Here is a 55,063-nt window from a genome sequence, read left to right on the forward strand (position 1 = left end):
CAAACCGGGGCGCCCGGACCCTCCGGACGCCCCGGTTTGGCGCTGCCCGGTAACCTTAAATGCGTGGCTTTGAACAAGATCGTCCTCTTCTACGGCTTTACCCCGATCGCGGACCCGGAGGCCGTGCGCCTGTGGCAGCGCGCGCTCTGCGAGAAGCTCGGGCTGACCGGGCGCATCCTGATCTCGAAGGACGGAATCAACGCCACGGTCGGCGGAGAGATCGGCAACGTCAAGCAGTACGTGAAGACCACCCGGGAGTACAAAGGCTTCCGGGGCATCGACGTCAAATGGTCCGACGGCAGCGCGGACGACTTCCCGCGGCTCAGCGTCAAAGTCCGCGACGAGATCGTCTCCTTCGGTGCACCCGGCGAGCTGAAGGTCGACGCCGACGGTGTGGTGGGCGGAGGCATCCACCTCAAGCCCGAGGAACTGCACGCCATGCTGGAGGAGAAGAAGGCCGCCGGCCAGGACGTGAAGTTCTTCGATGGCCGCAACGCGTTCGAGGCACAGATCGGAAAGTTCAAGGACGCGATCGTCCCCGACGTGGCAACCACCCACGACTTCATCAAGGAACTCGAGTCCGGAAAATACGACGAGCTCAAGGACCAGCCCGTCGTCACCTACTGCACCGGCGGCATCCGCTGCGAGGTCCTCTCCAGCCTCATGGTGAACCGCGGCTTCAAAGAGGTGTACCAGCTGGACGGCGGCATCGTCCGTTACGGCGAAAAGTTCAAGGACCAGGGGCTATGGGAAGGGTCGCTCTACGTTTTCGACAAGCGGATGCACGTCGAATTCAGCGAGGACGCCAAGACCATCGGGGAATGCGTCCGCTGCGACGCCCCGACCAACAAGTTCGAGAACTGTTCCAACCCCAGCTGCCGGAACCTCACGCTCTACTGCGCCGAGTGTGCGGCACGCCCGGAAACCCTGCGCTGCCCGCAAGGGTGCGCGGCCTAGACCGCCGTCGGAAATGACTGAACCGGCTCAGATCCTGGCGACCCGGTAGGCGAAGTTCGCCCGCCTGACGGCGTCGACAGTAACTTCGAGCACGGTGGACTTCGGCAGCTCGACGACGTTGATCCGGGTCTCGCCGCAATTCATCTTGAGCTCGATGATCGCGTCCTTGCCGTCCCGGACGGAGTAGGAGGCCTGGCGTGCACCCCGGCACGCCAGCGCCACCGAATACGTTCCGGCCGGAAGCTGGACTGTCCGTTCCGTCCGGGATTCCCCGGAACCCAGGAAGCCGTAGCTGGTGAAGAACGCCTGGCCGATGTTGGCCGGCAGCGCCTGCTGCGCCCACGCGGCCAGAACCTCGCCGGAAACAGTCCGGTCCAGTCCCGGATCCCGCGGAAGCACCGGGTCGGTGATTACCGGGGCGGGGCGTTCAGGCAGCGGCGCGCGGCCGTCGTCGTACGTGTACTCGCAGGCGGCCAGCCCGGCGGCCGTCAGGCCGTAACAGAGCACGACGGCGGCAAGCAGCCGCCGTTTCCGGGGCACCTTGAGGGCTCGGTACCGGCCCATATTCAGACTTTACGCCGGGAAGCCCGGTACGGTCAGCGGTGTCCCTCGACCGGCTCGATCCGGTAGCCAAACGCCCCGGAACCCCCGCTACCGAGGGGGCCGATCCGGATAATGATGCCGCCCTCCTCCGCTACGATCCGTACCCCGCGGATGCTCCTGCAGGCCGTACGTTCGATCATGAGGGTCCGGCGGCTGTCCCGGCTGATGACCGTCAGCTGGACTTCGCGGTATCCGAGGCAGGCGAAGGACAAATCGAACGTGCCGTTTTCCGCCGGATCGGGAACATCAACGGGACCGTCGAGTTTCGCGGCACCGAGGCGTTCGAAGGTACGGGGCTTGCCGAGGACGCCCTCTGCCCACTCCGCGGGGGAAAGCGCCGGGGGAACCGTATCACTGAGCAGCTCAAGCTGAGCGGCGGCGACCGCGTCCCTCCGGGCGGAGGTGGAATGGAGGCTGAACCGGGCCTCGCCTGACGTCAGGTGCAGGCGGACGCGGGCGGTCTTCCCGCAGCGCAGGCGAAGACCGGCATGGATTCCGTCATCCTGGCTGACCAGGATCCGGACGCCTGTGGTTCCCTCGCAGGCTCCGCTCAGGAGATAGGTGCCGGCGGCGACGGATGCCGACGGGGTGTTAGCGGCGTCGGACACTGCACCAGCGAAGCGCAGTACAGGAACCGGAGGCATGGGCTCGAGTTGTTCCAGTGCTGACCGGCGGTTCCGCTCGAGATCGTCCGGCGGCCGGCTTTGCGTCACGGACGGAAGCTCCCTTGGTTTATCGTCCGGGGTGGAGTATTCGCAGCTGCAAAGCATCAGAATGGACAACCCGGCGGACAACAGCGGCGCCAGGAACCCTGGTGCGCGAGCGGGGCGGGATCGCACCGGCATGGCATGAAGATACCGCCGTGCTGAGCAGGGCGACAGATCCAGGATTCTATGGTTTTGGAGACGGCACGGAAGAGGCCTCGCTAAGGCGGATCGTCCCTACGCCCTCATTCCCCTGGGTTTCCCCCCGAAGCTCAACAGTCGCCATGCCGCCGGGAAGATCATGCGTTAAGTCGGTGGCTTTGCCACACGGATGCACGCGTCCAATTGAACGCCCGTTCTGGTCCGTGACCGTCAACTGCGCACCGGTGTCTCCGACGCATGCGGAGGCGACTACGTATTTTCCTGCGGGAACCGTGAAGCTTACTTTCAGACTATTGGCAGGCGGTGGCCCTTCTCCGCCGCCCGGCGGAATCGGATTACCAATGGAACCGGACGCCTCGTACCCGGGTTCACCCTGCTGCGGCCCAAGAAGCGCTGCCACTTCTTCGAACATCAGGGCCATCCGCCTCTCGCGGGCGGGATCCGCGGTGCTTTCAGGCGGGGCCGAATCAACCGGCGACGACGAAACCGGCACCGATCCTGCCAGCGCACTCGGCCGTGGATCGCCTTCTTCGGTGTATTCGCAGGCCGCCAATACGGCAATCAGCCCCACCGTTGTTATTGCCCGCCCCCACACAGCCATGGGGAGAGCCTAGTCCAAGCAAGGCTATTGGGCCGGGACCAGCTGGTACGCGTAGATCAGCGGGACGTCCACGCTGCTCGCCGTTATCCTCACCGTTCCCGCGGCCGGCAGCACCACGCGGGTTGCTTCGTAGCTTCCATTGCAGGCCGCGCCGGCCTCAGTGATCTCCCTCCCGCCGGAGGACACCGCGAAAAACGCTTTCCCGCCGCCGTCGCAGGCCACGGTCAGGGTGTAATTGCCCGCCGGAACCTCCGCCTCCTGGACCGCGGGCTCCCGCTTGAGCATCTTGCCGGAGCCCTCCATTGCAACGGTGGAGGCGGACGGCAGCACCTTGGCCTTCCACGCCGGAACGTCGGCGTCCTCCACGGAAGGAGCTGCGGAGCAGGAAGCCAGTGCCAATGCGGCCATGAGGCCCAGTGCCGCGCAGCGCGAGGCGGCGCGTGCTGTGGAGGGAAGGAAAGCCATGTTTCCACGCTACCCGCTCCAGCAGTGTGCCATTTTCCACATAGCAGCGCAGCGGTCGGCCAGGGCGTGAAACGTCCCCCTAGACTTTCAAGGTGACCCAAACAGCGACGCATTTCACCGCCGGCAATACTCCTGACGCGCCCCGGAGCGACCTTCCGGAGCTGCTCATTTCCCTGGCCGGGGATCTGCGCGCTGCGGGGTTCACCCTGGACGGCGTGGCGGAGCTCCTCGGAGCCTCCGCCCACGACGCCCTCGGCCGGGACCAGCTCGTCCCGGCGCTGCTCGCCACCGAGCCGGCCGCGCTGGCAGGCAAACCGGACCCGGCCGCGGCGCTCGCTGTCGTCGTGCGGCTGTGGCTGCTTGCCGTTCCGCAGTCGGTCGAAGACCTCGACGCCGCCTTGCCGGGAACCGGAACTGCCGGGCTGCTTGAGCTGGGACTTGCAGAGATGCTCGACGGCGGTGCTGTCGCCGCCAAGGCGGACCTGCGGCCCTACGGTTGGGAAGCAGAAGACGGCCGGACCATTGAACTGTGGGTCTCCAGCGACCTCGCCGCGCACCAGCGGCCAGGGGTCCTGCGGCATGACCATGTGCTCGGGATCGGGCAGGCATCCACCACCCTGGTCCAGAGCACCGTCCGCCGCCCGGCGGCCCGCGCCTTGGACCTCGGCACGGGATGCGGCATCCAGACCTTCCACCTCCTGGAGCATTGCGGGCACGTCACCGCCACGGACATTTCTGAACGGGCGCTCGCCTTCACCCGCTTCAACCTGCTCCTGAACGCGGCGGCCCTGGGCCTGGACCCGGACCGGCCCGAGGAACGGGTCAGCCTGCGCCTGGGTTCCCTGCTTGACCCGGTGGCGCGCGAACAGTTCGACCTTGTGGTGTCGAACCCGCCTTTCGTCATCACTCCGCGCAGCAGCGGCGAGGAGGCCTCGGAACAGTTCACTTACCGCGACGGCGGCCTGCCGGGGGACCAGATCGTCTCCACCCTGGTCCGTGCCCTCCCGGAGGTCCTTGTTCCCGGCGGAACAGCCCAGATGCTGGGCAACTGGGAGATCACCACAGGCACGGGATGGAGCGAGCGGCCCGCCGCCTGGCTGGAAGGAACGGACACCGAGGCCTGGTTCATCCAGCGGGAACAGGTGCGGCCGGAGGTGTACGCCGAAACCTGGCTGCAGGACGCGTCCGAAGGGCGGGACAAGGACCTGTACCGCGGGACCTACGCCGCATACCTGGCGGACTTCGCCTCGCGGAATGTCGCGGCGATCGGCTTCGGCATGATCTGGCTGCGCCGGCCTGTACGGGACGCGGCTGCGGGAACCGCTCCGGCGCCGGACGCAGTCCGCCGCTTCGAGGAAATCACTTACCCCATCGAACAACCGGTCGGGCCGCACCTGGGCGCCGCCGTCGAACGCGCCGACTGGCTCGCCGGGCACGCGCTGGAGGAAGCCCACCTGCTGGTGGCCGAGGACGTCACGGAAGAACGCCACCAGCGGCCCGGAGCCGAGCATCCCGGCGTCATCCTGCTTCGGCAGGGCGCGGGCCTGCGCAGGACCAACCTGTTGAGCACCGAGCTTGCCGGTTTCGTCTCCGCCTGCGACGGCGACCTCTCCGTCCGGCAGCTGATCGGCGCCCTTTCGGCACTGCTCGGCGGCGGGGACGACTTCGACGACGACGCATTCCGTGCCGGCCTGCTGTCCGAAGTAGGGAACCTGGTCCAGGACGGCTTCCTACTGCCGGCGGACCATACGGACCAGGCGGATCAGGAGGGCGGGGCGCAGGAAACCGCGGTGCGGGCCCATGGGTGAGGGACCGGACGCAAAGCGGCTCCCGCTACACTGATCCGGTGAATGCAGAGAACGGGGCCAACGCGGAACAGGTCCCTACCAAACGCCGTCGCCGGCCGGAGAAAACGGTCGAGATCACCGACCCCAAGGCCATCCGTGCCCTCGCGCACGCTGCCAGGCTTGAAGTGATTTCCGAGCTGTACGAGTCCCAGCTCAGCCGCACCGCCACCGAGCTCGCGGCCCAGACCGGGCTCACTCCGAGCGCCATGAGCTACCACCTGCGCGCCCTGCAGAAGTGGGGAATCGTCGTGCCCGCGGAGACCACCGGCGACGCGCGGGAGCGCCGCTGGAAGGCGGCAGGAACCGACTTCAACATTGTCTCCGGCAGCAGCGTCGCCAGCCCGGAGCTCGCCGTCGTCGATCTTGAACTAGACGTGTTCCGCCGCCGGGCGCTGGCCTATTCGCGCGCCAGGAACGAACTGCGGGCCAGGGGCGAGGCGTCGGACTCCTCGGCGGCGATGATCCTGGCCAGCAAGCTCCTGTACCTGACCATGGAACAGCGGGTCGAGCTGAACAGCAGGATTGATGAGATCCTGCGCGACTATGAACTCGAGGACCCGGCCAGCATTCCGTCCGGCGCCGAGCGCATGGCCACCATGTGGTCCCTCATCCCCGACGACCGGAGCCCCGGCTTATCCACCTAGCAAAGGCAGGATTCTGCAAATTGTGGTGAACTAGGCCATTATGGGCACCAGCCCAAGCCATTCTTTTTCCGTAGGAGCAGCGTGCCCAGCAAGGCAAAATCCGGCAAGAAACTCGTGATCGTGGAGTCTCCGGCCAAGAGCAAGACCATTGCCAAGTATCTTGGCGAGGGCTTTGTTGTCGAGGCCTCCATCGGCCACATCCGGGACCTCCCGCAGCCTTCGGACCTGCCTGCTGAACTGAAGAAGACCTCGGTGGGCAAGTTCGCCGTCGACATCGAAAACGACTTCAAGCCGTACTACGTGGTGTCCCCGGACAAGAAGAAGAAGGTCGCCGAGCTCAAGGCCCAGCTGAAAGACGCCGATGCGCTCTACCTCGCAACCGATGGGGACCGCGAGGGCGAAGCCATCGCGTGGCACCTGCTGGAAGTGCTCAAGCCCAAGGTCCCGGTCTACCGCATGACCTTCGGCGAAATCACCAAGGAAGCCATTCACCGCGCCATGGACAACCTGCGCGACGTGGACACTGCCCTGGTGGATGCCCAGGAAACCCGCCGCATCCTGGACCGGCTCTACGGCTACGAAATCTCGCCGGTGCTGTGGCGCAAGGTGGCCCGCGGCCTCTCCGCCGGCCGCGTGCAGTCCGTGGTGACCCGCATGGTGGTGGACCGCGAACGCGAACGCATGGCGTTCAAGGCCGCGTCCTACTGGGACCTCACCGGCCAGTTCGGTGCGGACAGCGGTTCCTTCAAGGCCAAGCTCGCCGCAGTGGACGGCGCCAAGGTCGCCAGCGGCCGTGACTTCAACGACGACGGCGTCCTCACCTCCGCGAACGCCGTGCACCTTGACGAGCAACTCGCCGTGTCCCTGGCCGCCGGTCTGGAGAACGCCGCCTTCCAGGTCCGCTCGGTCGACACCAAACCGTACACGCGCCGCCCCGCCGCGCCGTTCACGACGTCGACGCTGCAGCAGGAGGCCGGCCGCAAGCTGCGCTTCTCCTCGAAGAGCACCATGCAGATCGCCCAGCGCCTGTATGAAAACGGCTACATCACCTATATGCGTACCGACTCCTCGGCGCTGAGCGACGAAGCCGTCACGGCCGCCCGCCGCCAGGCTTCCGAGCTGTACGGCCCCGAATACATCCCGCAGGGTGCCCGGGTGTACGCCAACAAGGCCGCTAACGCGCAGGAAGCCCACGAGGCCATCCGTCCCGCCGGTGACTCCTTCCGCACCCCGGCCCAGGTTGCCGGGCAGCTCAGCGGGGACGAGTTCCGCCTCTACGAGCTGATCTGGAAGCGCACCGTGGCTTCCCAGATGGCCGACGCCAAGGGTTCCACCGCGACCATCCGCCTCGGCGCGGTGTCCGCCGACGGGCGCGACGCCGAGTTCTCGGCGTCCGGTACGGTCATCACCTTCCCCGGTTTCCTTGCCGCCTACGAGGAAGGCAAGGATGAAAGCCGCGGCGACGACGACTCGGACGAAGGGCGCCGCCTGCCGAACGTCGCGAAGGGCGACGCCCTGAAGGCTTCGGAGATTGTCGCCGTCGGGCACGAAACGTCCCCCCCGCCGCGGTACACGGAAGCCTCGCTCACCGCCGAACTGGAAAAGCGCGGCATCGGCCGCCCCTCCACGTACGCCTCGACGATTTCCACCATCCAGGACCGCGGCTATGTCCGGAAGCAGGGCTCGGCCCTGGTGCCGAGTTGGATCGCCTTCTCGGTGATCCGCCTGCTCGAGCGGCACTTCACCGACTATGTGGACTACGAGTTCACGGCCGACATGGAAGGCGACCTGGACAAGATCGCCAACGGCCAGGCCGTCGGTGCCGCCTGGCTCAAGCACTTCTACTACGGCGAGGACAGCGATCCGGGGCTGCTGAGCATCGTGAACAACCTGGGCGAGATCGACGCGCGGGACATCAACTCCGTGCCGATCGCCGAGGGCATCACCCTGCGCGTGGGCAAGTTCGGCCCGTACCTGGAAAGCTCCGTGCCCACTGTGGACGCCAAGACCGGCGAGATCGTGGAATCCGCCCGGGCCAACGTTCCCGAGGACCTCGCCCCGGACGAGCTGACCCCTGCCAAGGCCGTGGAGCTCATGGAAACCTCCGCCCCGGAGGAGCGCGTGCTCGGTGCCGACCCGCACACCGGCCATACCGTGGTTGCCAAGAATGGCCGCTACGGGGCCTACGTCACCGAGATCATCCCGGAAATGACGGACGAACAGCTGGCCGCGCTGCCGGTGGAGTACTACAAGAACGGCAAGCCGAAGCCGCCGAAGAAGCCCGTGAAGGCGAAGCCGCGCACGGGGTCGCTGTTCAAGTCCATGACCGTGGAAACCGTCACTTTGGAGGACGCGCTGGCTCTCATGAGCCTGCCCCGGGTCCTGGGCGCCGACGCCGAAGGCACCCCGATCACGGTGCAGAACGGACGTTTCGGACCGTACCTGAAGAAGGGCACGGACTCCCGCTCGATCGGCAGCGAAGAGGAGATCTTCACGATCACCCTGGAGCAGGCGCTGGAGATCTACTCGCAGCCCAAGCAGCGCGGCGCCCGTGCCGCCGTTCCGCCGCTGGCAGAGTTCGGCCCGGACCCCGTGTCCGAGAAGAACATCGTGGTGAAGGAAGGCCGCTTCGGCCCCTACATCACCGACGGCGTCACGAACATCACCGTGCCGCGCGCCACCCCGCTCGAGGAACTGACCCGCGAAAAAGCGATCGAGCTGCTCGCCGAAAAGCGTGCCAAGGGACCGGTCAAGCGCACCACCACGCGCAAGGCGCCGGCGAAGAAGGCTGCGGCCAAGAAATAGGTGCGGAAGCTCCGGATAGGGAAATCCTCTGCGTGCTCGCTCGTTCCTCGCTTAGACGCACGCTGCCGGATTCCCCTATCCGGCAGCGGGTGAGTTGAGAAATTGTCTGTACCCCCCGGATGTGATCGGCTAGGTACATGAGTGAGCAGCCGGAAACCACTGACAACAGCCCCCTGAACGAGCTCGAGGAAAACCTGGCGAAGGCCGGGAACCCCGATGCCAACCCCGTTGAGGTCATCCTGTCCTTCCTCAACAGCGAGGTCTACATCCTCAGCAGCGACGCCCTGGACGCCCCGGACGCCGCCGTGGAACCCCTCGTCCTGGCCAATGTGGAAGGCCAGCCCGTGCTCGCGGTCTTCAGCCACCCCAGCCGCGTGGACTCCCACTTCCTCGAAGCCGCGCCGAACGTCCTGGCCACGCACGGTTCGGCCATCCTGGACAGCATCGGCGACGAGATCGGCCTGGTCATCAACCCGGGCAGCGAGCACGGCTTCGAAATGGGCCCCGAGGGCATCGCCAACGTCCGCCGCGACTTCAAGCGCGCCGGAGAGTAGCGCACAGCCGCGGGCCGTCGCACTTGCTTCACACAGTTCCAAACACGGAATAATGTCAGCATGCGTCTTGGCGTCCTAGACATCGGTTCGAACACCGTCCATTTGCTTTTGGTGGATGCCCATCCGGGCGCACGGCCCGTGGCGTTTGCGTCACACAAGCGGCCGCTGTCCCTGGTCCAGTTCCTGGATCCGGAAGGGAACATCAACGAGGCCGGGCAGCACGAACTGATCGAGTTCGTGCTCGAAGCCTGGGAATTCGCCGCCAAGCACAAGGCCGAGGACCTGCTGGCCTTCTGTACCTCGGCCATCCGCGAAGCCACCAACGGACCCGAAGTCCTGGCCAGGGTCAAGCACGAAACCACGGTGACCCTCCAGGAACTCACCGGCGACGAAGAAGCCTCCATGACGTTCTTCGCCGTCCGCCGCTGGTACGGCTGGGGCGCCGGACCCATCCTGGACCTGGACATCGGCGGCGGCTCCTTCGAAATGGCCTTCGGCCAGGACGAGCTTCCGGAACTGGCCATGTCCGTGCCGCTGGGCGCGAGCCGCCTCACCCGCGACTGGCTCCACGACGACCCGCCCACGGCCAAGAGCGTCAAGGAGCTGCGGCGCTACATCCGCTCCACCTTGAAACCGGTGGTGCGGGAATTCAAGGAACTCGGCCGGGCCAACCTTGTGGCCGGCACGTCGAAGTCCTTCCGTTCCCTGGCCCGCATCGCCGGTGCCGCCCCCAGCGGCGCGGGCCCGTACGTCAAGCGCGAGCTGCACGCCACGGACCTGGGCCTGTGGGCGCAGCGGATCTCCGCCATGACGGTCGCGGACCGGCTTTACCTGCCCGGTGTCTCCGAGGCCCGGGCGCGGCAGATCCTGGCCGGCGCCCTGGTGGCCGAGACCGCGCTGGAACTCTTCGAGTTCACCAGCATGGAGATCTGCCCCTGGGCGTTGCGCGAGGGCCTGATCCTGCGCCGCCTCGACCAGTTGGTCTTCGGCGGCCCGCTGCAGCCGGCACCGCACGTCGGGGCCGCGTCCGTTTCAAGGAACAAAGCAGCCGACGACGGCGGCCCGGCAGCCCCGGTCCCGGCCGCCGCAGCAGGCGGGCAGGCCGACTGACATGGGCGACGGCGTCGGGCAGTTGAGGGAACCGGACCAGGCAGGGGAGGCGCGGCCGATCCCGGTGGCCCTGTCCAGCGCCTCTGTCTATCCACTGAGCGTCCACGACGCCTTCGCGGTGGCGCAGGACCTGGGCTACGACGGCGTCGAGGTGATGGTCACCAACAACGCCACCAGCCAGGATGCCGCCGCGCTCGACCAGCTCAGCCATCGCTACGCCCAGCCCATCGTGTCCATCCACGCGCCCACGCTGCTGCTGACCCAGCAGGTCTGGGGTTCGGCGTGGAACAAGATCGAAATGTCCTGCAGGATGGCCCGCGACCTGGGTTGCAGCACCGTGGTGGTCCATCCGCCGTTCCGCTGGCAGTCCAACTACGCCGAGAGCTTCGCCGTCGGGGTCAGGGAAATCGCGGCGCTCTACCAGGTGCACATCGCGGTCGAGAACATGTACCCGTGGCGGGTCCGCGGCCGTGAAGCGCTGGCGTACTTGCCGCATTGGGACCCGGTGGGGCAGGACTACGACGACGTCACCTGGGACTTCTCGCATGCCGCCACAGCGGGGGTCAGCAGTCTGGACGCCGTCCGGGAACTCGGAAGCAAGCTGCGGCACGTCCACCTGACCGACGGCTCCGGCTCCGGAAAGGACGAGCACCTCATCCCGGGCCGCGGGACGCAGCAATGCGCCGAAGTGCTGCAACACCTGGCCGGCAACGGATTTCAGGGAACCATCGTGGCCGAGATTTCCACCCGAAAGGCCAAGGTGGCGGGGGAGCGGGAAGAGTGGCTTGCCGAGACCCTGCAGTTTGCCCGTCAGCACCTGGGCGCGCCGCTTGTGGGGGCCCACGAAGTCTGAGCCGGGTCGCCGGGCAGGTCGCCGCAGGACTTAAACGAGAAAGCACCGGCGGCTGATCGGGAAAATGGGGGGAAACCCGCTCAAGCCACCGGTGCTTCTTGGCGGACATCCCCATGCCCGCCTCATCACTCGCACCCTCAATGAGGTAACTACTACGTTACGTAGCAAAGTTGGGCGCAAGCTGCAATAACCTTGGGAGTTGGCTGGGAATCCCTGGCGGCCTCGGCGGCGGAACGGCGAACTGGCATGATGGAGCCATGACTCGAATCGCATTCCTTGGCTGTGGATCCATGAACGAGGCCATCCTGGGCGGCCTGCTCGCCGCCGGGACCAACCCTTCCGATGTCGTCGCCACGGTGCGCCGGGCCGAGCGGGCCGATGAACTGGCCCACCGGCACGGCATCATGGCGATCGCCGGCGCCGAAGATCCGGACAACAACAAGCTCGCCGCCAAGGGCGCCGGGGTGGTCATCCTGGGCGTCAAGCCGGTGGGCATCACCGATCTGGCCCGCGAAATTTCGCCCGCCCTGGCCCCGGACACGATCGTGGTCAGCGTGGCCGCCGCCGTCTCCATCGCGCAGCTGGAAGCCGCCCTTCCCGCAGGCCAGCCCGTCATCCGCACCATGCCGAACACCCCGGCGAAGCTCGGCCGCGGCGTGATTTCCGTGTCGGCCGGCAGCAACGCCACGCCCGAGCAGCAGCAGTTTGTCACTCAGTTGCTCTCCGCCGCGGGCACCGTGGTGGAAATCCCGGAAGAACAGGTGGACGCGCTTTCCGCCATCAGCGGCTCGGGCCCGGCGTACGCGTTCTACCTCGCCGAGGCCATGGCGGCCGCCGGCGTCGAACTCGGGCTGGATCCGGAACTGTCGCTGCGGATCGCCCGCGAGACCGTGGCCGGGGCCGGCTACATGCTCGCCGAGCCCGGCGCGGACCCCACTGCCCTGCGCGTGGCCGTGACCAGCCCCAACGGCACCACCGAGCGCGCCATCGCGGCGTTCAACGACGGCGGGATCCCGGCGATCATCGCCGACGGCGCCCGTGCGGCGGCTGCCCGCGCCGCGGAAATCACCCAGCAGCTCGGCTGAACCCGGAAAAACCTACGGCCGGGCCGCGAAGCGTTCCAGCAGGTCCACATGGCCGGACACGATGAGCATGTCGCGGCCGGAGACCTTCGTATCCGCCTGCGCGTAGGTGAAGTCCTCGCCCGGTGACTTCACGCCCACCACGGTGACGCCGTACTTGGAGCGCACCTTGGATTCCTGGAGCGTGAAGCCCACGGTTTCCTTGGGCGGGTACATCTTTACGATCGCGAAGTCGTCGTCGAACTCGATGAAGTCCAGCAGGCGGCCGGACACCAGGTGCGCGGCGCGTACGCCGGCGTCGGCTTCGGGGTAGATCACGTGGTTGGCGCCGATGCGGGTGAGGATCTTGCCGTGCGAGGGCGTGATGGCCTTGACCCAGAGGTGCTCGATGCCCAGGTCCACGAGGTTCACCGTGATGAGCACCGAGGATTCGATCGAGGTGCCCACGCCCACCACGGCGGAGCTGAATTCCTGGGCGCCGAGCTGGCGGAGGGCGTCGATGTTGGTGGCGTCAGCCTCCACCACGTGGGTGAGGACGGGGGCCCATTTCTGCACGAGGGCCCGGTCCCGTTCGATCGCCAGGACTTCGCGGCCCTGTTTGACCAGCTGTTCGGCGGTTGCGGAGCCGAAGCGGCCCAGGCCGATGACCAGCACGGGGGCATTGTGCGCCGGACGGGTGGAGGCGCCTGAGGTGTTAGCCAATGATCGGCCTTTCTTCGGGGTAGTGGTACAGCTGGCTGCGCTGGCGCAGGGCCAGCGCGGCGGCGAGAGTGACGGTGCCGACGCGCCCCATGAACATGAGCGCGGTCAGGACATAGACGCCCTCCGGCGGCAGTTCGGCGCTGAGGTTCGTGCTGAGCCCCACCGTGGCGAAGGCGGAGATCGTTTCGAAGAGGACCCGGTCCAGGGTTGCCCCGCTGATCTGCAGGAGCAGGAAGGACGAGACCGACACCAAGGTGGCGCCAGCCACGATCACCGAGATGGCAACCCGCATGGTGCCCTGCGGGATGGTGCGGCCATACACCTTAACGTCGGCGTCGCCGCGGGCCTCGGCGGCAATGGCGAGGAACATGACGGCGATGGTGGTCACTTTGATGCCGCCTGCCGTCGACGCCGAACCGCCGCCGGCGAACATCAGGGCGTCAGTGAGCAGCATGGTGGTGGACTCCATGTAGTTCTGGTCCACCAGGTTGAAGCCGCCGGAACGGGTCATCACGGAGGCGAAGAGCGAGTGGATGATCTTGTCGCCCAGGTTCATATGCGCGATCGTCCGTGCGTTGTCCCACTCCATCAGGGCCCAGAGGAATGTGCCGGCCGCCAGCAGGATGAAAGACACCTGGATGGTCAGCTTCGTGTGCAGGTTCCATTTACGCCAGTTGAGCCCGTTCTGCTGCAGGACCATCACCACGGGGAAGCCGAGGCTGCCCAGGAAGACGCCGAGCATCAGCGGGATGAGGATCCAGAGGTCCGTCTCATAGGGGACGATGCCGTCCGAGTGCGGGGTGAAGCCGGCGTTGTTGAAGGCCGAAATCGAGTAGAACACCCCGTGCCACACCGACTGCCAGAAGTCCTCGCCAAGGATCATGAAGCGCGGGATCAGGGCCAGGGCCAGGGCGCCTTCGATGACCACGGAGGTGGTGATGACGATCCGCAGCAGGGTACCGACTTCGCCGAGGCGGCCGGCGTTGTTCATGGCTTCCTGGGCGATGAGCTTTCCGCGCACGCCCAGCCGCTTGCTCACCGCCAACGCCAGCAAGGAGGCCAGGGTCAGCGTTCCCAAGCCGCCCACGAAGATGCCCACCAGGATCACCAGCTGGCCGAAGAACGTCCAGTGGGTCGCCGTCGAGACCACCGTGAGTCCGGTGACGCAGACCGCCGAGGCGGCGGTGAACATCGCGTCATGAAGCGGGGTGACAATGCCGTCCGCGGAAGCGGCGGGCAGCGACAGCAAGCCGGTAAAGAGCAGGATCACCAGGGAGAACGCAGTCAGGGCGAGCCGGGCCGGCGACGTGTTCGCGATGTTGTCGATGAAGTCCCGGAGGCCGGTGAAGATCCACAGGCCTTCCCGCTCAGGCTGGTCGGGGTGCCAGCTGGCCGGGCGTGGAGACCTCGACTGGCTCTGGGTCATGGCAGTGCTTTTCGCTTCTTGTTGACGGATCGGCTGTCTTGAGTAGTAAACCACTAATCGCCCGCGGCGGCCGGGCGAACAGGTTAGCCTGTGTTTGATGACTTCCCGGCCCGGCCCCCGTCCGTCCGCGCTGCCAACGACGGTGGCGTGGAGCCCCGCCATGACCGCCTACGACTTCGGCCCGGGCCACCCTATGGCGCCGCAGCGCCTCGAACTGACGGCGCGGCTGGCGGACTCCCTCGGGCTGTTTGAGCTGCCGCACGTCTCGTTGCGGGCACCGGAGCTGGCGTCCGACGTCGAACTCCAGCGGGTGCACAGCGCGGACTATATTGCCGCGGTGCGGCGTGCGAGCGAGGACCCGACGGTGTCCGACCCGGAACGAGGGCTGGGGACCGAAGACGATCCCGCTTTCGCCGGCATGCACGAAGCCGGTGCCCGCCTGGCCGCGGCCTCGCTGCTCTGCGCCGAAACGCTCCTCTCGGGCGAGGCGGTGCGGGCCGTGAACTTCGGCGGGGGCCTGCACCACGCCTCCCGGGAACGCGCCAGCGGCTTCTGCATCTACAACGACGCGGCCCTGGCCGTGCAGCGGTTGCTCGACGGCGGTGTGGCGAAGATCGCGTACATCGACGTCGACGCCCACCACGGGGACGGCACGCAGAACATCTTCTGGGACGATCCGCGGGTCCTTACCATTTCATTGCACGAATCGGGGCTGACCCTGTTTCCCGGCACGGGCTTCGCCAACGAGATCGGCGGCCCGCAGGCCCTGGGGACCGCCGTCAATGTCGCGCTGCCGGCCCACACGGGCGACGCCGGCTGGCTGCGGGCGTTCCACGCGGTGGTGCCGCAGCTGGTGGGTGCGTTCGGGCCGGAGGTGATCGTCAGCCAGCACGGCTGCGACTCGCACGCCAACGACCCGCTCACGAACCTCAACCTCAGCGTCGACGGCCAGCGCGAGGCCGCCACCGCTGTCGCCGGCCTCGCCGCGCGGTACTGCGGCAACCGCTGGATCGCCACCGGGGGAGGCGGGTACGACATCACCGGTGTGGTGCCGCGGACCTGGTCCCACTTGATCGGCATCGTGGCGCAGAACCCGATTTCCGTGGGCACCCGCGTGCCGGAGGAATGGCTCGAATACGTCCGGGAGAAGTTCGGCCGCAACGCTCCCGAACGCATGGGGGACGACGTCGATATCTGGTGGCGCTCCTGGGAGGTCGGATACGACCCCGGCGACGCAGTGGACCGCAGCATCATCGCCACCCGCAAGGAGATCTTCCCGTTGCATGGGCTGGATCCCTGGTTCGACTGAGACCTTTACGACGCTTTCTCCGTCTGGAACACCACGCCTGCGGCGCCCACCAGCCATCCGAGCAGGGACAATGCGAAGGCCCCGATGAGGTCGGTGGAGGCCGGTCCCTTGACGAGCCAGACGATGAGGACCAGCAGGCCCACGGCCATGTAGACCATGATCGCAGCGATGATCCTGCCGGACAGCTTCGCGGCGACTTCCGCCGGGAAGGAATTTACCGGGGAGCCTGACGGGGCCTCGTCCTGTCCCCGCTTGACCTCGGCGATCGTGAAACCCAGGGCCGACGCCGTCAGGGAACCAAGGGAGGTGGCCATCACGCCTGCGGCCGTCACCAGGGCGCCGTTCAGGGCCGGGGCGGTGAGCCCGGCGACCGGCACCCACGTACCCACCCGCAGCAGGACGGCGAGCCATACTGCCACGAAGAGGATCAGGAACACCGCCGCAATGATGTTGAACATCTGCCGCCGGAAGAAGTCAGCCATGGCCACGCACCCCGCCCGCTCTGGCCGCGGCCTGATGGCCGCTTGGACCGTGTGATCGTTCTACCATCGGGGGTAGGGCCGGTCAACGATCCGGAGACACCCTCCAGCCCAAGCTGTAGGAGATAGTGCGAGTGCGTGATTACGAGGAATTCCTGTCGCGGCTGCGCTACGTCCTCTCGCTCGACGGCACCATCGAATCATCCGGGATGGGCGGAGGTGCTCAGGTTACCTTTGTCGGCCTCGAGGGACGCCGCTTCGAATTCATCCAGAGCCTAGGCCAGATCTATTCGGCTGTTGGCCGCCTGGACAGTGAGGTACTCGCCGATCCCCAAGACATTTCGGACATGCAAGCGCAGCTGCGGCTGTTCTCGGTGCATGTTAAGGAAGCTGTGGAGACCGCTCCCGATGGTGCGCGCTTCTTCGAAGTGCGAAGTTCCGGAGTCTGGGCACATTGATCTGTCCCAGCCCCCAGGGCGCGCTCCACCACAGCGAAATAGTTGATGCCTTTTGACGTATATGTCGCTAGGGTTGGAGGCATGGTGACTGACGACGTATTTGCCGTCATTGCTGAGGCGACCCGGCGTGACATCCTGGTTTCCCTCCGCTCTGGGGACAAAGCTGTGGGGGAATTGGTTCAGGAGCTCGACGCCAGCCAACCCACCATTTCCAAGCATTTGAAAGTGCTCCGCGAGGCGGACCTCGTCAGCATGCGCGCCCAGGGGCAGAAGCGCTATTACGCCCTGAACCCGAAGCCCCTCGCCGGCATTGCCAGCTGGCTGGAAACGTTCGACGTCGGCCCCGCCGCGGCCGCTTCCACCGCTACACCGGGGCAGAGCCGGGAGGGCACCGCCCCCAGTGCCGGACAGCCCGCCCAGCCCGCCGCCGTCGGGACGTCCCAGGCTCCGGCGGGAACCGCCCGGCCAGTTAACGCAGCACAGCCGGCACAGGAAGTTGTTCCTGTACCGGCTGCGGTGGACGACACCGTTCCCCAGCAGATCGGCCGCACGGTGGGCCGCGCCGCCACGAGGGCTGCCGACCTGCTCGCGAAGCTGCCTGACCTGCCCAACCTGCCGAAGTTCGGCCGGAAGAAGTAGCGCGCTCCGGGAGGGGGCGTCAGCAGCCTTCGAAGTCGCTGAGCACCTGGACCTTCGCTGCCGAGGCCGACGCAGGGTCGAAGGCGTAGCCGATCCATTCCTTGGCCAGCCGCCGGGCCAGCTCCACGCCGACAACGCGCTGGCCCATGGTCAGCACCTGGCAGTCGTTGGAGAGGATCGAGCGCTCCACGGAGAAGGAATCGTGTGCCGCGGTGGCGCGGATTCCCGGGACCTTGTTCGCCGCGATGGCCACGCCGATGCCGGTGCCGCAGAACAGGATGGCCCGGTCCGCCTTGCCGTCACGGATCATTTCGCCGGCCGCGATGCCCACCAGGGGGTAGGGCCGGGTGAAGTCCTCGTCCGCGCGGTTGACGCCGATGTCGATCACCTCGGTGATGCGGGAATCGGCCTGGAGATCGGCAAGGATCCGGTCTTTGTAGTCAACGCCGGCTTCGTCGGCGCCCACGATGATTCGCATGGGTTTCTCCTAGTTGCTTGCTGCCGCAGCCACGGGGACTGCGGTGAAGTGGGGCCCGACGGCGGCGAACACCATCGCGAGGGACGTCGCCCCGGGGTCCGGGGTGCCGATGCTCTTCTCGGCCAGCGGACGGGCGCGGCCCTTGAGCGGCCGGAGTTCTGCGGTGGCGGCGGCGGCCTCGGCGGATGTAGCGGCTGCGGAAGCCCACGCCTCCTCCACGGCAGAACCTGCGGCGACGGCCGAGGTGAAGGACCCAGCGAACGGCAGCAGCGAGTCGACCATCGTCTTGTCGCCGATCTCCGCCTTTCCGAGGTCGGTGATGCGGCTGGCAAAGGCGCGGACAGCGCCGGCGAGGTCGTCCGCCGTCGGGATGTCCGTGTCGCCCAACCGTTCGCCGAAGGCGCGCAGCCCGGCACCCCAAAGGACGCCCGACGTTCCGCCGGCCTTGTCGGCCCAGGCGTCGCCGCCGGCGATCAGTACGGAGCCGGCGCCGGCGCCGGCGGAGTAGGCGGCAGTGGCGGCGGCCAGTGCGGCTGCGGATCCGCGGACCATGCCGCGGCCGTGGTCGCCATCGCCGGCAATGGCGTCCATGTCGCCCAGCATCGCCTCGGAAGCGCGCAGCAGGGCGGCCGTCGTGTCCAGGGCGGCGAGGCACTGGGCAGCGTACTCATGCGACTCGGCTGTGGAGGAGTAGTCGGCGGCGCCGTCGTACGCCTCGTCGGATGCGAGCTCACCGGCAGGCGTCACCTCGAACCCCACCATGCCGCGGCGGTACGCCGGGGTCAGGGCAGGCGCCGTCCAGTACTGCTCGAGTTCCTCGTCCAGCCAGGTGACTGTCAAGGAAACTCCGGCCATGTCCAGGCTAGTCACCAGCTCGCCGACCTCGGGCATCACCAGCGTGTACCCGGCGTCGCGCAGCAGGGGAGCGACCGTGCGCCAAAGCACGAACAGCTCTTCAAGCTTGGTGGAACCGAGGCCGTTGAGGATCACCGCGATGCGACCTGCGTGTTCCGCAGGAGCCTCTTCGAGGACGCGGCGCACCAGTTCCGTGCCGAGTTCGACGGCGGACGGCAGCTCGGTGTCGAACAGACCCGGTTCGCCGTGGATGCCCAGGCCCAATCCCATGTGGCCCTCCGGAAGGCGGAACAAGGGCTGCTCCGCGCCCGGGAAGGTGCAGCCGCCGAAGGCGGTGCCGATGGTGCGGGTTTGCTCGTTGGCCTTGCGGCCCACCCGGACCACGGACGCCAGGTCCAGCCCGGCTTCGGCGGCGGCGCCCATGACCTTGAAGACCGTGAAGTCCCCGGCGATGCCGCGGCGCTTCTCGATCTCACTGGTGGAGGCGCTGGCGATGTCGTCCGTCACCAGGACGTTCTCCGCGGCGATGCCCTCGGCGTTCAACCGCTCGCTGGCCATGCCGAAGTTCAGCACGTCGCCGGCATAGTTGCCGTAGGTGAACACGACGCCGGCGCCGGAGTTGGCCGCCTTGGCCACCGAGTAGGCCTGCTGGGTAGAGGGAGAGGTGAAGATGTTTCCCACCACGGCGCCGTCAGCGAAGCCCGGTCCGATGATGCCGGCGAACGCGGGGTAGTGGCCGGAGCCGCCGCCGGTGATGACGGCGACTTTCGGCGTGGCCGGGCGGTTGCGGCGGACCGCGCCGCCCTCCACCTGGCGCACGAGGTCCGAGTGGGCGTCACAGAAACCCGCGAGGGCTTCGTCGGCAAAGTCGGCGGGATCGTTGAAGATTCTGGTCATGGTGGGTCCTGGTTCTGGGGTCCGAGCGGGGAGCCGGACTAGTGGATGTGGCTGCCGCCGTTGATGTCGATGGTGGTGCCGGTCAGGTAGGCCGAGTCCTCGGAGGAGAGGAAGGTGATGACGGCAGCAACCTCTTCGGTGGTGGCGTTGCGGCCCATGGGAATGCCGGCGTTGATGGCTGCTTCCAGCTCATCGGTGGTGCCCACGCGGATGTTGGTGTCCACGGCTCCCGGAGTGATGGCATTGACGGTGACGCCCGTGGTGGCGATTTCACGGGCCAGGGCCTTGGTGAAACCGAGGATGGCTGCCTTGGCCGCGGAGTAGGGAACCTTGCCGAACACGCCGCCGCCGCGCTGGGCGGACACGGAAGACATGTTGACGATGCGGCCCCAGCCGCTGGCGATCATCTCCGGCAGGAACGCCTTGGTGACCAGGTAGGTGCCGGTGGCGTTGACGTCCATCACCTTGTGCCACAGCTCGAGCGTGGTTTCCAGGAAGGGGATGGGGGAGGTGATGCCGGCGATGTTGGCCAGGGCGCCGACCACCGGCAGGTTACCGGCAGCAACCTCAGCGGCGACGGCGGCCTGGGCCTTGGTCACGGAGGCTTCGTCGGCGACGTTGATCTCATAGCCGAAGGCGGGAACGTTGAATTCGTTGCCGATTTCGGCGGCAACCTTGGCGGACTTCTCGCCGTCGAGGTCCAGGATGACGACGCCCCAGCCCTGGGCGGCGTAGCGGCGGGCAGTGGTCAGGCCGATGCCGCGCTCGGAGGTGGCTCCGGTGAGGACGGCGGTGCGCTGGATGGTGGACATGATGCTCCTTGAATGGGGGTTTGTGCAGGTGTCAGATGAGGTCTGTGATGTAGCTGCCGGCTTTGGCGGTGGCAGCCGGGCGCTCGTCGTGGGTGACGTCGCGCGTTTCAAGTTCCAGCGAGAAGTGGCCGGTGTAGCCGGCGTCGCGCAGCTTGGAAAGGCCGCCGGCGAAGTCGGCCTGGCCGTTGCCGATGCTGAGGTTGATGTTCCCCGGCTCGGTCTCGGTGGCGGGAACCGCGTCCCGCAGATGGACGTGGGTGATGCGGTCCGCGAAGCGGTCAACGAAGTCCACGGGGTCGCCGCCGGAGGCAACGATGTGGCTGAAGTCCATGACGATTCCGACGCCACTCCCGGCCAGGCGGTCAGCCAGCAGTTGCGCGCGCTCCATGTTCCAGCAGAGCCGGAAGTAGTGCAGGGATTCGGTCCACAGTTCGACGCCGAACTCCTCTGCACGCTTGGCCGCGTGGATCAGCTGGGCCGCGACGGTGTCGATGTCTTCCTCGAGACTCTTGACCGGCTCGTGGTCGATCGCGCCGCAGGGCAGCACCAGCGCCTTCGCGCCGGTCTTGGCGGCCAAGCTGAGCAGCATCCCGAGGTGACGTTCGCGCGCTTCCCGGGCTCCGGCGTCGAGCACTGCGTTCAGGTCCCCGACGTCGCCGTTCACCGAACGGACGCGCAGTCCCGAGTTATTGACGACGGCGGCAACCTCCTCGACTGCGGCGGCGTCCAGGACGTAGGGCACGTGGTCGCAGACGCCCGGGAGGGCGCCGAGGTCGATTTCCTCGAAGCCGAGGCCGCCCATGGTTTGCAGGGCCGTGGCCAGGTCCTGGTGGCGGAAGCTGATGGAGGAGCAGCCCAGTCGTTGGTGGAACATCGTCGTTGATTCCTTGGATTTCGGGGCCGGCGTTACGGCGTGGCCTGCGTGATGGAAACCACTCTAAGTGCGTTAACTGTCAACAGTCAACCCTCAAGGTCGACTGTTGACATTGGGAGTGCGGCGGGTCACACTTGGCGTATTATGTTGACTGTCGACAGTGCGGTAGCCGACGAAGCGCCGCACTCTTCGAAAGGGAAAGAACACCATGAGCAATGAAGCTCTGACCATGCGTGGTCCGGTTCATGGAACCAAGGAAGCGAAGCGCGTTGCCGTCGGTTCAGGCGTCGGCGCCGTCATTGAGACCTACGACTTCATCGGTTTCGGCACCGCCGCCGCGCTGTACTTCGGTACGGCATTCTTTCCGGGCGCCGATCCGGTGACCGGAACACTTGCCTCCTTTGCCACCCTCGGCGTCGGCTTCGCGGCCCGCCCGCTGGGCGGCATCATCGGCGGCCACCTGGGCGACAAGCTCGGCCGCAAGCCGGTGCTGGTGGCCTCGCTGATCCTGATGGGCCTGGCCACTTTCGTGATCGGCCTTCTCCCCACCTACGCGCAGGTGGGCATCCTCGCCCCGACCCTGCTGGTGATTGTCCGCATCATCCAGGGCCTCGCGTTCGGCGCCGAATGGGGCGGTGCCATCCTGATGAGCTACGAGCACGCTCCATGGAAGAAGAAGGGCCAGTTCACCGGCATCGTGCAGGCCGGCTTCCCGGTGGGCCTCCTGCTGGCCAACCTCGTCTTCCTGAGCAGCGTGGGCCTTGGCAGCGAATGGGCCTGGCGCGTGCCGTTCCTCGCCAGCATCGTCCTGGTGGCGGTGGGCCTGATCATCCGCTCCAAGGTCCCGGAGTCGCCGGTGTTCGAGGACGTCAAGAACAAGGGCGACATCGTCAAGTCGCCGATCGTCGAGGTCATCAAGACCGACTGGCGGAACATTGTCCGCGGCATCGGCCTCCGTGTTGCGGAAACCGCCGGCTACGCCGTGTCCGTGACCTACATGATTTCCTACCTGCACAGCACCAAGCTCGCCGACAAGACCCAGACCCTCGTGGCCCTCTGCATCGCTGCCGCGATCGGCATCCTCGCCACCTACTCCTGGGGCAAGCTGACGGACAAGGTGGGCCGCCGCACCGTCTACGTGTGGTCCACTGCCTTCGCCGTAGCCTTTGGCATTCCGATGTTCCTGCTGGTCAACACGGGACTGTTCTTCCTCATCATCGCCACGATTGTGCTGGCCTACGCCGTCTGCCAGAACTCGCTGGCCGGCGCCCAGGGCGCGTGGTTCCCCGAGCTGTTCCAGGCCAAGACCCGGTCCTCCGGAGCGTCCCTCGCCTACCAGATCTCGGCGATGGTTTCCGGCTTCACGCCCTTCGTCACCACCCTGCTGTTCGTCAGCTTCGGCTGGGTGGGCCCCGCAGCCCTGTTCAGCATCTACGGCGCCATCGGCCTGTGGGCAGCCCTGGTCACCAAGGAAACCTGGGGTCCCCGTGAGCGTGCGCTCGCCGAAGAAGCCGCCAGCAAAACGCCCGATTCCGTAAACGCCTGACATCCACAGCAACCGGGCGCCGTCCCACCAGGGCGGCGCCCGGCTTCGGAAGGACAACCAGTGACTCTTTCATCAACCGAAGCAGCGCCCGCCGCGACGCCAAACGCCGAGCGCGTCGACCGCATCCGCGCGGCCGCGCAGCGGATCCGGCACCACGCCCTGAACATGGGCGAGGTCCAGGGCCAGGGCTACGTTGGCCAGGCCCTGGGCGCGGCGGACATGCTCGCCGCCGTCTACGGTGACCAGCTCACCTTCCGGCCCGGGGACCCGCACTGGGAAGGCCGCGACCGCTTCCTGCTCTCCACCGGCCACTACGCCATCGGGCACTATGCGGCGCTGGCCGAAGCCGGGATCGTGCCGGTTTCCGAGCTTGAGACGTACGGGTCGGACGATTCACGCCTGCCGATGTCGGGCATGTCCACCTACACCCCGGGCATGGAAATCTCCGGCGGTTCCCTGGGGCACGGACTGACGATCGCCGTCGGAATGGCCCTCGGGCTGCGGGCGCAAGGCTCCGCATCCCGGGTGATCAACTTCCTTTCCGATGGTGAGCTCGACGAGGGATCCACCTGGGAAGCGGCCATGGGCGCCCATCACCACCAGCTCGGAAACCTGACCGCCTTGGTGGACATCAACGCCCTCCAGGCCGACGGTGCCACGGACACGGTGCTGCGCACCGAACCGGTCACCGAGAAGTGGGAAGCCTTCGGCTGGTACACCCAGCGGGTGGACGGGAACGACGTCGGCGCGCTGCTGGCAGCGTTCGACAACATCGCCGCTGTTGCGGGTCCGGTGGGCCGGCCCTCGGTAATCCTCTGCGACACCAAGGTGGGCCGCGGCGTTCCGCTGCTGGAAACCCGCGAAAAGGCGCATTTCATGCGCATCGAAGAACACGAATGGCAGATCTGCCGCGAGCAGCTGACCGCAGGATACGGAAGGACGGCCTCAGCATGAGCACCACCGTTGCCACCGCCAAGCCGAAGCTGAAGACCTCGGCGATGATCGCCTCCTTTGCCGACCCCGGGCAGAAGACCACTCCGGCACCGTTCGGCCACGCCCTGGTCAAGGCCGCCCACGACAACGGCAAGATCGTGGGCCTGACCGCGGACCTGGGCAAGTACACGGACATGCACATCTTCGCCAAGGCCTTCCCGGAGCGCTTCTTCCAGATGGGCATGGCTGAACAGCTCCTCCTCGGTGCGGCCGCGGGCCTGGCCGAAACCGGGCTTATCCCGTTCGCGTCCACCTACTCCGTGTTCGCCGCACGCCGCGCGTACGACTTCCTGTGCCTGGACATCGCCGAGCCGAACCTGAACGTCAACATCGTCGGCGGCCTGCCCGGCCTGACCACCGGCTACGGTCCCAGCCACCAGGCCACCGAGGACATGGCCATCTTCCGCGGCATGCCCAACCTGACCATCGTGGACCCCTGCGACTCGGTGGACATCGAGCAGGCCGTCCCGCAGCTTGCGGCCTCCGAAGGGCCCACCTACCTGCGCCTGCTGCGCGGCAACGTCCCCACCGTGCTGGACGAGTACGACTACACCTTCGAACTCGGCAAGGCCAAAGTGCTGCGCGGCGGCAACGACGTAGTCTTCGTCTCCTCCGGGCTGATGACCATGCGCGCCCTGCAGGCCGCCGACGCTTTGGCCAAGCACAACGTGGACGTGGCCGTGGTGCACACGCCCACCATCAAGCCCTTCGACGCCGAAACGGTCCTGGCCGAGCTGAACACCGACCGCCTGGCCGTCACGCTCGAAAACCACACCGTGGTGGGCGGCTTGTTCGAAACCGTTGCCTCTGCCGTCGTCACCGCCGGGCTTGGCAAGCGGGTGGTTCCCATCGCGCTGCCGGACCGGTTCCTCGACGCCGGGGCCCTGCCGACGCTCCACGAGCGCTACGGACTGTCCGTGGACAAGATCGTGGCCAAGGTCCTGGCCGAACTGGGCTGAATGCCCGGGCTGAGCCGGCAACGCGTTACGGAAGTGTGGAGCCGTTCGGGAGCGGTTCCACACTTCTGTCGTAGTATCAACAGTTAAACGACGACTGTAAGCAGTCGACCATTGACATCGAGGAAGTCATGGCCACAACAGCATCCCTGCTAGGGCTCGAGAAGATGAGCCTGCGGGAACAAGCACTGATCGCCCTGCGGCGGGCCATCACCACGGGTGAACTCGAGCCGGGCCGGCACCTTGTGGAGACCGAGCTTTCGGAGATGCTGCAGATCAGCCGCGGGACCCTCCGGGAGGCCCTGCGCCAGCTGCAGCAGGAGGGCCTGGTGTCCCTGGGAGCCCGCGGACGGCTTTCCGTGCGCCACCTTGACGTCAAGGAAATCCGCGACATCTTCTCCGTCCGCGGGGTGCTGGAGTCCCTCGCGGCGCGGACCCTGTGCGAACTTCCCGACAAGGAGGCGGCCCTCGTGGAGCTGCGCGCCGCCGTCGTGCAGATGGAAAAGGCCGCAAAATCCTCGCTTGAGGAGCGGATCGAATCCGACCTCGACTTCCACCGCACGCTCTGCCGGCTGTCCGGCAACGAGACGCTCCTGCACTCCTGGGAATCCCTGGAAGGCTCCATCCGGATGTCCATCATGTACGCCGGGATCGAAAAAGCCGTCAAGAACATGAGCGTCGGCCGGCACCACGACATTGTCGCCGCCATCGAAACCGGCAACGCGGCCAAGGCCCGCGAGACCCTGATCGACCACATGAGCGGCGCCGCGGAGAACCTGGTCGCCTGACCGCCCCGCAACCCAACTGACTCGCAGTTGTTGTCGTTTTCAGCCCCGAAAACGACAACAACTGCGAGCTAGTTGGGAGGAACGCCGGGAACGTCAGCCCTGCAGCAGCCGCACGTGCTCCGGGGTCAGCTCGGCGATCCTGGTGACGCCGAGCAGTGCCATGGTGCGGGCCATGTCCTTCTCCAGGATCGCGATGGTCCGGTCCACGCCGGCCCGCCCTCCGGCCATGAGTCCGTAGAGGTACGCCCGGCCGATCAGGGCGAAGTCCGCCCCCAGCGCCAGCGCCGCGATGATGTCCGCGCCGCCCATGATGCCGGTGTCCAGGATGACCGCGGCCTCCGGGTTCCGTTCCTTGACGGCGGCGGAGACCCCGGGCAGCAGGTGCAGCGGGATCGGCGCGCGGTCCAGCTGGCGGCCGCCGTGGTTGGATACGACCACGCCGTCGGCCCCGTGGTCGACCACCTTCGCGGCGTCCTCCACGGTCTGGATGCCCTTGACCACCAGCTTGCCCTTCCAGGTTTCGCGCAGCCAGTCGAGGTCATCGAAGGTCAGCGTGGGGTCGAACATCGAGTTGATCAGGTCCGCTACGGTGCCCGTGTAGCGCGAGAGCGAGGCGAACGTGAGCGGTTCGTGGGTGAGGAAGTTGAACCACCACGCCGGCCGGTACGAGGCGTCGAGCACGGTCTTCAACGTCAGGGCCGGCGGGATCGTCATGCCGTTGCGGACATCCCGGAGCCGTGCCCCGGCGACGGCGGTGTCCACCGTGACCATCAGGGTGTCGTTTCCGGCCGCGGCCGCGCGCTCGATCAGTTCCAGCGAACGCTCCCGGTCCGTCCACAGGTAGAGCTGGAACCAGTTGCGTCCGCCCGGCGCCGCCGCAGCGACGTCCTCGATCGAAGCGGTGCCCATGGTGGAGAGCGTGTACGGAATGCCGGCGGCCTCGGCCGCCTGGGATCCTGCGTATTCACCCTCGGACTGCATCATCCGGGTGAAGCCGGTGGGGGCGATGCCAAAGGGGAGGCGGGAAGGCTTGCCGAGGATGTCGGTGCTCAGGTCGATGCTGGAGACGTCGCGCAGGATGCCGGGCCGGAACTCGACATCCTGGAAGGCCTGCCGCGCCCGGCGCAGGGTGATTTCCGCTTCGGCGGCGCCGTCCGTGTAGTCGAACGGCGCCTGCGGCGTGCGGCGCTTGGCGATGTCCCGCAGCTCCCAGACCGTGGAGGCCCGCTTGAGGCGGGCGGCGTTGCTGAACTCCGGCTTCTTGAACTTCATCAGCGGAGCCAGGTCCGAATACTTGGGGATCCGGCGCTTGAGGGCCGGCGGAATCACGACGGCGCTGTGGCCGTCCGCTGCGCTGTGGCCGTTCGCTGCGGCGGTGCTGTTGTTCGCTGCGGCTGTGCCGCTGGCTGGCTGGACGGTCTGCGTCATGGTGGTCTCCGGACTCGGCTGTGTGGTTGGACCACACTCTATTCCATGTGGTCGGACCACATCAAGTAGAATTCCGGCATGCGAACCCACGAACTCGTGCTCGGTTGGATCGAAAGGCAGTTCTCCGACGGCAAACTGCTGCTTGGCGGACGCCTCCCTGCGGAGCGCGCCCTTGCCGAACAGCTCCAGGTGTCCCGGACGTCGGTGCGCGAAGCGATCCGGATCCTGGAGGCGATGGGCGTGGTGCGGGCCGGCGTCGGCTCCGGGAAGGACGCCGGGACGGTGGTCATCGCGGAACCCGCCACGGCACTCGGCGCGGCCTTGCGACTGCACACGGCCACCCGGCACCTTCCCGTGGCCGACATCGTGGAAACCCGTGTGCTGCTGGAATCGTGGGCCGTTTCGAGGGCCCGCCCCGAATCGCCGGCCCTCGCCGAGGCCGCCGAGCTACTCGACGGCATGGACGCCGGCCCGGGCACCGAGGAGTTCCTGGCCTTGGACGTCCGCTTCCATCTGGCACTCTCAGAGGCCGCCGGCAACGTAGTGGTGAGCGCCATGATGGCGTCCCTCCGCGAAGCGATCGAAGGCTACGCCGCCGAACTGACCAAGAACCTGCCGGACTGGGACGCGACCGCCGGCCGCCTCCGGGCCGAGCACCGCGCGATCCTCGACGCCGTGAACACCGGCGACGGCGGCAAGGCGGCACGGCTTGTTGCCGCCCACATCGAGGGCTACTACCGCGAAGCAGGAGTCGCCGCTTCCGGCTGAGGCCCGGGCCGATCAGGCCTTCGGTGGCGCGGTGCTGCCGCGGATTTCCAGGTGCGGCTCGAAGTGGTCGGTGGGGGACTGGGCGTTGGCCTGGGTGATGTGTTCGCGCATCCGGCGCCAGGCTAGGCTGCCCAGCTGGGTGATCGGCACGGCCGCGGTGGTCAGGCCCGGCATGGTGTAGCGGGCGAAGGGCATGTCGTCGTAGCCCGTGATGGACAGGTCCTCCGGCACCCGGATGCCGCGTTCGCTCAGGCCGTGCAGCAGGCCCATGGCCGCGACGTCGTTGAAGACCAGGATGCCGGTGGCCCCGCAGGAGGCGACGGCGTCGCTTGCCTCGTTCCCGGCGTCGTAAGTGTTTCCCCCCGGAATGACCTGCAGCTCCACCTCGGGGTAGTCCTGGACGAACTTCTCCAGCCCGCGCAGCCGCTGCACGTTCGATGCGCTGCGCTCCGGGCCGGTCAGGTAGGCGATCCGCCGGTGGCCCAGTTCCACCAGGTGGGCGCCGAGCTTCTGGATCCCGTGGCCGTAGTCCACCACCAGGCTGGGCGTGGACGAGAGTTCGGTGGTGCGGTTGATCAGCACCAAGGGGTGCAGGGTGGGGGCGAGCTCTTCGAGTTCGTCCTGGCTCATGCGCGGGGCGCAGAGTACGACGCCGTCGCAGCGCCGCCGTGCCTCGCCGGCAAGGATCGCTTCCTCGCTGGAGACTTCGGAAGAGTCTGCGATCAGGACCCGGTAGCCGTCGCGCGCGGCGGCGATGCTGACGTCCCGCAGGATGGACTGGAACGTGGGGTTCGAGAGGTCCGGAACCACGATGCCGATGGTTTCGGTCTTGCCCAGGGCCAGGCTGCGGCCCACGGGGTTCGGCTTGTACTTCAGCTCGGCAGCGGCGGCCTGGACCCGCTGGGCGATGGAGGCGTTGACGGTGGTGTTGCCGTTCATGACGCGCGACACCGTGGCATGCGAAACACCGGCCCGTGCAGCCACGTCACCGATTCCGACGCGCCGCCTGCTCCGATCTGCCATGGCTTCCTTCATGATGCTGCCCTGTTTCCTTGGCGCTGAGTCTAGCGACTTTTGGGAAACGTTTTCTCTCAATGTCCTTCCATTGCGCCCGGTGACTGTTACGGGATGAGACCCGGACCGGTTTTGCGGCCCGGGCGCCTTCATGGCTATGGTGTGTCCATGACTAAGCGTTGGTATGCGTATTTTTCGTTGGCTCTGGAGGGGCCCGCGTCTAACTGACACGCATCCAACTAACCTTCAGAGCCAACAGGGCAGAGATGATTCTCTGCCCTTCGCCATATCCGGCGGGTTCTGATGAGGGCCCGCTCCGCCCCCGGAACAGGACCCGAAAATGACCAGCATTGCCGAAAACCCCGCCGCACTCGACGCCAGCCAGGTCGCACCTGCGGACCGCTCGACGTCGAACTTGCGGGTCAGCCGCTTCGAACCGCTCCCTGCACCGCAGGAAGTCATCGCGGAACTGCCGCTTGGCGCGAAGGCCGCGGCCGTCGTCGAACGCGGCCGTGACGAAATCCGGGCGATCATGGACGGCGTCGACGACCGCCTGCTGGTGATCGTCGGCCCTTGCTCCATCCACGACCCCAAGGCCGGCCTGGAATACGCCCGCCGCTTGGTCAGCCAGGCCGAAAAGCACAAGGAAGACCTCCTGGTGGTCATGCGTGCCTACTTCGAAAAGCCGCGCACCACGGTGGGCTGGAAGGGCCTTATCAACGATCCGCACCTGGACGGCAGCCACGACATCGCCTCGGGCCTGCGCGCCGCCCGCGGTTTCCTCCAACAGGTCACCGAGCTCGGCCTGCCCACCGCCACGGAATTCCTCGAGCCGATCAGCCCGCAGTACATGGCGGACCTGGTGGCCTGGGGCGCCATCGGCGCCCGCACCACTGAAAGCCAGATCCACCGCCAGCTTGCCTCCGGCCTGTCCATGCCGATCGGCTTCAAGAACGGCACCGACGGCGACCTGCAGGTGGCCATCGACGCCTGCGGTGCCGCTGCAGCCCAGCAGGCGTTCCTCGGCATTGACGGCGACGGCCGCGCCGCCCTGGTGGCCACCGCCGGGAACCCCGACACGCATGTGATCCTGCGCGGCGGCCGCAAAGGCCCCAACTACTCCGCGGACGACGTCGCTGCCGCGTCCGAAAAGCTGTCCGCCAAGGGTCTGAACCCGCGGCTGATCGTCGACGCGAGCCACGCCAACAGCGGCAAGAGCCACCACCGCCAGGCCGAGGTCGCGCTGGAAATCGGTGCCCAGCTGGAGGCCGATCCCGCCTCTCCGGTTGCCGGCGTCATGCTGGAGAGCTTCCTGGTGGGCGGCGCCCAGAACCTCGACGTCGCGCTTCAGCTCGCGGGGGAGCAGGAGCTCGTCTACGGCCAAAGCGTCACCGACGCCTGCATGGAATGGGACGTCACCGCATCCGTGCTCGAGCAGCTCGCGGCATCCGCCCGGAAGCGCCGCGAGGCCACCGCCGTGTGACCACGAATGTAGCGTCCGGGACTTTCACATTGGCCTCAGCAGCCTCTAAAGTATCTAGCACATGGTTGTGATGGCTCAGCATCGGAACGCCGCAGTCATGCGCGCTGGGGTTGTCCTTGTCAGCTGAGAGCAAAGGAATATGGAGAATGTCCGCAGAGACCAACTTCTCGAATGCGCGATTCATGACCGTGGCCGAAGTGGCCGAGGTTCTCCGGGTTTCCAAAATGACCGTGTACCGCCTGGTCCACTCCGGCGAAATGCCGGCCGTCCGTTTTGGTCGGTCATTCCGGGTCCCTGAGGAAGCCGTTGCCCAGTACCTCAAGGGTGCCGTGGTGGATGGCCGCTCGGAGAGTGCCTAGCCTTTTCGTCCATGGGCCCCACTGGGTCCACGGTCATTGGGTGCCCCTGTGAGGCGGTACCCTGTTAAGGAACGTTTTACGTCACTGTAAGAATCCGTCTGTTGCGGGGCCTTCACCGGCCCCGTCCGGCAGGCGGGAACTTCACTTATTTGTAAGGAACTTTCGTGGGTTCAGTTATCAAGAAGCGCCGCAAGCGTATGGCCAAGAAGAAGCACCGCAAGTTGCTTCGTAAGACCCGCCACCAGCGTCGCAATAAGAAGTAGAAATACTTCGCAGTGCGTGAATGCCCGTTGCCTTTCGAGGTGGCGGGCATTTTTGCGTTCCCGATGGGATCCAGGGGAGGCGTCAGACCCTGGGGCCGCGGAACTTGCTGAAGCCGCGCCACAGGCCGTAGACGGCACCGCCCACAGTGGCGGCCTTCAGGCCCAGGGTCGCAGCGCGGCGGCCCGAACGAAAGTCGTACACGGGCCAGTTGTTTTCGCGGGCGTGGCGGCGCAGGGCGGCGTCGGGATTGATGCACACCGGATGGCCCACCAGGGTGAGCAGCGGAATGTCGTTGTGGGAATCGCTGTACGCCCAGCAGCGCTGCAGGTCCAGGCCTTCCTCGTCCGCCACCTGCTGGACGGCAACGGCCTTCGCCGGTCCGTGCAGGATGTCGCCCACGAGCCGGCCGGTGTAGGCGCCGTCCTCGATTTCGCCCACCGTGCCCAGTGCGCCGGTCAGGCCCAGCCGGGTGGCAATCACCTTTGCGACCTCGACCGGAGTCGCGGTCACCAGCCAGACCTTGCGGCCGACCCTGAGGTGCTGCTCGGCCAGCGCCTTCGTGCCCGGCCAGATCCGTGACTCGATCATCTCGTCGTAGACCTCTTCGCCCAGTTCGTGGACCTCGGAGACCTTGATTCCGGCGGCCAGGGTCAGGGCAGAATCGCGGACCGCGTGCACGTCGTCCATGTTCTCCCCGCGGAGGACGAACTTGAACTGCTTCCACGCGAAGCCCGCAGCCTGGGACAAGGTGAAGGCCTTGCGTTCGTACATTTTCCGGGCCACATGGAAGAGGCTCGCGCCCCGCATCAAGGTGTTGTCGACGTCGAAGAATGCGGCTTCGCCGTGTTGCTGCTTCACAGCCGGCGCGGTGGCCACAGCGGCGGTCTTCTCGTCGGGCATGCCATGAGTCTAGTCAATTGCCCCGCCCGGCGCCGTGCCGCGCCGTGAGCATGAACCCGCGCCGTGCGCTTCGACGCCGCCCCGCGGCTCGGGATACCGTGGAAACATGCCGATTCCCGACGTCGTCCTCCTCACCAAACCCGACTGCCACCTCTGCGCTGCGGCGCGGGACGCCGTCGAACGCGTTGCGTCCGGGCTGGGGCTGCCGTGGCGCGAGACCTCCATCGAAGGCGATCCCGAACTGAGCGAACGTTACGCCGAAGAGATCCCGGTGGTGCTGGTGGACGGCATCCAGCGGGACTTCTGGAAGATCGACGAAGTGCGGCTCACCAGGGTGCTGCAGAAGGCAATGGCATCCTGAGTGTGACTCCGGTGGCTTTGTTGACTCCGGGCGGCCCGCAATAGAGTGGGACAACAAAGCAACACAATGGAGACAACCGTGACTGCGCTGGAACCATCCGCCGAGCCCGCGCCGGGCGAGCAGGATACTGCTGCCAAGCAGATCCCGCCCGCAGCCGTGGCCCGGATGACGCTCTACCTGCGCGCCCTCAACTCCCTCCTCGGCGAAGGAGTGGAACGGGTCTCCTCCGAGGCGCTGGCCGAGGCCTCGGGCGTCAGTTCCTCCACCCTGCGCAAGGACCTTTCCTACGTGGGCTCCTACGGGACGCGCGGCGTGGGCTACGAGGTGCAGTACCTAAGCCGCCACATCGCCGCCGCGCTGGGGCTCACCCACGACTGGAAAGTTGCGATTGTCGGGGCCGGAAACCTCGGCAAGGCCCTGGCCAGGTACGGCGGTTTCCAGTCGCGCGGCTTCGACGTAGTGGCCATCCTCGACGCCGACCCTATGGTGGTCGGCAATGAAGTCGGCTGGCTGCGGGTCAGCGACGCAGCCAACCTCGAGCAGGTGCTGCAGCGCACCGGGACCAACATGGTGGTCCTGGCCCTGCCGGCCGCCGTGGCACAGGACGTGTGCAACCGCGTGATCAAGGCCGGAATCCGCAGCATCCTCAGTTTCGCGCCGGTGCTTTTGCAGGTCCCGCCGCACGTCAACCTGCGGAAGGTGGACATGGCCACCGAACTGCAGATCCTCGCCTACCACGCACAACGGGCGCAGACCCCGGGCCAAGCCGTCTGATAACTGCCCGACGGCGGCCGGGACTGCGCCCGTTGTTTGTTGCGGTGTGTTTCCCCGCAGCAGGACTAGCGTCCGTAGGGACCCTGGCCGTAGGGGTTCGCGAAAGGCTGCGTCTTACGGAAGTACGGGGCTGACCCCGGCAGGTAGAGCAGCACGATCGCGCCGACGCCGAGCAGGATGGAGATCGTGCCGAGGCCGATCTGGCTCAGGCCAAGCAGCGAGATCGCGGCGAAGATGGTTCCGAGGATCCGGGCCCAGTTCTTGCCCCTGCGGACGTTGAACGCCACCAAGGCATAGAGGCCCGCGAAGATCACGGAGAAGATGACCACCATGGTGGCCATTATTCCGCGGAAGCTCTCCATGTCGATGCCCGGGTTGTTGGTCCCCTGGGCCCTCATGGCCTCGTCCATCATGCTGGTGAAATCGGGCGAATTGATCGCGGCAAGTGCAAACGGGATGCCGATCAGGGTCAGCACACCGGCGGCAAGGATGAGCCAGAACGAGATGTTGACCAACGGGGGAACACCAGACGTTGTGGCAGGCTGCTGGCTGGGCCATGCACCCTGTCCATACGGGGACTGGCCATATGGTGACTGGCCGAACTGCTGGCCGCCCTGGTTGTATTGGCCGCCCTGACCGCCGTACTGGCCCTGACCGCCGTACTGGGGAGCGGACGGCTGCTGGCCGTACTGTGCGCCCTGGCCATACTGAGCACCCTCGCCGTATTGAGGTGCTCCCTGCCCGTACTGCGGGGCCTGACCGAATTGCGGTGCATTTTGGCCGTACTGCGGCGCCGAGGGCTGCTGCCCGTACTGTGCACCCTCGCCGTATTGGGGTGCTCCCTGCCCGTACTGCGGTTCTGCCGGCTGCCCGTACTTTGGCGGCTCGGGCGTGCCCTGCTGGGAATCGCCGTTTTCACCGGAGTTGGCGGGCGGGTATGGAGGGTTGCTCATGGCATTCCTTTGCATGGTCGACTGCGGTTCGGCTGCCGGGCCAGCAAATACCACTGCCCCCAGCTTTGCTAGTTCCACCGTACCCCGGCCCCGGGCCGCGGAGCCCGATTCCCAGCGGATTTCCGGCAACGGAAAGGCCGCGGGGTCCGGTGGACGCCGCGGCCTTCGGGCAAGCACTGTCCCTATGTGGACGGGTTTATGCGAAATGCTTCTGCGACTCCGGAAGCCACATCAGCACACCGGCCGCCACCGCGACCGCGGAGCCAATGAAGCCCAGGTTCAGGGTGACCAGTTGGAGTAGCAGCGAAATCACGGCAAGTCCGGCCAGGATGCTCAGCACCAGGCGTGCCCACCGGGCGCCTTCCTTGAGCCGGATCGCGATGAAGATGTACAGGGCAGCGAAGATCAGGCTGAATACGAAGCCTACGATGCCGGGGCCGACGAGAAGCTCACCGAAGTAGCCGCGGAGCGCGAAGATGTTGATCAGGCTTGCCACAACGCCAAGGGCGGCTGCGCCGACCCAGAGCCAGTAGGACAAAGTCAGCTGCTGCGGAACGCCGGTGGTGTCGCGGAAGCGTTGGGCGATGTTGTTGAAGTCAAGGCCGAAAGTGTTCCGGGCCGGAGCCGCGTATCCCAAGCCGGCGGGCGGAGCATTGTTCGCTCCGGCGGTGGGCATGCCGTACCCCGGAGGCGGTGCCTGGTAGCCGGGTGCCTGGTACCCGGGAGCTTGGTAACCCGGCGCCTGGTAGTTGGGTGGTTGCGGTGCGCCCTGCGGGGGCTGGTAGCCGGCGGGAGGAACATCGCCGGAGGGCGGAGGTTGTGAGCCTGGCTGCTGAGGAACTTCGTTTGGGTTACTCATGGCATCACTGTAGACCTGAGGTTGAAGGTTTCCTAGGAAATTTTCGGCGAACTCCCGGCCTTCACGCGGCCTCGTGGTGAATGCTCCAGCGGGTGGATTCACGGCATGGATGCCCGTCCGGAGGGCGGCAACGAAAAGCGGCGCTGCCCGGCGGTAGCGGAGATCCGCGTACCTTCCGGGAAGCGCCGCTTCCGGGAACTGCGGGAGACTCAGGCGGCGGGGGCGATGAAGGCCAGTTCGAGGTTGATGACAACCTTGTCGCTGACCAGCACGCCGCCGGCTTCCAGTACGGCGTTCCAGGTCAGGCCGAATTCCTTGCGGCTGATGGTGGTCTCGCCCGAGAGTCCGGCGCGGGTGTTGCCGAAGGGGTCCACTGCGACGCCGTTGAATTCGGTCTCGATGGCGACCTCCTTGGTGACGCCCTTGATGGTCAGGTCGCCCACCAGGTCGAAGCTGTCGCCGTTGGCCTTGATGTGGCGGGACACGAAGTTGATCTCCGGGAACTTCTCGACGTCGAAGAAGTCCTCGCCCTTGACGTGGCCGTCGCGGTTGACGTCGCCGGAGTCGAAGCTGGCGGTCTGGATGGTGGCGTTGACCTTGGAGTCGGCCAGGTGGTCCGCCAGTTCCAGGGTGGCCTCGGCTTCGGTGAACTGGCCGCGGACCTTGCTGATGCCGGCGTGGCGGACGGTGAAGCCGATTTCGCTGTGCGAGTTGTCGAGGGTCCAGGTACCGGTGGTGACGTTGGCGGGGAGGGTCATGGCGTTCTCCTTGGAGTAGGTGTGGGTGGAATTCTCCGGTCGGAGGACAGTTACTTGAACAATCAACCGATCTTGCATCCAGTATAAACATGCAAATGCATCTTTTATTCCATCTCCGGGGAACATTTTTTCCGGAACTTCAGTTCTACGTGGCGTAGAAGATTTCTGATTGCCCATCCTCTTTGAGAAACTGGTAGACATGCCCCACGCAACTGTCCATCTGCTCCGCCATGGCGAGGTATATAACCCCGACGGCGTCCTGTATGGCAGACTGCCCGAATTCCACCTGTCCGAGCGCGGACAGGCGATGGCGCGCGTGCTCGCCGAGCACTTCGAAGCGCGCGTCGCGGCCGGGGCAAAGATCGTCCATCTGGTGGCCTCACCGCTCACGCGTGCCCAGGAAACCGCCCAGCCGAGCTCGGACGCCCTGGGCCTGGAGATCCATACGGATCCCCGGATCATCGAGGCCGAGAACCACTTCGAGGGACTGCACGCGCGGCCCTCGGAGTTCCTGAAGCCGAAGCATTGGTTCCACTTCCGGAACCCCCTCCGCCCGTCTTGGGGCGAGCCATACACCCAGCAGGTGGCGCGCATGCGCGCCGCCATCGAGGACGCCCGGCAGCGCGCCGTCGAACTCGGGGGAGACGGTGCCGAAGCGATCCTGGTGAGCCACCAGCTGCCCATCTACGCCACCCGCCGCAGCGCCGAAGGGCGCCGGCTGTGGCATGACCCGCGCAAGCGCGAATGCACGCTGACGTCCCTGACGTCCTTGGTGTTCGACGCCGACGGCGCCCTCGTGCGGGTCGACTACAGCGAGCCCGCGGCAGCGTTGCTGCCCGGCGCCGCAAGCACTCCCGGAGCATGACATTGGAAAAGCACAGCAACACCTCCCGACGACGCTTCCTCGCCGCCGGGGGAGCGGCCCTCGCGGCACTGACCGTTGGCCTCTCGGCCTGCGCCCCGCAGGAAGACAACCTTGCCAAGCAGGCGAACGTGGGCGACAACAAGAACTACATCGCCGGTGACGGCTCCGTCACCGAGTTCGCCAAGGCCGAACGCTCGGCCCCGGTGCAGATTGACGGTACCCTGTTCGACGGCACCGCGGTGAAGGCCGCAGACCTCCTCGGCCAGGTAACGGTGCTGAACTTCTGGTTCGCGGCCTGCGCCCCCTGCCGGGTCGAGGCGCCGATCCTTGAGGGCCTGCACCAGGACTTCAAAACCAAGGGCGTCCAGTTCTTCGGCGTGAACCTGCGCGATGAAAAAGCCACCGCCGAGGCCTTCGAGAAGAGCTTCAGCCTGACGTACCCGAGCTTCAACGACAAGAACGGCTCCGTGCTGCTCTCCGTTTCCGGCCTGGTTCCGCCGAATGCCGTGCCCACCACGCTCGTCCTGGACAAGGAAGGCCGGGTTGCCTCCCGCGTCCTGGGCGAAGTCGAGAAGGGCACCCTGAAGGCCCTCATCAGCGCCGCGGCAGCCGAGTAGGCGGCCGGACGAACGTGAACAGCCCCTTCGCGGAGACCATCCTCAACGGTTCCCTCCTCCTGGCCATCCCGGTGGCCCTGCTGGCCGGACTCGTCTCCTTCCTTTCGCCGTGCGTGCTGCCCCTGGTGCCCGGGTACCTGGGCTACGTCACCGGGCTGACCGGCGTCGACCTCCAAAAGCAGCGGCGCGGCCGCATGCTTGCCGGAATCGGGCTGTTCGTGCTCGGCTTCTCCGTGATCTTCGTCCTGCTCGGCGGCGCCTTCGGCCAGCTCGGCACGCTGCTTTCCGGCCCGCAGAACGCCTGGATCACCCAGCTGCTGGGCATTCTGGTGATCGTCATGGGCGTCGTCTTCATGGGCGGTTTCAGCTGGCTGCAGCGTGACGCGAAGATCCACGCGAAGCCCCCGGCCGGTCTGTGGGGTGCGCCGCTGTTGGGCATCACCTTCGGCCTGGGCTGGGCACCGTGCATCGGTCCGACCTATTCGGCCGTGCAGCTGCTGAGCATGTCCGGCGGCTCCTCCGCCGCCAAGGGCGCCCTGCTTGCCTTCGTGTACAGCCTGGGCCTGGGCGTGCCGTTCCTGCTGATCGCCCTCGCCGTGCGCAAGGGCGCCGGCATCATGTCCTTCTTCCGCAAGCACCGCCTGGCGATCCAGCGGGCCGGCGGGGCCATCCTGATCCTCCTGGGGATCCTGATGGCCAGCGGAGTGTGGGGTGCCTGGGTCACCGGGCTGCAGTACTGGTTCCAAACCGATGTGAAGTTGCCGATCTGATGAGCGAGCCCGTGGAAGACACCAAGAAATCCAAGACCCTCGAGGACGCCAAGGCCGGGGCAGCACTGCCCACACTCGGCCTCAAGGGCATGCTCCGCTGGGCCTGGACCCAGCTGACCAGCATGCGCACCGCGCTGTTCCTGCTGCTCCTGCTGGCGGTGGCCGCCGTTCCGGGTTCGCTGTTCCCGCAGCGACCGGCCAACCCCGCCGTCGTCACGCAGTACATCAAGGACCACCCGGATTACGGCAAGATCCTGGATGCAGTCCAGCTCTACGACGTCTACTCCTCGGCCTGGTTCTCGGCCATCTACCTCCTGCTGTTCATCTCCCTGATCGGCTGCGTGACCCCGCGCGCCATCGCGCACTACAGGGCGGTGCGCTCCCAGCCGCCGCGGACCCCGAAGCGGCTGTCCCGCCTTCCGGAGTACGGCACCCTGGTGGTCCCCGCCGACGCCGGGATCCCGGCGTCGCGCGCCATCACCGATGCCGCCGCGCTGCTCAGGAAGCGCGGCTACCGCGTGGAGGTCAGGGACGCCGACGGCGACCGGCCCTCCCTCGGTGCCGAACGCGGCTTCCTCAAGGAAGTGGGCAACCTCGTCTTCCACACCTCGCTGATCGGCGTGCTGGTGTCCGTGGCGATCGGCGGGCTGTTCGGTTACAGCGGCCAGCGCATCCTGGTGGAAGGGGACACGTTCGTGAACACCCTGGTGGGCTACGACCAGTTCAGCCCCGGAACCAACTTCCAGAGCAGCTGGCTGCAGCCCTACTCCATCCAGCTGGACAAGTTCGACGTGAAGTTCGACCGTGAATCGCCGGCCCATTTCGGCCAGCCCATCGACTTCACCGCACAGGTCACCACCAAGGAAAACCCCGGCGCACCGGCCGAAAAGAAGGTCCTGAAGGTCAATGACCCCGTCACCCTCGGCGGCACCAGCATCTACCTCACCGGCAACGGCTACGCACCGGTCGTCACCGTCCGCGACGGCAAGGGCAACGTCGCGCTGCAGGGGCCCGTGGTGGCCAAGCTGCAGGGCGACAACTATTACTCCTCGGTGGTCATCAAGGTCCCCGACGCCAAGCCCGAGCAGCTGGGCTTTGCCGGCTTCTTCCTGCCCACCGCGTTCGTCACCGAACAAGGCGTGTCCTTCAGCGGCGACCCGGAACTCATCAACCCGCAGCTCAGCCTGAACTCGTACTACGGCGACCTCGGCCTGGACAAGGGCACCCCGCAGAACGTGTTCGAGCTCGACGTCAAGGGCCTCACCCAACTCAACGGCCGCGACCTCCCCACCAAGGGCATCACCCTGGTACCCGGCAAGACGTACACCCTGCCGGACGGCAAGGGCAGCATCAGTTTCGACGGCGTCAAGAAGTACGTTGGCGTGGACATCCACCACAACCCGGGCCAGGTGAGTGCCCTGTTCTTCGCCCTGCTCGCCGTCGCCGGCCTGGTGGTCTCCCTCTACCTGAACCGCCGCCGCGTCTGGGTCCGCACGGGAACCCACGACGACGGACGCACGATGGTGGAGTACGGACTGCTGGCCCGCGGTGAAGACCACCGCCTGGCCGGCGAATCCGCCGCGATCCGTGAACTGTTCCAGCGCGAATGGCAGCTGGGGCCGGACGCCCCCGAAACTTCCGACACCGTCGCCTCGACAAAGACTAAGGACCAGTAATGTTGTTCTCCATCAACGAGACCATGGGCCAGTACAGCGAGCTCTTCATGCTGCTGGCCGCAGGCACGTACACGGTGGCGTTTGTCGCCTTCGCCTGGGACCTGGCCAAGAGCAGCAAGACGCTGCGCGCCGTCGACCTGAAGGCCGCTGCCGCCGCCAAGGTGCCGGTCGCCGTCGGCAGCGCCGGTTCGGAAGCCGTCCCGGCAGCCGGGTCCGCGGAAGCACGCACCGCAGGTGCTGACATGCGCTACGCCGCCGAGCGCCGGGCACCTGCCCGCGTCGCGGTGGCCCTGACCATCCTCGGCGCGCTCATCCACGGTGCCGGCGTGGTCACCCGGGCCCTCGGCGCAGGCCGCGTGCCCTGGGGCAACATGTACGAATTCCTCACCACCGGCGCGTTCGTTGCCGTGGTGGTCTTCCTGCTGGCCCTGGTCCGCCGCGACCTGCGCTTCCTGGGAACCTTCGTGATCGGCCTGGCCGTGATCATGCTCGTGGCCGCGTCCGTGGCCTACTGGACCCCGGTGGGCCACCTCGTCCCGGCGCTGCAGAGCTACTGGCTTGTGATCCACGTGTCCATCGCGGTGCTGTCCTCGGCGCTCTTCACGCTGACGTTCGCCATGTCCGCGCTGCAGCTGGTCCAGTCGCACCGGCAGAAGACGCTTGAGGCCGGCGGCGCCGACAAGCTCGGCTTCATGCGCCTGGTTCCGGACGCCCTCAGCCTGGAGAACCTGTCCTACCGGATCAACACCGTGGCGTTCGTGGGCTGGACCTTCACCCTGATGTTCGGCGCCATCTGGGCCGAGAAGGCCTGGGGCCGCTTCTGGGGCTGGGACACCAAGGAAGTCTGGACCTTCGTGATCTGGGTGGTCTACGCCGGTTATCTGCACGCCCGCGCCACCCGCGGCTGGACCGGCACCCGCGCCGCTTGGCTGTCGATCGTGGGCTACCTGTGCGTGATCTTCAACTTCACGATCGTGAACCAGTTCTTCAACGGCCTGCACTCGTACTCGGGCCTGTAAAGCGGTTTAGGGCGGCGCCGGGCGGTTCGCCCGGCGTTTCCCGTTTTGGGGCCGCTTTAGCCCTTAGGCGTCGCCGTCGGACGCCGACTCGCCCCCGAGCTTGCGTTCCCGCTCCTCGAGTTCCTTCCGGAGCTTCTTCAGCCGTTCCGCTTCGCTTTGGTTTCGGCGCCGGATTTCGAGGTTGCGCAGGAACTCGGGGTCGTCGTCGGGCGCGGTCGGGTGGCCCGGGAAGACCTGCTGGACGGCCCGTCCGCCGTACGGACGTCCGAAGATGAACCACAGGATGGCTCCCAGGACCGGAAGCACCACCATCACAACGATCCACGCCGGCTTGGAGATGCCCCGGACGTAGCGCCCGTCTGTGCGAATCACATCCACCAGGCCATACACGAAGACCAACAGGACGAGGATGACTGCAATAACGCGCGGCATACCTTCAAGTCTAGCGACCGTGTGAGGGCTGTGATGCCCGCCGGCGACGGCCGGCGGGCGTCCGGACGGTAAACTTGATCCGTGGCTTTCCTCAAGTACTCCCTGATCCGTCTGGCGCTGTTCGTGCCGCTGTTCGTGCTGTGCCTTTTCCTGGGGACAGGCCCCATCCTGGCGGTGGTCTTCGCCGGGCTGATCGCCTTCGCGATCAGCTACCTTTTCTTCCAGAAACAGCGCGACGCCGCCACGGCCGCCATGCGTGAACGTTTCTCCGGGCGGGCCAAGCCGCTGCGTTCGGCCGGCGAAGTCGACGACGCCGACGCCGAGGACCGCCTGGTGGACGAGCACCCCGAAGTCCGGGTCGAGAACGACCGGCGCCCCAAGGACGCCTGAGCTTTACGGGAGAATCCCCGGCCAGAGGACTGGCCAGGGATTTTTTCGACCCCTAGAAGCCCACGCTCAACACCAGGCCGAGCGAGAACAGCAGGCTGTAGCCGAGGTTGATCAGGCCGGTCTGCTTGAGCACCGGAATGAGGTTCTTGCGCTTGCCGTTGACCATGAGCCAAGCGGGCGTCAGGCAGGCCGGGACCAGGAGCAGCACAATCAGCATCCAGGGCTTGGTGGGCGCGAGGACCACCACCAGGAGCAGCGCCAGGGCCAGCATGAGCACATAGCTCTCGCGTGCGTGCCGGTCGCCCAACCGCACCGCCAGGGTCTTCTTGCCGGCGATGGTGTCCGTAGGGATGTCCCGGACGTTGTTGGCCATGAGGAGCGCACAGGCGATCAGCCCGGTGCCAATGGCGCCGATGACCGCGGGAAGGCTGACCTGCCCGGCCTGGGTGTAGGTGGTGCCCAGGGTGGCCACGAGGCCGAAGAACACGAACACGAACACGTCGCCGAGGCCCATGTAGCCGTAGGGGTTCTTGCCGCCGGTGTAGCCCCAGGCCGAAAGCACGCAGCCCAGGCCGACCAGGATCAGCCACCAGGCCTGGGTGATGAGCACCAGGACCAGGCCCACCAGCATGGCCAGCCCGAACGCGCCGAAGGCGGCCCACTTCACGTCCTGGGCCTTGGCTACTCCGGATCCCACCAAGCGCAGGGGACCGACGCGCTCCTCGTCGGTTCCGCGGATGCCGTCGGAATAGTCGTTGGCATAGTTGACGCCGATCTGCAGCAGCAGGGCCACCAAAGCCGCAAGGATCGCGTTGAACAGGTGGAACGACTGCAGTTCGTAGGCGGCCGCGGTGCCGATAAGCACCGGGGCGATCGCCGCTGGCAGGGTGCGCGGCCGGGCGCCTTGGATCCATTGTGCAGCTGTTGCCACGTGTTGTACCTCGTGTTGTTCGCGGTGGGGCCGGACGGGACCGGCGGTGGATGCGGGGAACTTGTCTATTCTGCCTGATGCTGTTCGCTGAGCAGTGCGCCCATGGCGAGCCGGTCCGGTTTCCCGTTGGGCAGCATCAGCAGCGCGGGCGCGGTGATGACGGTTTTCGGCGCCAGTGCCCCGAGGGCCGAACGCCCGGCGTCGAGCAGCTCGTCCGGGCTGGCAGCCGCCGGTTCGCCGACCGCAAGATAGGCGGCCACCGCCTGGCCCCATTCCGCGGAAGGCACGCCGGCAACGAACGCCGCGCTGACGCCGTCGAGCTTTTCCAGCTCAGCCTGCACATGCGCGGCGGAGACCTTGACGCCGCCGGTGATGATGACGTCGTCGGCCCGGCCCAGGACGGCGAGCCTGCCATCGGGGGAGAGCTCGCCGAGGTCCCCGGTGCGGTACCAGCGGGCGCCGTCCTCTTCGAAGAAGCCGGACCCGGTGGGGGCGTCCAGGTAGCCGGCGGCGAGGGTGCTGCCGCCCAGCAGGATGCGGCCGTCCCCGTCGATCCGGACCTCGACGCCGTCCAGCGGCTCGCCGTCGTACACGCAGCCGCCGCACGTCTCGGCGGAGCCGTAGGTGGTCACCACGTGGAGGCCGGCGTCGCGTGCTCCCTCCAGCAGCCCGGCCGGGGCAGGTGCGCCGCCGAGCAGGATCGCGTTGAAGCGCCGCAGCACGGCGAGGGTGTCGGCGGACGGGTCGTCGAGGAGCCGCTGCAGCTGGGTGGGCACGAGGGAGGTGAAGCGAATGGTGTCCGTCAGTTCCAGGGCAGCGGCGGTGAAGCCCTCCGGCGTGAACCCGTCGGCGAGGTCCATCGCCCAGGGGCGGGTCCCGGCGAACAGGGAACGCACCAGCACCTGGATGCCCGCCACGTACTGCAGAGGCAGGGCCAGCAGCCACTGGCCTTCGCCGCGCAGTGCGATGGCGGTGGCCATGGAGGAGGCCGCGAGGGCGTCGACCGTGAGCACGGTGGCCTTCGGGGCGCCGGTGGATCCCGAGGTGCGCACCACCACGGCCGCGTCCTCGACGCCGGGGGTCTCCACGGGGACGGCCCGGACGGTCCCGTCGCGATCCGTGACAATCTCGACGGCGGGTCCCTCGCCTTGCAGGGCAGCCGCGAGGGCCTTCAGGATGTCATCCACAGCCGGGCTCCTAGAAGTAGTAGGGGAAGGCGGACCAGTCCGGGTCCCGTTTCTGCAGGAACGCCTCCTTGCCTTCAACGGCCTCGTCGGTCATGTACGCGAGCCGGGTGGCTTCGCCGGCGAAGACCTGCTGGCCGGCCAGGCCGTCGTCGGCAAGGTTGAAGGCGAACTTGAGCATGCGGATGGCCTGGGGCGACTGGCGGGCGATGTCCGCGGCGTACTCCAGGGCCACCTCTTCGAGGCGCTCGTGCTCCACCGCTTCGTTCACCGCGCCCATGCGGACCATGTCCTCCGCGGAATATTCGCGGGCCAGGAAGAAGATTTCCCGGGCGGCCTTCTGGCCGACCTGGCGGGCGAGCAGCGCCGAACCGTAACCGGCGTCGAAACTTCCCACCGTGGCGTCCGTCTGCTTGAACTTGCCGTGCTCGCGGGAGGCGATGGTGAGGTCGCTGACGACGTGCAGCGAGTGCCCGCCGCCGGCCGCCCAGCCGTTGACGACGGCGATGACCACCTTGGGCATGGTGCGCATGAGCCGCTGGACTTCCAGGATGTGCAGGCGCCCGGCCCGGGCGGGGTCGATGGTTTCCTGGGTCTCGCCGTCGGCGTAGCGGTAGCCGTCCCGGCCACGGATGCGCTGGTCGCCGCCTGAGCAGAAGGAGTGCCCGCCGTCCTTCGGGGAGGGGCCGTTTCCGGTGAGCAGCACGGTGGCGACGTCGGGGGTCATCCGGGCGTGGTCCATGGCGCGGTAGAGCTCATCCACGGTGCCGGGGCGGAAGGCGTTGCGGACGTCCGGCCGGTTGAAGGCAATGCGCACGGTGGGCAGGTCCCGGATGATGGTGCCGGCTTCGTCGCGTTCCACCTGCCGGTGGTAGGTCATGTCCTGGAAGTCGTCGAATCCGGAAACCGTGCGCCAGTGCGCGGGGTCGAAGACATCGGATACCTTGGCGGGGAAGTCGTTGCTCACCCTGACGAGTTTAGTTACCGGCTCAGCTGATGCAGAACTCGTTGCCCTCCGGGTCCGCCATGGTGTGCCATTCGTGCGGGCCCTGGTTGGCCGTCCACAGGTGCCGGGCGCCGCGCGCCTCCAACTCGGCCCGGACCTCGTCCTTGTCGCGGCCGCCCAGGCGCACGTCCCAATGCACCCGGTTCTTGACCGTCTTTTCCTCGGGAACGACCTGGAACAGGAACCGCTTGCCGGTGGCCTTGTCCTGGTCTTCCGACGGAATGATGGCGGCGCCCGTCCTCCACACGAGCTTGCCCTTGTGGGTGGTGGTCTCGTCCTCCGTGGCGAAGCCCTGCTCGACCATCGAACGGATGAACGCTTCGTCCTGGGCCTCCACGACCCAGTCGAGCGTTTCGGCCCACCAGTCGGCGAGCATGTGGGGATCCTTGCAGTCGACTACAACCTGGAAGTTCAGTGCCATGCCCTGAAATTACGACGACGGCGGGCTGCAGGGTAGTGTTTTACGGACAGTTCCGGTCCGGGTTGCCCAACTGACTGGCAGTTGTTGTCGTCTTGAGCCCCCTCAAAACGACTACAACTGCGAGCTAGTTGGGGACGGAGGCCTCAGGCGCCGAAGAACTGCGGCGGGAGGGCGTAGATCAGCAGCACGGCCAGGAGGTTCTTGCCGGCATGGACCAGGAAGGAAAACATGAGGTTCTTCCCGGTCCAGACGTACACCGCGACCAGGACGGCGCCCATTCCCAGATAGGGAACCATGGCCTGGGCTGAGAAGCCCTCATCGCCGAAGACGTGGATCCCCGCGAACAGCACCGTGGAGATGGCGCAGCAGATCCAGGTGTTGATGCGTCCGGACAGCTTGCCGATCAGCAGGTGGCGGAAAATGTACTCCTCCACGAACGGCCCCACGAACACCAGCAGCGGAACGATCAGCCAGGCCGGAACCCCCATCATGAGGGACTGGATTCCGAGCTGGTTCTCCGAAGCTCGTACTTGCCCCGTTGCCGTGACCAGGATGGCCGTGAGGACCAGCATGGCGACAACGGACAACGGCACCATGGCCATCGTGAACCAGGGGCGCGTGGCCAGGATCCGCAGGTCGCGGGCGACCACCCCATGCGCGGCCAGGAGGGCGAATATGCCCACCGAGGCATAGAAGGCGAGGTTGACCGCATAGGTGGCCGCCGCCTGCGTAGCCAGGAGGCTTTGCAGCAACGGGGCCAGCAGGGCACCGGCAAAGGCGGCGAAAAACATCAGCCCGAGATAGAGTCCGGCCGCCACAGCGTCGAGGCCGTTGAAGGCGTACAGCCTGCCCGGCGGTGGAATCTTGCCCATATGACTAAGCCTATCCGCGAGGAGTCCCAGCCGAGCAAAATGAGGTTGGGGGAGCGGATAGGCGCTATTCCCCGGCCGGGATTGCGGCTCTCCCCGGCGCTTCCGGTATAGTTTTCGGTATGCCTAAATCTCTGTTTCGGTTCACCAAAGCTGCTGTCCGGAATATGTCCCTTGTCCTCGCCGCCGCCCTCGCGCTAAGCCTGTCCGCCTGTGGGGGTTCCACGAACGCCGGCAATGATGACCGGCCCGTCGTCCTGACCACGTTTACCGTACTGGCCGATATTGCCAAGAATGTCGCAGGCGACAAGCTGCGGGTCGAATCCATTACGAAGGTGGGCGCGGAAATCCACGGGTACGAGCCGACCCCGGGGGACATCCGCAAGGCCGCGCAGGCGGATCTCATTCTGGACAACGGGCTGAACCTCGAAGTCTGGTTCGAGCAGTTCGTCGAAGGACTCGACGTCCCGCACGCCGTGGTGAGCGAAGGCGTGGACCCGATGCCGATCGCCGAAGACAGCTACAAAGGCAAGCCCAACCCGCACGCGTGGATGTCGCCGTCGAACGTCCAGATCTATGCCGACAACATGGCCAAGGCGTTCGCGAAACTCGACCCGGCCAACGCCGCGGTCTTCGAAGCAAATGCCGGCAAGTACAAGGCCCAGCTCCAAGCCGTCAAGGACGAACTGGCCGCCGAACTGAAGACCGTGCCGGTGCGGCAGCGCGCGCTCGTCACGTGCGAAGGCGCCTTTTCCTACTTGACCCGCGACGTCGGCCTCAAGGAGGTCTACATCTGGGCCGTCAATGCCGAACAGCAGGCCACGCCACAGCAGATCGCCCGCGCCATCGAATACGTCGAGGAACACAAGGTCCCGGCCGTCTTCTGCGAGTCCACGGTGTCCAACGCGCCCATGATGCAGGTGGTGGACGCCAGCGGAGCGAAGTTCGGCGGAGTGCTCTTCGTGGACTCGCTGTCCGAAGCGGATGGCCCGGTGCCGACCTACCTTGACCTGATCCGGCACGACGCACGGACCATCGCCAACGCGCTGACGGGAAAGACCCCATGAGTACTCCGGCCATCTTGGTAGACAAGGTCACGGTGCACTATGGCGAGGTGCTCGCCCTGGAGAATGCTTCGCTGAGCCTTGAGCCGGCCCGGATCTGCGGCCTCGTAGGCATGAACGGTTCCGGCAAGTCCACCCTGTTCAAGGCGATCATGGGCATGGTGAAGCCCGATTCCGGGCAGGTCCTGATCAACGGGCAGCCCCCGGTGAAGACGCGCAAGGAAGCCGGAATCGGCTATGTCCCGCAAAGCGAGGACGTGGACTGGGCGTTCCCGCTTTCCGTGCGCGATGTGGTGATGATGGGTCGGTACGGACACCTCGGCTTCACCCGCCGGCCCCGCAAGGCGGACCGCGACGCCGTCCACCACGCCCTGGAGCGGGTGGAACTGGGCGAGTATGCCGACCGGCAGATCGGCCAGCTGTCCGGCGGGCAGAAAAAGCGGGCCTTCGTGGCGCGCGGCATCGCCCAGGGGGCCACCATGATGCTGCTGGACGAGCCGTTCGCCGGCGTCGACAAGCGTTCCGAAGCGACGATCACCCGCCTGTTGCGCGAACTGGCCGCAGACGGCGCCACCATCCTGGTCTCCACCCACGACCTCCATGCCCTGCCGCAGCTCTGCGATGAAGCCGTCCTGCTCATGCGGAAGGTGCTCATGCACGGCTCCCCGGACGTGGTGCTGCAGCCCGAAAACCTCGCCATGGCCTTCGGCCTCGACGTCATGAACAGGGGCTAGGCAATGGACCTGCTCAACATCCTGTTGGAACCGCTCAGCTACGACTTCATGGTCCGGGCACTGATCACGACGGCGATCGCCGCCGTCGTCTGCGCCGTCCTGAGTTGCTGGCTGGTGCTGATCGGCTGGTCGCTCATGGGTGACGCGGTCTCGCACGCGGTGCTGCCCGGCGTCGTCCTCGCCTACATCGTGGGCGCGCCGTTCGCGCTCGGCGCGCTGGTGTTCGCGCTGTTGGCCGTGACCCTGATCGGCGTGGTCCGCAACACCAGCCGGGTCAAGGAAGACGCCGCGATCGGGATTGTTTTCACCTCGCTCTTCGCCCTCGGGCTGGTGCTGATTTCCGTGACCCCCAGCCAGACGGACCTGAACCACATCATCTTCGGGAACCTGCTGGGCGTGAGCACCGCGGACCTGGTGCAGGTGGTGGTCCTCGGCGTGGTGGCCTTCGGCATCCTCGTGCTCAAGCGCCGCGACCTGACCCTCTACGCCTTCGATCCCACCCACGCCCACGCGATCGGCCTCTCGCCACGGCGCCTGGGCGCCCTGCTCCTGGGCCTGCTGGCACTGACCTCCGTGGTGGCGCTGCAGACCGTGGGCGTGGTGCTTGTGGTGGCCATGCTCATCATCCCGGGGGCGACGGCGTACCTGCTGACCGACCGCTTCTCCCGGATGCTGGTGATTGCCCCGGCCATCTCCGCCGCCTGCTCGGTGGCCGGGATCTACATCAGTTACTACCTGGACACCGCCTCCGGCGCGATGGTGGTGCTCGCGCAGGGAGTGGTGTTCGCCGTCGTCTATCTCTTCAGCCCGCGGCAGGGACTGATCGGCACGCGGCTGGCGAAGGCGCGGCGGAGGCGTGCAGTGGCCCTGGCGCGTTGAGCGCCGGGCCGCCCCGGGCCGCGACGGCTGGCCTGCGGAACCGTCAGCGGAACAGGTCCCAGTAGGTGCCCATGATGATCCGGTCACCCGGCGTGGACTTCCTCATGTAGTCCAGCACTGCCCAGTCATCCAGCGAGATGCAGCCGGCCGTGGGGACCTTGTTCATGTGCAGGAAGATCGCGAAGCCTGCGTTCTGCACGATGTTCGGCCGGTTGTAGTTGATGACCACGCCCTGCCGGTAGTCGTGGGTTGACCTGGTGGCGAAGTACCACATGTTCTCGTCCCACCCCACCCAGGACGAAGACTCGAAGTACTTGTTGTAGGTGGGCGTCCAGGGGTTGCCGCCCCAGCGCGACCGCGGGTTCAGGGTGCGGTAGGCGAGCTTGGTTCCGGGGTTGCCAAGGCCGAATGCCTCGGTCACGCTGTAGGACCCGGTCGGCGAGAACAGGTACCGGGTGGGTCCGGACGGAACTCCCGGGGGTTTGAACCCCGAAGCACCCACATAGCTGTCCGTCTTCCAGTCAGGAACGTAGGTTCCGGCGAGGCTCTTGCAGTAAATGCTCGTCGACCGGGACACCTTGTAGTCGCGGGCGACGGTCAGAAGTACGCGGTTGGCGCCGTACGTGGGGTACTTGGACTTCCCGTTGTTCAGTTTCTGGCATACGGTGCCCTTGGAATAGATGCGGGTTCCCGCGTGGCCCTCCCAGCCGATGAAGCCGCCCTGGAAGTTCTGGATGCACTTGCCGTTGGCGCATTTTTCGTTCGAGAGCGGGTAGAGGAGGAGCCCGCGGTTGGCGCCTGCAGCGGCGTACTGGCCTCCGATGGCTCCCCTGACCACCCAGACCCCGCTGCCCGGCGACCAGTAGATGTTCCCGCCCTGGAAGCGCTGGAGGCAGCCGCTGGCGGGCTGGCCGCAGATTTCACTGGTTACGGGGTAGCCCATCACGCTGTCCTGCGCGCCCACCGACTTCCACCTGGTCTGGATGGCACCGCGGACAAAGCGGGCCCCGGTGGCGGGGGACCAGTAGATGGTTCCCTTCGCGAAGGACTGGAAGCATCCTCCGTTCCGGAGCCCGCAGCTCTCGTTCGAAAGGGGCACGCCCAGGCCTGCGGTTGCACCCAGAGCGGTCCAGAACCCGCCGATCGCCCCGCGGGACCAGATGCGGAAGACGGCGGTTCCGTTCCACACCAGGACCTTTCCGCTCGAGAACTTCTGCGACGTGCCGCCGGGCACCGTGGTTTCGTCGCCCAGCGGGTAGCCGAACGCGGCCAGGCCGCCACCCGAGAAGAACGCCGGACCGGTGTGGCCCGTCTTCGAAAGGACCGCGTGTGCACCGTCCGTGCTGGTCCAGTAGATCAAGCCGCCCTCGAACTTCTGCTGGCAGAGGCCGTCGGCGCAGTATTCCTTGGAGATCGGGGCGCCTAGGACGCCCGCGGCTCCGCCGAGTGCGAGCCACTTCTCGCCGATCGCACCGCTCGCGGTGAAGGCCGGTTCCGACGGCTCTGACAGCGTGGACGGTTCCGGGGGCGTGGACGGTTCCGGGGGCGACGGCTCCGGGGGCGTGGACGGTTCGGCAGGTTCCGACGGCGCCGGATCCTCGAGCGGCGCGGGCGGATCCACGCTGGGGGAAGGGCCGGGCTCCGGCGTTACCGAGCCGGTTTCCGGGGCGCTCGGACTGGGCTCGCCCGACGGGCTGGCTTCACCGGTTGGGAGCACCTCGCCGCTTGGCGACGGCCCCGTACCCGGTGTCTCCTCGGCGGCGGCCGGAGCTGCCGCCAGGGGAACCGCAGCAAGGCCGATCAGGAGGGTGGCGGTCACGAGCGATAATTTCGCCTGGAGTCCGGTCTTCACTGCGTTCCCCCGTTTCGCTGTGATGTCCTGCTGCGCTGTGGTGTCCTGCTGCGCTGTGGTTCCCTTTTTCACCGGGCGTCCTTGTTCACTGCTCGTCCTCGGCCGAGACAACCGGTTCGCACGTGCCGGCCCTGCCCGTGGTGCGGGCGAAATCCTTGGCCAGGACCTGGGCAGACTTTCCGGCCTGAACGGTTTCCGTGATCAGGGCGTGGCCCTGGACGGCTGCGCCGATGGTCACTGCGACGGCCACCGTGTAGGTTTTCGCGGATCCCGTGGAGTTGACGAGGGTTCCCTTGAATGTCCAGGAGCCGTCGGCTCCCGCCGTGCAACTGTGGTTCCGCAGCGCGTCGATCGCGTTGAAGGAAGTGGAGACGTCACCGGGGGACGAAGGTGGCGGTGAGGGGGTTCGTTCCGTCGGCGGGGTGGTGCCCAGGCTTGCGGATGCCGACGACGACGAAGCCGGGCTTGGGCTTTGACCGGCCGGACCCGTGCCTCCGCCGGAGCAGCCGGCTAAGGCAAGCGGAAACGCGGCAAGCAGAAATACGGCGGGCAGCAACCTTCTGATTCGCAAGTTTCCCCCCAGATCCAGTGCGAAGGCCAGGTGCAACGAAGACCGTCCACCTGCAGGGTGTGTCTGTCGAGCTAAACACAGGCTAGCCGCAAATGACCCGGGCAGGAAGCAGTCGCGTTGACTCACAAATAACCTCCGCGAAGGGGCATACGTTGCCTCATAAGTATTCCTCCGGCTGGTCTGGTGTTGCCGGGGCCGCGGTCCGGGGATACGCAAGGTGAATGGGTCTGACGATGTCCGAACGCAAGGCCGTGACGAAGCAGTTGGCGAGGTCCTACCGGGCCGGGGACAGGGTCCGGAAGGGCAGGATCCTGGACGGGGTTGTTGAGCTGACCGGCTGGCACCGGGATCATGCCCGTGCGGTGCTGCGCCATGCCCTGGACCCTCCACGGCCACGGCCGGTCAGGCCCGGCAGGGCACCGCTGTACGGCGCGGACCTGCAGCCGGCCCTGGTGTTCTGCTGGGCGGTGCTGCGGGCGCCGGCCGGGAAGCTGCTGGCAGCGGTGATGCCCGAACTGGTCCCGATGCTGCGCCGGGAGAAGGCCCTGGACATCACCGACGCCCAGGCAGCGCTGCTGGCACGGATGAGTGCGGCAACGATCGACAGGCGCCTGGCCGGGGAACGGGCCAAGCTGCTGCCGCGCGGACGGTCCCATACCAAGCCCGGATCGCTGCTGAAGTCCCAGATTCCGATCCGTACCTGGGCGCAGTGGGATGACGCCGTGCCCGGCTTTGTGGAGATCGACCTGGTCAGCCATGAAGGCTCCAACAGTTCCGGGCAGTTCTGCTTCACCCTCACGGTCACCGACATCGCCACCGGATGGACGATGAACCGCTCGGTGCCCAACAAGGCCCAAAGGCATGTCTTCGCTGCCCTGCAGCAGGTCATCTCCGGGTTCCCGTTCCCGGTGATCGGCATCGATTCGGACAACGGAGGCGAGTTCATCAACAACGAGCTCTTCGATTTCTGCCAGGAACAACGGATCACCTTCACCCGCTCACGCCCCTACAACAAAAACGACGGGGCACACGTGGAGCAGAAAAACTGGTCCAGGGTCCGGGAACTGGTCGGCTACCTGCGCTACGACACCGCCGCGGAACTGGAGCTGCTGAACCGGATCTGGGAGCTGGATGCCGTCTTCACCAATTACCTGCTGCCCCAGCAGAAACTCGTGGCCAAGACCCGCCGCGGGGCAAAGGTCACCAAGACCCACGATGCTCCCGCCACCCCGCACCGGCGCGCCGCCGCGGACCCGCACACCGGCCCGAAGGCCACCGCCCGGATGAACACCGAGTACCGCAAAGTCAGGCCGGCATCCCTGTCCCGGCAAATCCTCTCCCTAACCGGCCGGCTCGAAACCCTCGCCACCGCCAAGCAATCCGCCCCCGTCAAACCACCCGTCAACGAAGACTTCAACCGCCGAACCCCCCGGAGATATTCAATTGAGGCAACGTATGCCCCTTCCCGGAGGTATTGACATGAGGCAACAGGGCAGTCCGCGAGGCCGTGTGTAGCCCGGGTCACGAGTGGTGCGTTTCACACTGTAAGATGGGGTTGCTGGATTCGCCCTTCGATGATTCGCTCTGTAACTCGCAGAAGTGAACTGGATTCCGGCCTATGAGCCGAATCACGTGCAGTAAAGGGCGCTGGTACCTCCCCAACCCACAAGGAACAGCTGTGTCGCAAAGTACCCCCACAGACCTTAAGAACCCCACTGTCCAGGCAACCGCCGTCGACCCGTCCCTCAGCGCCGAGGGCTACAGCAAGACCCTGAGCCGGCGCCACGTCACCATGATCGCGATGGGCGGCGCCATCGGCGTGGGCCTCTTCATGGGCGCCGGCGGTCGCCTGGCCTCCACCGGCCCGGCCCTGATCTTCTCCTACGCGATCGCCGGCGTCATCGCCTACCTGCTCATGCGGGCCCTGGGCGAACTCATCATGTACCGCCAGACCTCCGGCTCCTTCGTCAGCTACGCGGGTGAACTCTTCGGCAAGAAGGGCGCCTACCTGTCCGGCTGGATGTACTTCATCAACTGGGCCATGACGGGCATCGCTGAATTGATCGCGATCGGCCTGTACTTCCAGTTCTTCTTCCCCAACGTTCCCGTGGAACTCTCCGCGATCGCCGCGCTGGTGCTGCTGGTGGCCGTGAACCTGTTCAGTGTGAAGGCGTTCGGCGAGTTCGAATTCTGGGCGTCCTGCCTGAAGGTCGCCGCGATCGTCATCTTCCTGGCCGTAGGCACGTTCATGGTGGTCACCAACGCCCAGGTGGGTGACGGGCACGCCTCCGTGGCCAACCTCTTCCATGCCGACGGCGGCATGTTCCCCAAGGGCGGCCTGGTGATGATCCTGGTCCTGAACGCCGTGATCTTCGCCTACAACGCCATCGAACTGGTCGGCATCACCGCCGGCGAAATGGCCAACCCGGAACGCGAAGTTCCCAAGGCGATCCGCGCCGTCGTGCTGCGCATCGTGGTCTTCTACGTCGGCTCCGTGACCCTGCTCGCCATGCTCCTCCCGTCCGACCAGTACAAGGCCGGCACCTCCCCGTTCGTCACTGTTTTCGGCCAGATGGGCCTGGGCTGGATGGGCGATGTCATGAACATGATCGTCATCACCGCCGCCCTGTCCTCCTGCAACTCCGGCCTATACTCGATCGGCCGCATCTTCCGCACCATGGCCAACAACGGGCACGCCCCGCAGTGGCTCACCAGGATGTCCACCCGCCACGTCCCGTACGCCGCCATCCTGGCCATCGGCGTCGTCTACCTCGTGGGCATCCTGCTGAACATCTGGCTGGGCGGCTCGTACGCCTTCGACCTGGCGCTCAATACTGCCTCGATCGGCGTGATCTTCACCTGGGGCTCGATCTTCGCCAGCCAGATCATGCTGCGGAAGAAGAAGGGCACGGTCTCCAGCCTCCCCATGCCGGGTTCGCCGTGGACCAGCTGGGCCGGCCTGGTGGCACTGGTGGCCATCGCCGTGCTGATCGGCTTCGACACCATGACCAGCAAGGACGGCGAGGTCTTCTACCTCGGCGCCTGGACGCTGGGCACCATCCCGTTCTTCGCCGTCGTGCTCTGGCTCGGCTGGCAGAAGGTCAAGAACAACGAGCCCAAGAGCGAGCTGTTCAGCTAACGTTTTGGATTACGACGGCGGGTGTCCCCTTGCGGGGGCGCCCGCCGTTTTCGTCCCCGCGCAGCCGAATCCCCGTCGGCGGTTGGGACTGTCAGAGCCCGGGTCTAGGCTCGAATCATGGAGCATACCACCACCCTGACGCAGCACATCAACGCCAGTCCGGAGAAGGTCTGGGCCGTCATTTCGGACATCCCCGGCTCGGCAACCACGCTCTCGGGCATCGACTCCGTCCAGATGCTCAGCGAGGGCCCGTACGGCGAAGGAACCCGCTGGAAGGAGACCCGCACCATGATGGGCCGGCAGGAGACCGTCGAAATGTGGGTGGCTGAAACCGACCCGCCACGCAGCACCACGGTCAAGGCCCTCCAAGGCGGTGCCGACTACACCACGCGCTTCACCCTGACCGGGCGGGACGGCGGCACGGACCTCACGCTGACGTTTGGCGCCGGGATCCTCAAGCCCACGCTCCTGAGCAAGGTCACCATGGCCCTCTTCGGAAAAATCGGAATGAGCATGACCCGCAAGGCCCTGGGCAAGGACCTCGCCGAGATCGCGGCCAAGGCAGAGTCCCTCTGATGGCGGCCGCGAAGCTTGCCGCCCCCAGGATTTCTCCGGTGCGGCTGGCGGAACTGCGCGACGACGACGCCCCGGATTTTCGCCGCGGCGAAAGGTACGACGGCGTCCGGTTCAGCCAGGTGCGGGCCGACGGCGAGGAGCTGGGCGGCGCGGATTTCCTCGAGTGCGAGTTCGACCGCGCCTCCTTCAACGAGACCCAGCTGCGCGGGGCGACGTTCAGGGACTGCATCCTCACAGAGCCCTATGCGCCGGTCCTCACCGCCGCGCGCAGTTCCTGGCGCGACGTCGAAATCAACAACCCGCGCTGGGGCTCCGCCGAACTGTACGAGGGCAGCTGGCAGTCGGTGCGGATCGACGGCGGCAAGCTGGACTTCCTGAACCTGCGTGGCTCCAAGCTCCAGGACGTCCAGGTGAGCGGCTGCATCATCAACGAACTGGACCTGGGCTCCTGCACGGCGAACCGGGTGGCGTTCAAGGACTGCACCATCGGCACGCTCGACGTCACGGGCGCCAAGCTCAAGGATGTGGACCTGCGCGGCAGCGAATTC

The 55,063-nt window shown here is 66.6% G+C and carries 60 protein-coding genes (1 of these 60 cut by a window edge); 35 read left to right on the forward strand and 25 right to left on the reverse strand.

Annotated elements, in window-relative coordinates:
* Positions 1-63 precede the first annotated feature (63 nt).
* Positions 64-957 carry an oxygen-dependent tRNA uridine(34) hydroxylase TrhO gene (gene trhO / locus D3654_RS18060; RefSeq protein WP_120522847.1) on the forward strand — a complete coding sequence of 298 codons (894 nt, stop codon included), beginning with the start codon at positions 64-66 and terminating at the stop codon, positions 955-957.
* A gap of 27 nt (positions 958-984) precedes the next feature.
* On the opposite strand, the gene D3654_RS18065 is transcribed toward trhO, so the two are convergent.
* From D3654_RS18065 to D3654_RS18075, 4 genes are all read right to left on the reverse strand, one after another.
* Positions 985-1,521, reverse strand: a complete 537-nt coding sequence (locus tag D3654_RS18065) for a hypothetical protein (protein WP_120522848.1) — start codon at positions 1,519-1,521, stop codon at positions 985-987.
* Positions 1,522-1,553: 32 nt separating this feature from the next.
* A complete protein-coding gene (locus tag D3654_RS18070; RefSeq protein ID WP_162943789.1) occupies positions 1,554-2,168 on the reverse strand; it encodes a hypothetical protein in 615 nt (204 codons plus the stop codon).
* Positions 2,169-2,451: 283 nt separating this feature from the next.
* Positions 2,452-3,027, reverse strand: coding sequence for a hypothetical protein (locus D3654_RS20575; RefSeq protein ID WP_162943790.1), 576 nt, complete (start codon positions 3,025-3,027; stop codon positions 2,452-2,454).
* Between the two features lie 24 nt (positions 3,028-3,051).
* Positions 3,052-3,492 (reverse strand): hypothetical protein, encoded by a 441-nt coding sequence (locus tag D3654_RS18075; protein WP_120522850.1) that lies wholly within the window; start codon positions 3,490-3,492, stop codon positions 3,052-3,054.
* A 92-nt stretch (positions 3,493-3,584) separates the two neighbouring features.
* On the opposite strand from D3654_RS18075, the gene D3654_RS18080 reads away from it, so the two are divergent.
* The 7 genes from D3654_RS18080 to proC all read left to right on the forward strand — a co-directional run bounded on the left by D3654_RS18080 (position 3,585) and on the right by proC (position 12,390).
* Entirely contained in the window at positions 3,585-5,300 is a 1,716-nt protein-coding gene (locus D3654_RS18080; RefSeq protein ID WP_120522851.1) for a DUF7059 domain-containing protein, read from the forward strand.
* 38 nt (positions 5,301-5,338) lie between these two features.
* Entirely contained in the window at positions 5,339-5,983 is a 645-nt protein-coding gene (locus tag D3654_RS18085; RefSeq protein ID WP_245413321.1) for an ArsR/SmtB family transcription factor, read from the forward strand.
* An 81-nt stretch (positions 5,984-6,064) separates the two neighbouring features.
* Positions 6,065-8,788 carry a type I DNA topoisomerase gene (gene topA / locus D3654_RS18090; protein WP_120522853.1) on the forward strand — a complete coding sequence of 908 codons (2,724 nt, stop codon included), beginning with the start codon at positions 6,065-6,067 and terminating at the stop codon, positions 8,786-8,788.
* A gap of 137 nt (positions 8,789-8,925) precedes the next feature.
* Entirely contained in the window at positions 8,926-9,342 is a 417-nt protein-coding gene (locus tag D3654_RS18095) for an SseB family protein (RefSeq protein ID WP_120522854.1), read from the forward strand.
* Between the two features lie 60 nt (positions 9,343-9,402).
* Positions 9,403-10,452 (forward strand): Ppx/GppA phosphatase family protein, encoded by a 1,050-nt coding sequence (locus D3654_RS18100; protein ID WP_205571855.1) that lies wholly within the window; start codon positions 9,403-9,405, stop codon positions 10,450-10,452.
* Between the two features lies 1 nt (position 10,453).
* Positions 10,454-11,305, forward strand: coding sequence for a sugar phosphate isomerase/epimerase family protein (locus D3654_RS18105; protein WP_120522855.1), 852 nt, complete (start codon positions 10,454-10,456; stop codon positions 11,303-11,305).
* 257 nt (positions 11,306-11,562) lie between these two features.
* Positions 11,563-12,390, forward strand: coding sequence for a pyrroline-5-carboxylate reductase (gene proC, locus D3654_RS18110; RefSeq protein ID WP_120522856.1), 828 nt, complete (start codon positions 11,563-11,565; stop codon positions 12,388-12,390).
* A gap of 12 nt (positions 12,391-12,402) precedes the next feature.
* Here the strand turns inward: proC and D3654_RS18115 are convergent, their stop codons facing one another.
* Complete coding sequence (locus D3654_RS18115; RefSeq protein WP_120522857.1) at positions 12,403-13,089, reverse strand: potassium channel family protein; 687 nt, start codon at positions 13,087-13,089, stop codon at positions 12,403-12,405.
* The gene (locus D3654_RS18120; protein ID WP_120522858.1) at positions 13,082-14,515 is read right to left on the reverse strand and encodes a TrkH family potassium uptake protein; all 1,434 of its coding nucleotides are present in this window, start codon (positions 14,513-14,515) and stop codon (positions 13,082-13,084) included. The genes D3654_RS18115 and D3654_RS18120 overlap by 8 nt, the downstream gene beginning before the upstream one ends.
* Before the next feature lie 97 nt (positions 14,516-14,612).
* Here D3654_RS18120 and D3654_RS18125 point away from each other — a divergent pair, with 97 nt between their 5' ends.
* Complete coding sequence (locus D3654_RS18125; RefSeq protein ID WP_120522859.1) at positions 14,613-15,824, forward strand: acetoin utilization protein AcuC; 1,212 nt, start codon at positions 14,613-14,615, stop codon at positions 15,822-15,824.
* A 5-nt stretch (positions 15,825-15,829) separates the two neighbouring features.
* Here the strand turns inward: D3654_RS18125 and D3654_RS18130 are convergent, their stop codons facing one another.
* On the reverse strand, positions 15,830-16,306 hold the full coding sequence (locus D3654_RS18130) for a hypothetical protein (RefSeq protein WP_120522860.1): 477 nt from the start codon (positions 16,304-16,306) through the stop codon (positions 15,830-15,832).
* A gap of 131 nt (positions 16,307-16,437) precedes the next feature.
* Here D3654_RS18130 and D3654_RS18135 point away from each other — a divergent pair, with 131 nt between their 5' ends.
* Positions 16,438-16,761 (forward strand): hypothetical protein, encoded by a 324-nt coding sequence (locus D3654_RS18135; RefSeq protein WP_120522861.1) that lies wholly within the window; start codon positions 16,438-16,440, stop codon positions 16,759-16,761.
* An 81-nt stretch (positions 16,762-16,842) separates the two neighbouring features.
* A complete protein-coding gene (locus D3654_RS18140) occupies positions 16,843-17,400 on the forward strand; it encodes an ArsR/SmtB family transcription factor (protein ID WP_120522862.1) in 558 nt (185 codons plus the stop codon).
* Positions 17,401-17,419: 19 nt separating this feature from the next.
* Here the strand turns inward: D3654_RS18140 and D3654_RS18145 are convergent, their stop codons facing one another.
* The 4 genes from D3654_RS18145 to D3654_RS18160 are packed head-to-tail and all read right to left on the reverse strand — an operon-like array spanning position 17,420 to position 21,316.
* Positions 17,420-17,878 carry a ribose-5-phosphate isomerase gene (locus tag D3654_RS18145; RefSeq protein WP_120522863.1) on the reverse strand — a complete coding sequence of 153 codons (459 nt, stop codon included), beginning with the start codon at positions 17,876-17,878 and terminating at the stop codon, positions 17,420-17,422.
* Positions 17,879-17,887: 9 nt separating this feature from the next.
* On the reverse strand, positions 17,888-19,630 hold the full coding sequence (locus D3654_RS18150; protein ID WP_120522864.1) for a dihydroxyacetone kinase family protein: 1,743 nt from the start codon (positions 19,628-19,630) through the stop codon (positions 17,888-17,890).
* A gap of 38 nt (positions 19,631-19,668) precedes the next feature.
* Entirely contained in the window at positions 19,669-20,442 is a 774-nt protein-coding gene (locus D3654_RS18155) for an SDR family NAD(P)-dependent oxidoreductase (protein ID WP_120522865.1), read from the reverse strand.
* 31 nt (positions 20,443-20,473) lie between these two features.
* Positions 20,474-21,316, reverse strand: coding sequence for a sugar phosphate isomerase/epimerase family protein (locus D3654_RS18160; protein ID WP_120522866.1), 843 nt, complete (start codon positions 21,314-21,316; stop codon positions 20,474-20,476).
* A gap of 208 nt (positions 21,317-21,524) precedes the next feature.
* Between D3654_RS18160 and D3654_RS18165 the strand changes: the two genes are divergently transcribed.
* The 4 genes from D3654_RS18165 (at position 21,525) to D3654_RS18180 (ending at position 25,599) form a co-directional block, all read left to right on the forward strand.
* A complete protein-coding gene (locus D3654_RS18165) occupies positions 21,525-22,862 on the forward strand; it encodes an MFS transporter (protein WP_120522867.1) in 1,338 nt (445 codons plus the stop codon).
* Between the two features lie 60 nt (positions 22,863-22,922).
* The gene (locus D3654_RS18170; protein ID WP_120522868.1) at positions 22,923-23,816 is read left to right on the forward strand and encodes a transketolase; all 894 of its coding nucleotides are present in this window, start codon (positions 22,923-22,925) and stop codon (positions 23,814-23,816) included.
* Complete coding sequence (locus tag D3654_RS18175; RefSeq protein WP_120522869.1) at positions 23,813-24,814, forward strand: transketolase family protein; 1,002 nt, start codon at positions 23,813-23,815, stop codon at positions 24,812-24,814. The genes D3654_RS18170 and D3654_RS18175 overlap by 4 nt, the downstream gene beginning before the upstream one ends.
* A 128-nt stretch (positions 24,815-24,942) precedes the next feature.
* The gene (locus D3654_RS18180) at positions 24,943-25,599 is read left to right on the forward strand and encodes a GntR family transcriptional regulator (RefSeq protein ID WP_120522870.1); all 657 of its coding nucleotides are present in this window, start codon (positions 24,943-24,945) and stop codon (positions 25,597-25,599) included.
* Positions 25,600-25,692: 93 nt separating this feature from the next.
* Here D3654_RS18180 and D3654_RS18185 read toward each other — a convergent pair whose 3' ends face one another.
* Entirely contained in the window at positions 25,693-27,027 is a 1,335-nt protein-coding gene (locus D3654_RS18185) for an alpha-hydroxy acid oxidase (protein WP_120522871.1), read from the reverse strand.
* Positions 27,028-27,105: 78 nt separating this feature from the next.
* On the opposite strand from D3654_RS18185, the gene D3654_RS18190 reads away from it, so the two are divergent.
* Positions 27,106-27,795 carry a FadR/GntR family transcriptional regulator gene (locus D3654_RS18190; protein WP_120522872.1) on the forward strand — a complete coding sequence of 230 codons (690 nt, stop codon included), beginning with the start codon at positions 27,106-27,108 and terminating at the stop codon, positions 27,793-27,795.
* A gap of 12 nt (positions 27,796-27,807) precedes the next feature.
* Here the strand turns inward: D3654_RS18190 and D3654_RS18195 are convergent, their stop codons facing one another.
* Positions 27,808-28,818: a LacI family DNA-binding transcriptional regulator gene (locus D3654_RS18195; RefSeq protein WP_120522923.1), complete on the reverse strand. Its 1,011-nt coding sequence runs from the start codon at positions 28,816-28,818 to the stop codon at positions 27,808-27,810.
* 331 nt (positions 28,819-29,149) lie between these two features.
* Between D3654_RS18195 and D3654_RS18200 the strand changes: the two genes are divergently transcribed.
* From D3654_RS18200 to D3654_RS18210, 3 genes are all read left to right on the forward strand, one after another.
* Positions 29,150-30,292 (forward strand): 3-deoxy-7-phosphoheptulonate synthase, encoded by a 1,143-nt coding sequence (locus D3654_RS18200; RefSeq protein WP_120522873.1) that lies wholly within the window; start codon positions 29,150-29,152, stop codon positions 30,290-30,292.
* 146 nt (positions 30,293-30,438) lie between these two features.
* Positions 30,439-30,651: a helix-turn-helix domain-containing protein gene (locus D3654_RS18205; protein ID WP_074586973.1), complete on the forward strand. Its 213-nt coding sequence runs from the start codon at positions 30,439-30,441 to the stop codon at positions 30,649-30,651.
* 164 nt (positions 30,652-30,815) lie between these two features.
* The gene (locus D3654_RS18210) at positions 30,816-30,914 is read left to right on the forward strand and encodes a 30S ribosomal protein bS22 (RefSeq protein ID WP_003792170.1); all 99 of its coding nucleotides are present in this window, start codon (positions 30,816-30,818) and stop codon (positions 30,912-30,914) included.
* An 82-nt stretch (positions 30,915-30,996) separates the two neighbouring features.
* Here the strand turns inward: D3654_RS18210 and D3654_RS18215 are convergent, their stop codons facing one another.
* Positions 30,997-31,815, reverse strand: coding sequence for an HAD family hydrolase (locus D3654_RS18215; protein ID WP_120522874.1), 819 nt, complete (start codon positions 31,813-31,815; stop codon positions 30,997-30,999).
* 106 nt (positions 31,816-31,921) lie between these two features.
* Between D3654_RS18215 and D3654_RS18220 the strand changes: the two genes are divergently transcribed.
* Together D3654_RS18220 and D3654_RS18225 are read left to right on the forward strand one after the other, a co-directional pair.
* Complete coding sequence (locus D3654_RS18220) at positions 31,922-32,176, forward strand: glutaredoxin family protein (RefSeq protein ID WP_120522875.1); 255 nt, start codon at positions 31,922-31,924, stop codon at positions 32,174-32,176.
* 66 nt (positions 32,177-32,242) lie between these two features.
* Complete coding sequence (locus D3654_RS18225) at positions 32,243-32,950, forward strand: redox-sensing transcriptional repressor Rex (RefSeq protein ID WP_120522876.1); 708 nt, start codon at positions 32,243-32,245, stop codon at positions 32,948-32,950.
* Between the two features lie 65 nt (positions 32,951-33,015).
* On the opposite strand, the gene D3654_RS18230 is transcribed toward D3654_RS18225, so the two are convergent.
* The 3 genes from D3654_RS18230 to D3654_RS18240 all read right to left on the reverse strand — a co-directional run bounded on the left by D3654_RS18230 (position 33,016) and on the right by D3654_RS18240 (position 35,520).
* Positions 33,016-33,903: a hypothetical protein gene (locus D3654_RS18230; RefSeq protein WP_120522877.1), complete on the reverse strand. Its 888-nt coding sequence runs from the start codon at positions 33,901-33,903 to the stop codon at positions 33,016-33,018.
* Positions 33,904-34,099: 196 nt separating this feature from the next.
* Complete coding sequence (locus tag D3654_RS18235; protein WP_120522878.1) at positions 34,100-34,762, reverse strand: hypothetical protein; 663 nt, start codon at positions 34,760-34,762, stop codon at positions 34,100-34,102.
* Positions 34,763-34,971: 209 nt separating this feature from the next.
* Positions 34,972-35,520 carry a YceI family protein gene (locus tag D3654_RS18240; RefSeq protein ID WP_120522879.1) on the reverse strand — a complete coding sequence of 183 codons (549 nt, stop codon included), beginning with the start codon at positions 35,518-35,520 and terminating at the stop codon, positions 34,972-34,974.
* Positions 35,521-35,719: 199 nt separating this feature from the next.
* Here D3654_RS18240 and D3654_RS18245 point away from each other — a divergent pair, with 199 nt between their 5' ends.
* From D3654_RS18245 to ccsB, 5 genes are read left to right on the forward strand one after another with little or no spacing between them, the layout of a single operon-like run.
* Entirely contained in the window at positions 35,720-36,385 is a 666-nt protein-coding gene (locus D3654_RS18245; RefSeq protein WP_120522880.1) for a histidine phosphatase family protein, read from the forward strand.
* Entirely contained in the window at positions 36,382-37,002 is a 621-nt protein-coding gene (locus D3654_RS18250) for a TlpA family protein disulfide reductase (protein WP_120522881.1), read from the forward strand. The genes D3654_RS18245 and D3654_RS18250 overlap by 4 nt, the downstream gene beginning before the upstream one ends.
* Before the next feature lie 14 nt (positions 37,003-37,016).
* Positions 37,017-37,772, forward strand: a complete 756-nt coding sequence (locus D3654_RS18255; RefSeq protein WP_120522882.1) for a cytochrome c biogenesis CcdA family protein — start codon at positions 37,017-37,019, stop codon at positions 37,770-37,772.
* A complete protein-coding gene (gene resB, locus D3654_RS18260; protein WP_120522883.1) occupies positions 37,772-39,448 on the forward strand; it encodes a cytochrome c biogenesis protein ResB in 1,677 nt (558 codons plus the stop codon). The genes D3654_RS18255 and resB overlap by 1 nt, the downstream gene beginning before the upstream one ends.
* Positions 39,448-40,467 carry a c-type cytochrome biogenesis protein CcsB gene (ccsB, locus tag D3654_RS18265; protein WP_205571856.1) on the forward strand — a complete coding sequence of 340 codons (1,020 nt, stop codon included), beginning with the start codon at positions 39,448-39,450 and terminating at the stop codon, positions 40,465-40,467. Before resB ends, ccsB begins: the two co-directional genes overlap by 1 nt.
* Positions 40,468-40,530: 63 nt before the next feature.
* On the opposite strand, the gene D3654_RS18270 is transcribed toward ccsB, so the two are convergent.
* Positions 40,531-40,899 carry a PLD nuclease N-terminal domain-containing protein gene (locus tag D3654_RS18270; protein ID WP_120522884.1) on the reverse strand — a complete coding sequence of 123 codons (369 nt, stop codon included), beginning with the start codon at positions 40,897-40,899 and terminating at the stop codon, positions 40,531-40,533.
* Between the two features lie 81 nt (positions 40,900-40,980).
* On the opposite strand from D3654_RS18270, the gene D3654_RS18275 reads away from it, so the two are divergent.
* Positions 40,981-41,289: a DUF4229 domain-containing protein gene (locus D3654_RS18275; RefSeq protein ID WP_120522885.1), complete on the forward strand. Its 309-nt coding sequence runs from the start codon at positions 40,981-40,983 to the stop codon at positions 41,287-41,289.
* A gap of 52 nt (positions 41,290-41,341) precedes the next feature.
* On the opposite strand, the gene D3654_RS18280 is transcribed toward D3654_RS18275, so the two are convergent.
* The 5 genes from D3654_RS18280 to D3654_RS18300 all read right to left on the reverse strand — a co-directional run bounded on the left by D3654_RS18280 (position 41,342) and on the right by D3654_RS18300 (position 45,703).
* Positions 41,342-42,220, reverse strand: a complete 879-nt coding sequence (locus tag D3654_RS18280) for a 1,4-dihydroxy-2-naphthoate polyprenyltransferase (protein ID WP_120522886.1) — start codon at positions 42,218-42,220, stop codon at positions 41,342-41,344.
* A 65-nt stretch (positions 42,221-42,285) separates the two neighbouring features.
* Positions 42,286-43,407, reverse strand: coding sequence for an AMP-binding protein (locus D3654_RS18285; protein ID WP_120522887.1), 1,122 nt, complete (start codon positions 43,405-43,407; stop codon positions 42,286-42,288).
* A 10-nt stretch (positions 43,408-43,417) separates the two neighbouring features.
* Positions 43,418-44,371, reverse strand: coding sequence for a 1,4-dihydroxy-2-naphthoyl-CoA synthase (locus D3654_RS18290; RefSeq protein ID WP_120522888.1), 954 nt, complete (start codon positions 44,369-44,371; stop codon positions 43,418-43,420).
* A 22-nt stretch (positions 44,372-44,393) separates the two neighbouring features.
* The gene (locus D3654_RS18295; RefSeq protein WP_120522889.1) at positions 44,394-44,831 is read right to left on the reverse strand and encodes a VOC family protein; all 438 of its coding nucleotides are present in this window, start codon (positions 44,829-44,831) and stop codon (positions 44,394-44,396) included.
* A gap of 143 nt (positions 44,832-44,974) precedes the next feature.
* A complete protein-coding gene (locus D3654_RS18300; protein WP_120522890.1) occupies positions 44,975-45,703 on the reverse strand; it encodes a CPBP family intramembrane glutamic endopeptidase in 729 nt (242 codons plus the stop codon).
* 119 nt (positions 45,704-45,822) lie between these two features.
* Between D3654_RS18300 and D3654_RS18305 the strand changes: the two genes are divergently transcribed.
* The 3 genes from D3654_RS18305 to D3654_RS18315 are packed head-to-tail and all read left to right on the forward strand — an operon-like array spanning position 45,823 to position 48,377.
* Positions 45,823-46,767, forward strand: a complete 945-nt coding sequence (locus D3654_RS18305) for a metal ABC transporter substrate-binding protein (protein ID WP_120522891.1) — start codon at positions 45,823-45,825, stop codon at positions 46,765-46,767.
* The gene (locus D3654_RS18310) at positions 46,764-47,498 is read left to right on the forward strand and encodes a metal ABC transporter ATP-binding protein (protein WP_120522892.1); all 735 of its coding nucleotides are present in this window, start codon (positions 46,764-46,766) and stop codon (positions 47,496-47,498) included. The genes D3654_RS18305 and D3654_RS18310 overlap by 4 nt, the downstream gene beginning before the upstream one ends.
* A 3-nt stretch (positions 47,499-47,501) precedes the next feature.
* On the forward strand, positions 47,502-48,377 hold the full coding sequence (locus tag D3654_RS18315) for a metal ABC transporter permease (RefSeq protein WP_120522893.1): 876 nt from the start codon (positions 47,502-47,504) through the stop codon (positions 48,375-48,377).
* A gap of 43 nt (positions 48,378-48,420) precedes the next feature.
* Here D3654_RS18315 and D3654_RS18320 read toward each other — a convergent pair whose 3' ends face one another.
* Both D3654_RS18320 and D3654_RS20580 read right to left on the reverse strand, forming a co-directional pair.
* Positions 48,421-50,301 carry a hypothetical protein gene (locus tag D3654_RS18320; protein WP_120522894.1) on the reverse strand — a complete coding sequence of 627 codons (1,881 nt, stop codon included), beginning with the start codon at positions 50,299-50,301 and terminating at the stop codon, positions 48,421-48,423.
* 13 nt (positions 50,302-50,314) lie between these two features.
* The gene (locus tag D3654_RS20580) at positions 50,315-50,479 is read right to left on the reverse strand and encodes a hypothetical protein (RefSeq protein ID WP_162943792.1); all 165 of its coding nucleotides are present in this window, start codon (positions 50,477-50,479) and stop codon (positions 50,315-50,317) included.
* A gap of 43 nt (positions 50,480-50,522) precedes the next feature.
* Here D3654_RS20580 and D3654_RS18325 point away from each other — a divergent pair, with 43 nt between their 5' ends.
* From D3654_RS18325 to D3654_RS18345, 5 genes are all read left to right on the forward strand, one after another.
* Positions 50,523-50,705 carry a hypothetical protein gene (locus D3654_RS18325; protein ID WP_162943793.1) on the forward strand — a complete coding sequence of 61 codons (183 nt, stop codon included), beginning with the start codon at positions 50,523-50,525 and terminating at the stop codon, positions 50,703-50,705.
* A 316-nt stretch (positions 50,706-51,021) separates the two neighbouring features.
* On the forward strand, positions 51,022-52,278 hold the full coding sequence (locus tag D3654_RS18330) for an integrase catalytic domain-containing protein (RefSeq protein WP_245413322.1): 1,257 nt from the start codon (positions 51,022-51,024) through the stop codon (positions 52,276-52,278).
* A 200-nt stretch (positions 52,279-52,478) separates the two neighbouring features.
* Complete coding sequence (locus tag D3654_RS18335; protein WP_120522897.1) at positions 52,479-53,939, forward strand: amino acid permease; 1,461 nt, start codon at positions 52,479-52,481, stop codon at positions 53,937-53,939.
* Positions 53,940-54,056: 117 nt separating this feature from the next.
* Entirely contained in the window at positions 54,057-54,515 is a 459-nt protein-coding gene (locus D3654_RS18340) for an SRPBCC family protein (protein WP_120522898.1), read from the forward strand.
* On the forward strand, positions 54,515-55,063 hold the 5' portion of the coding sequence (locus D3654_RS18345; RefSeq protein WP_120522899.1) for a pentapeptide repeat-containing protein. Its footprint extends 108 nt past the window's final position; 549 of the gene's 657 nt are visible here — the first part of the coding sequence; the start codon lies at positions 54,515-54,517; its stop codon lies off the right edge, out of view. The genes D3654_RS18340 and D3654_RS18345 overlap by 1 nt, the downstream gene beginning before the upstream one ends.

Source organism: Arthrobacter celericrescens (assembly GCF_003614925.1).
Classification (GTDB): domain Bacteria; phylum Actinomycetota; class Actinomycetes; order Actinomycetales; family Micrococcaceae; genus Arthrobacter; species Arthrobacter celericrescens.

Coding starts and splice junctions, on each gene's coding strand:
- D3654_RS18205 (WP_074586973.1), top strand. CDS start 30,439: ATGTCCGCAGAGACCAACTTCTCGAATGCGCGATTCATGACCGTGGCC.
- D3654_RS18295 (WP_120522889.1), bottom strand. CDS start 44,831: ATGGCACTGAACTTCCAGGTTGTAGTCGACTGCAAGGATCCCCACATG.
- D3654_RS18240 (WP_120522879.1), bottom strand. CDS start 35,520: ATGACCCTCCCCGCCAACGTCACCACCGGTACCTGGACCCTCGACAAC.
- D3654_RS18310 (WP_120522892.1), top strand. CDS start 46,764: ATGAGTACTCCGGCCATCTTGGTAGACAAGGTCACGGTGCACTATGGC.
- resB (WP_120522883.1), top strand. CDS start 37,772: ATGAGCGAGCCCGTGGAAGACACCAAGAAATCCAAGACCCTCGAGGAC.
- D3654_RS18145 (WP_120522863.1), bottom strand. CDS start 17,878: ATGCGAATCATCGTGGGCGCCGACGAAGCCGGCGTTGACTACAAAGAC.
- D3654_RS18155 (WP_120522865.1), bottom strand. CDS start 20,442: ATGTCCACCATCCAGCGCACCGCCGTCCTCACCGGAGCCACCTCCGAG.
- D3654_RS18270 (WP_120522884.1), bottom strand. CDS start 40,899: ATGCCGCGCGTTATTGCAGTCATCCTCGTCCTGTTGGTCTTCGTGTAT.
- D3654_RS18330 (WP_245413322.1), top strand. CDS start 51,022: ATGGGTCTGACGATGTCCGAACGCAAGGCCGTGACGAAGCAGTTGGCG.
- D3654_RS18185 (WP_120522871.1), bottom strand. CDS start 27,027: ATGACGCAGACCGTCCAGCCAGCCAGCGGCACAGCCGCAGCGAACAAC.
- D3654_RS18305 (WP_120522891.1), top strand. CDS start 45,823: ATGCCTAAATCTCTGTTTCGGTTCACCAAAGCTGCTGTCCGGAATATG.
- D3654_RS18075 (WP_120522850.1), bottom strand. CDS start 3,492: ATGGCTTTCCTTCCCTCCACAGCACGCGCCGCCTCGCGCTGCGCGGCA.
- D3654_RS18230 (WP_120522877.1), bottom strand. CDS start 33,903: ATGAGCAACCCTCCATACCCGCCCGCCAACTCCGGTGAAAACGGCGAT.
- D3654_RS18245 (WP_120522880.1), top strand. CDS start 35,720: ATGCCCCACGCAACTGTCCATCTGCTCCGCCATGGCGAGGTATATAAC.
- D3654_RS18150 (WP_120522864.1), bottom strand. CDS start 19,630: ATGACCAGAATCTTCAACGATCCCGCCGACTTTGCCGACGAAGCCCTC.
- D3654_RS18100 (WP_205571855.1), top strand. CDS start 9,403: ATGCGTCTTGGCGTCCTAGACATCGGTTCGAACACCGTCCATTTGCTT.
- D3654_RS18225 (WP_120522876.1), top strand. CDS start 32,243: ATGGAGACAACCGTGACTGCGCTGGAACCATCCGCCGAGCCCGCGCCG.
- D3654_RS18220 (WP_120522875.1), top strand. CDS start 31,922: ATGCCGATTCCCGACGTCGTCCTCCTCACCAAACCCGACTGCCACCTC.
- D3654_RS18105 (WP_120522855.1), top strand. CDS start 10,454: ATGGGCGACGGCGTCGGGCAGTTGAGGGAACCGGACCAGGCAGGGGAG.
- D3654_RS18195 (WP_120522923.1), bottom strand. CDS start 28,818: ATGGCAGATCGGAGCAGGCGGCGCGTCGGAATCGGTGACGTGGCTGCA.
- D3654_RS18250 (WP_120522881.1), top strand. CDS start 36,382: ATGACATTGGAAAAGCACAGCAACACCTCCCGACGACGCTTCCTCGCC.
- D3654_RS18165 (WP_120522867.1), top strand. CDS start 21,525: ATGAGCAATGAAGCTCTGACCATGCGTGGTCCGGTTCATGGAACCAAG.
- D3654_RS18140 (WP_120522862.1), top strand. CDS start 16,843: ATGGTGACTGACGACGTATTTGCCGTCATTGCTGAGGCGACCCGGCGT.
- D3654_RS18160 (WP_120522866.1), bottom strand. CDS start 21,316: ATGTTCCACCAACGACTGGGCTGCTCCTCCATCAGCTTCCGCCACCAG.
- D3654_RS18190 (WP_120522872.1), top strand. CDS start 27,106: ATGCGAACCCACGAACTCGTGCTCGGTTGGATCGAAAGGCAGTTCTCC.
- D3654_RS18125 (WP_120522859.1), top strand. CDS start 14,613: ATGACTTCCCGGCCCGGCCCCCGTCCGTCCGCGCTGCCAACGACGGTG.
- D3654_RS20575 (WP_162943790.1), bottom strand. CDS start 3,027: ATGGCTGTGTGGGGGCGGGCAATAACAACGGTGGGGCTGATTGCCGTA.
- D3654_RS18180 (WP_120522870.1), top strand. CDS start 24,943: ATGGCCACAACAGCATCCCTGCTAGGGCTCGAGAAGATGAGCCTGCGG.
- D3654_RS18300 (WP_120522890.1), bottom strand. CDS start 45,703: ATGGGCAAGATTCCACCGCCGGGCAGGCTGTACGCCTTCAACGGCCTC.
- proC (WP_120522856.1), top strand. CDS start 11,563: ATGACTCGAATCGCATTCCTTGGCTGTGGATCCATGAACGAGGCCATC.
- D3654_RS18200 (WP_120522873.1), top strand. CDS start 29,150: ATGACCAGCATTGCCGAAAACCCCGCCGCACTCGACGCCAGCCAGGTC.
- D3654_RS18340 (WP_120522898.1), top strand. CDS start 54,057: ATGGAGCATACCACCACCCTGACGCAGCACATCAACGCCAGTCCGGAG.
- D3654_RS18235 (WP_120522878.1), bottom strand. CDS start 34,762: ATGAGTAACCCAAACGAAGTTCCTCAGCAGCCAGGCTCACAACCTCCG.
- D3654_RS18215 (WP_120522874.1), bottom strand. CDS start 31,815: ATGCCCGACGAGAAGACCGCCGCTGTGGCCACCGCGCCGGCTGTGAAG.
- D3654_RS18065 (WP_120522848.1), bottom strand. CDS start 1,521: ATGGGCCGGTACCGAGCCCTCAAGGTGCCCCGGAAACGGCGGCTGCTT.
- D3654_RS18175 (WP_120522869.1), top strand. CDS start 23,813: ATGAGCACCACCGTTGCCACCGCCAAGCCGAAGCTGAAGACCTCGGCG.
- D3654_RS18130 (WP_120522860.1), bottom strand. CDS start 16,306: ATGGCTGACTTCTTCCGGCGGCAGATGTTCAACATCATTGCGGCGGTG.
- ccsB (WP_205571856.1), top strand. CDS start 39,448: ATGTTGTTCTCCATCAACGAGACCATGGGCCAGTACAGCGAGCTCTTC.
- D3654_RS18095 (WP_120522854.1), top strand. CDS start 8,926: ATGAGTGAGCAGCCGGAAACCACTGACAACAGCCCCCTGAACGAGCTC.
- D3654_RS18315 (WP_120522893.1), top strand. CDS start 47,502: ATGGACCTGCTCAACATCCTGTTGGAACCGCTCAGCTACGACTTCATG.
- D3654_RS18120 (WP_120522858.1), bottom strand. CDS start 14,515: ATGACCCAGAGCCAGTCGAGGTCTCCACGCCCGGCCAGCTGGCACCCC.